The organism is Streptomyces sp. AC550_RSS872, assembly GCF_019049285.1.
In the GTDB taxonomy this organism is placed as follows: Bacteria; Actinomycetota; Actinomycetes; order Streptomycetales; family Streptomycetaceae; genus Streptomyces.
In genome coordinates this window covers 1-57671 of sequence record NZ_JAGMUL010000057.1, presented here as the reverse complement: position 1 = coordinate 57671, position 57671 = coordinate 1, and the positions used below count along the sequence as shown (strand labels likewise).

General features: G+C 71.3%; 47 protein-coding genes and 2 pseudogenes (1 of these 49 running past the window's edge). 19 read left to right on the top strand and 30 right to left on the bottom strand.

Annotation, left to right across the window (positions count from 1 at the left end):
- Both KUM44_RS23015 and KUM44_RS23010 read right to left on the bottom strand, forming a co-directional pair.
- Positions 1-1599 carry the 5' portion of a TerD family protein gene (locus KUM44_RS23015; RefSeq protein WP_217210521.1) on the bottom strand. The gene continues 156 nt to the left of window position 1, outside the view, so 1599 of the gene's 1755 nt are visible here — the first part of the coding sequence; the start codon lies at positions 1597-1599; its stop codon lies off the left edge, out of view.
- 176 nt (positions 1600-1775) lie between these two features.
- Complete coding sequence (locus tag KUM44_RS23010; RefSeq protein WP_217210520.1) at positions 1776-2372, bottom strand: M48 family metallopeptidase; 597 nt, start codon at positions 2370-2372, stop codon at positions 1776-1778.
- Between the two features lie 275 nt (positions 2373-2647).
- Here KUM44_RS23010 and KUM44_RS23005 point away from each other — a divergent pair, with 275 nt between their 5' ends.
- Together KUM44_RS23005 and KUM44_RS23000 are read left to right on the top strand one after the other, a co-directional pair.
- Positions 2648-3868 carry a TOMM precursor leader peptide-binding protein gene (locus tag KUM44_RS23005; protein WP_217210519.1) on the top strand — a complete coding sequence of 407 codons (1221 nt, stop codon included), beginning with the start codon at positions 2648-2650 and terminating at the stop codon, positions 3866-3868.
- A complete protein-coding gene (locus tag KUM44_RS23000; RefSeq protein WP_217210513.1) occupies positions 3861-5231 on the top strand; it encodes an AarF/ABC1/UbiB kinase family protein in 1371 nt (456 codons plus the stop codon). The genes KUM44_RS23005 and KUM44_RS23000 overlap by 8 nt, the downstream gene beginning before the upstream one ends.
- A 6-nt stretch (positions 5232-5237) precedes the next feature.
- Here the strand turns inward: KUM44_RS23000 and KUM44_RS22995 are convergent, their stop codons facing one another.
- The 5 genes from KUM44_RS22995 to KUM44_RS22975 all read right to left on the bottom strand — a co-directional run bounded on the left by KUM44_RS22995 (position 5238) and on the right by KUM44_RS22975 (position 9134).
- Positions 5238-5447: a hypothetical protein gene (locus KUM44_RS22995; protein WP_217210512.1), complete on the bottom strand. Its 210-nt coding sequence runs from the start codon at positions 5445-5447 to the stop codon at positions 5238-5240.
- A gap of 136 nt (positions 5448-5583) precedes the next feature.
- Positions 5584-5907, bottom strand: a complete 324-nt coding sequence (locus KUM44_RS22990) for a hypothetical protein (RefSeq protein ID WP_217210507.1) — start codon at positions 5905-5907, stop codon at positions 5584-5586.
- A complete protein-coding gene (locus KUM44_RS22985; RefSeq protein ID WP_031479359.1) occupies positions 5904-6272 on the bottom strand; it encodes a WhiB family transcriptional regulator in 369 nt (122 codons plus the stop codon). The genes KUM44_RS22990 and KUM44_RS22985 overlap by 4 nt, the downstream gene beginning before the upstream one ends.
- Positions 6273-6446: 174 nt before the next feature.
- A complete protein-coding gene (locus KUM44_RS22980; RefSeq protein ID WP_217210505.1) occupies positions 6447-6773 on the bottom strand; it encodes a hypothetical protein in 327 nt (108 codons plus the stop codon).
- A 165-nt stretch (positions 6774-6938) separates the two neighbouring features.
- On the bottom strand, positions 6939-9134 hold the full coding sequence (locus KUM44_RS22975; RefSeq protein WP_374202066.1) for an ATP-dependent DNA helicase UvrD2: 2196 nt from the start codon (positions 9132-9134) through the stop codon (positions 6939-6941).
- A 183-nt stretch (positions 9135-9317) separates the two neighbouring features.
- Here KUM44_RS22975 and KUM44_RS22970 point away from each other — a divergent pair, with 183 nt between their 5' ends.
- The gene (locus KUM44_RS22970) at positions 9318-9560 is read left to right on the top strand and encodes a mycoredoxin (protein ID WP_128434519.1); all 243 of its coding nucleotides are present in this window, start codon (positions 9318-9320) and stop codon (positions 9558-9560) included.
- 97 nt (positions 9561-9657) lie between these two features.
- On the opposite strand, the gene nudC is transcribed toward KUM44_RS22970, so the two are convergent.
- From nudC to KUM44_RS22945, 5 genes are all read right to left on the bottom strand, one after another.
- Entirely contained in the window at positions 9658-10599 is a 942-nt protein-coding gene (gene nudC, locus KUM44_RS22965; protein WP_217210503.1) for an NAD(+) diphosphatase, read from the bottom strand.
- A 156-nt stretch (positions 10600-10755) separates the two neighbouring features.
- Positions 10756-12159, bottom strand: a complete 1404-nt coding sequence (locus KUM44_RS22960; protein WP_217210501.1) for a dipeptidase — start codon at positions 12157-12159, stop codon at positions 10756-10758.
- 10 nt (positions 12160-12169) lie between these two features.
- A complete protein-coding gene (locus KUM44_RS22955; RefSeq protein ID WP_217210500.1) occupies positions 12170-15724 on the bottom strand; it encodes an ATP-dependent DNA helicase in 3555 nt (1184 codons plus the stop codon).
- A gap of 115 nt (positions 15725-15839) precedes the next feature.
- Positions 15840-19316 (bottom strand): ATP-dependent DNA helicase, encoded by a 3477-nt coding sequence (locus KUM44_RS22950; protein ID WP_217210499.1) that lies wholly within the window; start codon positions 19314-19316, stop codon positions 15840-15842.
- 257 nt (positions 19317-19573) lie between these two features.
- Positions 19574-19981, bottom strand: a complete 408-nt coding sequence (locus KUM44_RS22945; protein ID WP_217210498.1) for an MGMT family protein — start codon at positions 19979-19981, stop codon at positions 19574-19576.
- Positions 19982-20167: 186 nt separating this feature from the next.
- Here KUM44_RS22945 and KUM44_RS22940 point away from each other — a divergent pair, with 186 nt between their 5' ends.
- The 3 genes from KUM44_RS22940 (at position 20168) to KUM44_RS22930 (ending at position 26323) form a co-directional block, all read left to right on the top strand.
- On the top strand, positions 20168-22930 hold the full coding sequence (locus KUM44_RS22940) for a lysylphosphatidylglycerol synthase transmembrane domain-containing protein (protein WP_217210497.1): 2763 nt from the start codon (positions 20168-20170) through the stop codon (positions 22928-22930).
- A gap of 163 nt (positions 22931-23093) precedes the next feature.
- Positions 23094-24641 (top strand): alpha/beta hydrolase, encoded by a 1548-nt coding sequence (locus tag KUM44_RS22935; RefSeq protein WP_217210495.1) that lies wholly within the window; start codon positions 23094-23096, stop codon positions 24639-24641.
- Between the two features lie 134 nt (positions 24642-24775).
- Positions 24776-26323 (top strand): alpha/beta hydrolase, encoded by a 1548-nt coding sequence (locus KUM44_RS22930; RefSeq protein WP_217210492.1) that lies wholly within the window; start codon positions 24776-24778, stop codon positions 26321-26323.
- A gap of 119 nt (positions 26324-26442) precedes the next feature.
- Here KUM44_RS22930 and moeZ read toward each other — a convergent pair whose 3' ends face one another.
- The 8 genes and pseudogenes from moeZ to KUM44_RS22890 all read right to left on the bottom strand — a co-directional run bounded on the left by moeZ (position 26443) and on the right by KUM44_RS22890 (position 35782).
- A complete protein-coding gene (gene moeZ / locus KUM44_RS22925; protein WP_217210491.1) occupies positions 26443-27621 on the bottom strand; it encodes an adenylyltransferase/sulfurtransferase MoeZ in 1179 nt (392 codons plus the stop codon).
- Between the two features lie 63 nt (positions 27622-27684).
- The gene (locus KUM44_RS22920) at positions 27685-28464 is read right to left on the bottom strand and encodes a spherulation-specific family 4 protein (protein ID WP_217210490.1); all 780 of its coding nucleotides are present in this window, start codon (positions 28462-28464) and stop codon (positions 27685-27687) included.
- Complete coding sequence (locus KUM44_RS22915) at positions 28452-29456, bottom strand: NAD(P)-dependent oxidoreductase (RefSeq protein ID WP_217210489.1); 1005 nt, start codon at positions 29454-29456, stop codon at positions 28452-28454. The genes KUM44_RS22920 and KUM44_RS22915 overlap by 13 nt, the downstream gene beginning before the upstream one ends.
- Positions 29457-29618: 162 nt before the next feature.
- A complete protein-coding gene (locus KUM44_RS22910) occupies positions 29619-30932 on the bottom strand; it encodes a hypothetical protein (RefSeq protein ID WP_217210488.1) in 1314 nt (437 codons plus the stop codon).
- The gene (locus KUM44_RS22905) at positions 30929-32602 is read right to left on the bottom strand and encodes a DUF3492 domain-containing protein (protein WP_217210555.1); all 1674 of its coding nucleotides are present in this window, start codon (positions 32600-32602) and stop codon (positions 30929-30931) included. Before KUM44_RS22905 ends, KUM44_RS22910 begins: the two co-directional genes overlap by 4 nt.
- 212 nt (positions 32603-32814) lie before the next feature.
- Positions 32815-33051 (bottom strand): annotated as a pseudogene (locus KUM44_RS22900) (ABC transporter ATP-binding protein); the annotation flags it as partial.
- 5 nt (positions 33052-33056) lie between these two features.
- Entirely contained in the window at positions 33057-34715 is a 1659-nt protein-coding gene (locus KUM44_RS22895; RefSeq protein ID WP_217210487.1) for a DUF3152 domain-containing protein, read from the bottom strand.
- An 8-nt stretch (positions 34716-34723) separates the two neighbouring features.
- A complete protein-coding gene (locus KUM44_RS22890) occupies positions 34724-35782 on the bottom strand; it encodes an alpha/beta fold hydrolase (protein WP_217210486.1) in 1059 nt (352 codons plus the stop codon).
- A 275-nt stretch (positions 35783-36057) separates the two neighbouring features.
- Between KUM44_RS22890 and KUM44_RS22885 the strand changes: the two genes are divergently transcribed.
- The 4 genes from KUM44_RS22885 (at position 36058) to KUM44_RS22870 (ending at position 37999) form a co-directional block, all read left to right on the top strand.
- Positions 36058-36282: a hypothetical protein gene (locus KUM44_RS22885; protein WP_217210484.1), complete on the top strand. Its 225-nt coding sequence runs from the start codon at positions 36058-36060 to the stop codon at positions 36280-36282.
- A gap of 241 nt (positions 36283-36523) precedes the next feature.
- Positions 36524-37165 carry a TetR/AcrR family transcriptional regulator gene (locus KUM44_RS22880; RefSeq protein ID WP_217210483.1) on the top strand — a complete coding sequence of 214 codons (642 nt, stop codon included), beginning with the start codon at positions 36524-36526 and terminating at the stop codon, positions 37163-37165.
- Between the two features lie 155 nt (positions 37166-37320).
- Positions 37321-37548, top strand: a complete 228-nt coding sequence (locus KUM44_RS22875; protein WP_062668721.1) for a DUF3107 domain-containing protein — start codon at positions 37321-37323, stop codon at positions 37546-37548.
- Positions 37549-37729: 181 nt separating this feature from the next.
- The gene (locus KUM44_RS22870; protein ID WP_217210481.1) at positions 37730-37999 is read left to right on the top strand and encodes a hypothetical protein; all 270 of its coding nucleotides are present in this window, start codon (positions 37730-37732) and stop codon (positions 37997-37999) included.
- A 174-nt stretch (positions 38000-38173) separates the two neighbouring features.
- Here KUM44_RS22870 and KUM44_RS22865 read toward each other — a convergent pair whose 3' ends face one another.
- A complete protein-coding gene (locus tag KUM44_RS22865; protein ID WP_254389940.1) occupies positions 38174-38929 on the bottom strand; it encodes a ferritin-like fold-containing protein in 756 nt (251 codons plus the stop codon).
- Positions 38930-39412: 483 nt separating this feature from the next.
- Between KUM44_RS22865 and KUM44_RS22860 the strand changes: the two genes are divergently transcribed.
- Complete coding sequence (locus KUM44_RS22860; RefSeq protein ID WP_217210554.1) at positions 39413-41980, top strand: DEAD/DEAH box helicase; 2568 nt, start codon at positions 39413-39415, stop codon at positions 41978-41980.
- A gap of 172 nt (positions 41981-42152) precedes the next feature.
- Complete coding sequence (locus KUM44_RS22855) at positions 42153-43064, top strand: alpha/beta fold hydrolase (RefSeq protein WP_217210477.1); 912 nt, start codon at positions 42153-42155, stop codon at positions 43062-43064.
- Here KUM44_RS22855 and KUM44_RS22850 read toward each other — a convergent pair.
- Positions 43061-43954 carry an NYN domain-containing protein gene (locus KUM44_RS22850; RefSeq protein ID WP_217210475.1) on the bottom strand — a complete coding sequence of 298 codons (894 nt, stop codon included), beginning with the start codon at positions 43952-43954 and terminating at the stop codon, positions 43061-43063. The genes KUM44_RS22855 and KUM44_RS22850 overlap by 4 nt on opposite strands.
- Positions 43955-44161: 207 nt before the next feature.
- Between KUM44_RS22850 and KUM44_RS22845 the strand changes: the two genes are divergently transcribed.
- Entirely contained in the window at positions 44162-44314 is a 153-nt protein-coding gene (locus KUM44_RS22845) for a hypothetical protein (RefSeq protein WP_217210473.1), read from the top strand.
- 115 nt (positions 44315-44429) lie between these two features.
- Here the strand turns inward: KUM44_RS22845 and KUM44_RS22840 are convergent, their stop codons facing one another.
- The 3 genes from KUM44_RS22840 to KUM44_RS22830 form a co-directional block, all read right to left on the bottom strand.
- Positions 44430-45035 (bottom strand): MarC family protein, encoded by a 606-nt coding sequence (locus KUM44_RS22840; protein WP_217210472.1) that lies wholly within the window; start codon positions 45033-45035, stop codon positions 44430-44432.
- 116 nt (positions 45036-45151) lie between these two features.
- The gene (locus KUM44_RS22835) at positions 45152-46009 is read right to left on the bottom strand and encodes a PHP domain-containing protein (protein ID WP_217210470.1); all 858 of its coding nucleotides are present in this window, start codon (positions 46007-46009) and stop codon (positions 45152-45154) included.
- A 208-nt stretch (positions 46010-46217) separates the two neighbouring features.
- Positions 46218-46859 carry a DUF6758 family protein gene (locus KUM44_RS22830; RefSeq protein WP_217210468.1) on the bottom strand — a complete coding sequence of 214 codons (642 nt, stop codon included), beginning with the start codon at positions 46857-46859 and terminating at the stop codon, positions 46218-46220.
- Between the two features lie 161 nt (positions 46860-47020).
- Here KUM44_RS22830 and KUM44_RS22825 point away from each other — a divergent pair.
- Positions 47021-47895, top strand: a pseudogene (locus KUM44_RS22825) (MFS transporter).
- Positions 47896-47936: 41 nt separating this feature from the next.
- On the opposite strand, the gene KUM44_RS22820 reads toward KUM44_RS22825, so the two are convergent.
- The gene (locus tag KUM44_RS22820) at positions 47937-48521 is read right to left on the bottom strand and encodes a suppressor of fused domain protein (protein ID WP_217210466.1); all 585 of its coding nucleotides are present in this window, start codon (positions 48519-48521) and stop codon (positions 47937-47939) included.
- Positions 48522-49028: 507 nt separating this feature from the next.
- Between KUM44_RS22820 and KUM44_RS22815 the strand changes: the two genes are divergently transcribed.
- Both KUM44_RS22815 and KUM44_RS22810 read left to right on the top strand, forming a co-directional pair.
- The gene (locus KUM44_RS22815) at positions 49029-50144 is read left to right on the top strand and encodes a magnesium and cobalt transport protein CorA (RefSeq protein WP_217210464.1); all 1116 of its coding nucleotides are present in this window, start codon (positions 49029-49031) and stop codon (positions 50142-50144) included.
- A 34-nt stretch (positions 50145-50178) separates the two neighbouring features.
- Positions 50179-50688: a hypothetical protein gene (locus KUM44_RS22810; RefSeq protein WP_217210463.1), complete on the top strand. Its 510-nt coding sequence runs from the start codon at positions 50179-50181 to the stop codon at positions 50686-50688.
- A gap of 105 nt (positions 50689-50793) precedes the next feature.
- On the opposite strand, the gene KUM44_RS22805 is transcribed toward KUM44_RS22810, so the two are convergent.
- Entirely contained in the window at positions 50794-51540 is a 747-nt protein-coding gene (locus tag KUM44_RS22805; protein ID WP_217210462.1) for a hypothetical protein, read from the bottom strand.
- 197 nt (positions 51541-51737) lie between these two features.
- Here KUM44_RS22805 and KUM44_RS22800 point away from each other — a divergent pair, with 197 nt between their 5' ends.
- Genes KUM44_RS22800 through KUM44_RS22790 form a run of 3 tightly spaced genes read left to right on the top strand, consistent with a single transcriptional unit; the run spans position 51738 to position 54796 of the window.
- A complete protein-coding gene (locus KUM44_RS22800; RefSeq protein WP_217210456.1) occupies positions 51738-53033 on the top strand; it encodes a magnesium transporter MgtE N-terminal domain-containing protein in 1296 nt (431 codons plus the stop codon).
- Complete coding sequence (locus KUM44_RS22795; protein ID WP_217210453.1) at positions 53023-53619, top strand: DUF1003 domain-containing protein; 597 nt, start codon at positions 53023-53025, stop codon at positions 53617-53619. Before KUM44_RS22800 ends, KUM44_RS22795 begins: the two co-directional genes overlap by 11 nt.
- 43 nt (positions 53620-53662) lie before the next feature.
- Positions 53663-54796 carry an Mrp/NBP35 family ATP-binding protein gene (locus KUM44_RS22790; RefSeq protein ID WP_217210450.1) on the top strand — a complete coding sequence of 378 codons (1134 nt, stop codon included), beginning with the start codon at positions 53663-53665 and terminating at the stop codon, positions 54794-54796.
- Positions 54797-54875: 79 nt separating this feature from the next.
- On the opposite strand, the gene KUM44_RS22785 is transcribed toward KUM44_RS22790, so the two are convergent.
- The 3 genes from KUM44_RS22785 to KUM44_RS22775 form a co-directional block, all read right to left on the bottom strand.
- Complete coding sequence (locus tag KUM44_RS22785) at positions 54876-55544, bottom strand: hypothetical protein (RefSeq protein WP_254389938.1); 669 nt, start codon at positions 55542-55544, stop codon at positions 54876-54878.
- 228 nt (positions 55545-55772) lie between these two features.
- Positions 55773-56222 carry a sec-independent translocase gene (locus KUM44_RS22780; protein ID WP_217210446.1) on the bottom strand — a complete coding sequence of 150 codons (450 nt, stop codon included), beginning with the start codon at positions 56220-56222 and terminating at the stop codon, positions 55773-55775.
- Positions 56223-56441: 219 nt separating this feature from the next.
- Positions 56442-57671, bottom strand: a 1230-nt coding sequence (locus KUM44_RS22775) for a S1C family serine protease (RefSeq protein ID WP_217210444.1), incomplete at its 5' end; no start/stop codon positions are given.

The following is a 57671-nucleotide window of genomic DNA, read 5'->3' as shown; positions in this document are numbered from 1 at the left end:
GTTGGCATCGGCGAACGTCGTGGGTGTGACCGGGAGGACCACGGGCGTGCCGTGCGTCTTCACCACGATCGTGCCGGTGCCGGTGAACTGCATCGTGAACAGCGCGCCGCCGGGGATGCCGTGCCCCTCGATGCGACGGACCTCGTACTGGAGGCTCTCGTCGAAGGCGAGGACGTTCTCGGCGGAGACGCAGATGCCGTCGCCCTGGAGCTCGATCGGGTGCAGCATCGTGGAGTTCTCAGCGAGGAACACCTGCCCCTGGCCGGTACAGCGCATCAGCTGCATCTCCTGGCCGGTCGCGTTGCCCACGATCCGGCCGGAGAAGCCGGCGCCCTTGTAGCTGAAGTCGACCTTGCCCTGGTAGAGCACCATGCTGCCCTGCCGGGCGAGCACGGGCTGGCCACCGACGCCGAGGTCGACGCGGACCAGCTTCTTGTTCTGCTGCGTCCAGCGCTGGCCGGTGGGCGTCTCCTTGAACTGCTGGAGAGCCGCGGCCACGCCGGGACCCTGGGGGGCGGCGCCTTGAGGAGCGCCCTGAGGCGCACCCTGCGAGGCTCCGTACGGCGCCTGCTGGCCCGGGACCTGCCCGTAGGGGGGCTGCTGGCCGTAGCCCGGAGGCGGGGTCGGCTGGCCGTAACCGGGCGGCGGTGCGGGAGCCTGCGGCGCCTGCGGTGCTTGGGGCGCCTGGGGGTAACCGTAGCCCGGAGGCGGCGGCGCGGTGGGCTGGCCGTACGGCTGCTGGTTCGGCTGGCCGTAGGGCGCGGGCGCCGGGGCGGGTGGCGGCGGGGAGCCGCCGGGGGGCGTCATGGGCGCGACGATGGTCGGCTGCGCGTGTACCGAGGGCGCCGGGGCGGGTGGCGGCGGTGTGGCCCCCGGCGGGGGTGCGAATCCCTGCGCGGCCGGGGCGGGCGCGGGCGCCGGGGCGGCGGGCTGCGGGGCGGGAGCAGGGGCAGGCGCCCCGGCCGGGGCGCCGAACGCGGGCGGAGCGGCGGCCTGGGCGGGCGGTGCGAAGCCAGGGGCCGCACCTGCCTGAGCCTGCTGCGGCTGCGGCGCGGCGGCAGGCGTCTCCTCTTCGGCGACCTCGCCGCCGAAGTTCCTCAGCAGGGCCTCCAGACCGCCGTCGAAGCCCTGGCCGACCGCGGCGAACCGCCAGACGTCCTTGAGGTAGAAGTCGCCCAGCATCACGGCGCGTTCGGTGGAGAACTCCGAGCCACTGAAGGCGTACCGGGCCACCTCCTCGCCGCCCGCGACGATGCGAATGTATCCGGGGTTGACCTGCGACATCTGTCCGGCGCCGTCGATCGTCGCCGTGAAGGACAGCTTCTGGATCTGCGGAGGGATCTTGTCGAGCGTGATCCGGAAGGACTCCGTGTCGCCGGCCTGAGCGCCGAGGAGCTGGATGGACTCCTCAGGAGACTTCGGCTGGTTGAAGAAGACGAAGTAGCGGTCGTCCGAAAGCCGTTCGTCGGCGTCGAGACCGAAGCAGCTGATGTCGAAGGTCAGCCCTGGAGCGGTGATCTGTACACCTACGTACAGATCTGTGCCCGTGGTGAGGTCACTGATCCTGGCCTTGTGGCCGCGTTGGAATTCCCTGGCCATGCGTAACGACCGTCCCCCATCCCGAATGCGAGTGCGTCGCGCCAGGCTAACTGCAAACTCGGACATCGAGCGAAGCCGGTACAGACCCGGTACACAACCCTGGCCCGACCGAAGCGGAAGGACCACTTCCAGGAGATTCAGAGCGCCGTCGGGGAGCGGTCAGAGTGCGAGGCGAGTCATTCGTCGCGCGCGCCGGGCAGATGGGGAAGCCGCTCGGCGGCGACGACGCCTTCGAGGTAGCCCTTCGCCCGCTCGGTGCGCGGATACGCCTCCAGCAGCCGCCAGAAGCGGGGCCCGTGACCGGGCACCAGGAGATGCGCCAGCTCGTGCAGGAGGACGTAGTCGAGGACGTACTCGGGCATGCCCTGCAACCGGTGCGAAAGACGGATGCTGCCCTCGGTCGGGGTGCACGAGCCCCAGCGTGTGTTCTGGTTGGTGACCCAGCGGACCGAGCTGGGCCTGGCACGGCCGCCGAAGTACTGTTCCGACAGCCGCTCGGCACGCTCGGCCAGTTCGGCGTCACCGAGGACCCGCTTGCTCTCCTGGGCGGCCAGCTTGTCGAGCATCACGTTCACCCAGCGCTGCTCCTCGGCCTCGGACATCCGGGCGGGGATGAGCACGACGGTGCGGTCGCCCTCGCGGTAAGCCGAGACCGTCCGGCGGCGGCGGGCGCTCCTGCGGACCTCGATCGCGCTCGCTCCCGAGCCGCTCGACGGCGGGCTCGTCGTACGGCGCTGCGGCGTTCCGGCGCGGTTCAGTGGGTCGGCGGACACGCCCCGACGTTACCCGCTGCACATGGGGGAAGTCCCGACTCCGGGACGGTTCGATGCCGATCCCCCACCATGCGTTTGATTTGTACGACGAATATCCACCGCCTGTGGACAACTTTCGGCGCCAGGCGCCGCGTCGGGGCATGCTGGCAGTCACCGGCGAAGCTGCGACCGAGCTCCACCGGCACACGGGGATGTTCCACGAGGGCTACGGGGGCCTGTTCATGCAAGCGACGGTTTCGACGGTTTCAGAGGCTTCGGAAGACGCGGCGGTACCGGTGGCTCCGCTGCTGAAGCCCGCGCTCCGGCGAGGTTGGCGGGATCTCAACACCGTGCAGTTCGGGATGACTCCGGCACACGCACTGACGCTGGGTCCGATGGACACGGCGACGGGCAGCTTCCTCGATCTGCTCAACGGCACCCGCGGGCTGGAGTTGCTGCGTGAAGAGGCTCGCCGGATGGATCTGCCGGACGGTCATGTCGAGGGGCTGGTGCGGCGACTGGCAGGGGCGGGACTCCTCGACGACACGAAGGGCGGCGGCCCGGCCGCCGACGCACTGCGACGCAAGGAGGATGTCCTGGACCGGCTGCGCCCCGATCTGGCCTCCCTGTCGCTGACCACGTCCGAGCCGGGCGAGGCGATGAGCCGACTGGCCGCCCGCCGCTCACTGCGCGTGCAGGTGAGGGGGGCCGGCCGGGTGGGTTCGATGGTGGCCTCGCTGCTGTCGGGCGCCGGGGTCGGCGAGGTCGACGTACGGGACGTCGGCCGTGTCGAGCCGGGGGACGTGGCGCCGGGCGGACTGCCTGCGGAGGCGGTCGGCGAGCGCAGGGACGAGGCGGCGCGGCGGGCCGCTCGCCGCTGCGCACCGGACCGCCCGCCACGCCGTAGCTCCCAGTCACCGCGCGACCCGGACGACACAGGCCACTCGCTGGTGATCATCGCGCCGAGGGACGACGTCGCGGTGCACGCCCCCGCCCCGTCCGCCGCCGAGCCCCTCATCTCTTCCGGTACGCCCCATCTGTACGCCGGCGTCGTGGAGGGAACCGGCGTGGTCGGCCCCTTCGTCCTGCCCGGCGAGACCGGCTGCGCCGGCTGTCTCCAAGAGGGGCGCACCGACCGGGACCCGGTCTGGCCTCGCCTGGCCGCGCAGTGGCGCTCGGGCTTGGGCAGGGCCCGCCAGGTGCGGCCCTGCGATCTCACCCTGGCCACCACGGTGGCCGGGCTGGCCGCCGCGCACGCCCTCGTGTTCCTGGACGGCCGGGTTCCGTCGAGCGCGGGTGCACGCTGGGAGGTGTCACTGCCCGGTCTCAGCTGGCACGCCCGACCCGTGTGGGCACATCCCGCATGTCCCTGCGGCGCCACGGAGAAAGGTGAGGGAGAACACCCCTCCGAGGACGAGGGGTCACACGAGACAATGGCGGAGCAAGGGCCGTCGAAGGAGTTGCGCCGTAAGGCAGACGCGGAGCGGCTGGCTGGGACCTGGAGGGCGCATGTCTGATCTTCCCCGCAAGGCGGTCACCCGTACCGCCAAGCTCGCCGCGCTTCCGCTCGGCTTCGCCGGGCGAGCGACCTGGGGCCTCGGCAAGCGGATCGTCGGCGAGTCCGCGGAGATCGTCGGCCGCGAGCTGCAGCAACGCACCGCAGAGCAGCTGTTCAAGGTGCTCGGCGAGCTCAAGGGCGGCGCGATGAAGTTCGGCCAGGCCCTGTCCGTCTTCGAGTCGGCTCTGCCCGAGGAGGTCGCCGGCCCTTACCGGGCAGCGCTCACCAAGTTGCAGGAGGCGGCGCCCCCGATGCCGACGCGCACTGTGCACGCGGTGCTGGCGGAGCGGCTCGGCGAGGACTGGCACGACCTGTTCCTGGAATTCGAGGACAAGCCCGCCGCGGCGGCGTCGATCGGCCAGGTGCATCGGGGCGTGTGGCACGACGGCCGTGAGGTGGCGGTCAAGGTCCAGTACCCGGGAGCCGGCGAGGCCCTGCTGTCCGACCTGAACCAATTGAGCCGCTTCGCCCGACTGCTGGGCCCGCTGATTCCCGGCATGGACGTCAAGCCGCTGATCGCGGAGCTCAAGGACCGGGTCTCCGAGGAACTGGACTACGCCCTGGAGGCGCAGGCTCAGCAGGCGCACGCGGAGGAGTTCGCCGACGATCCGGACGTCGTCGTACCGGCCGTGGTCCAGCAGTGCGATCAGGTCCTGGTCACGGAGTGGATCGACGGCATCCCGCTCTCGGAGGTGATCTCGGACGGTACCGAGGAGCAGCGCAACCGCGCCGGTCAGCTCCTGGCCCGCTTCCTCTTCTCCGGCCCGGCCCGCACCGGCCTCCTGCACGCCGACCCGCACCCGGGCAACTTCCGCCTTCTGCCGGGCGGCCCCGAAGGTCCGGACGACTGGCGGCTGGGCGTCCTGGACTTCGGCACGGTCGACCGACTTCCGGGCGGCCTGCCGACCCCCATCGGTGAGTCGCTGCGCATGACCCTGGACGGCGAAGCGGACGCCGTCTACCACCTTCTCTGCACCGAGGGCTTCGTCAAGGAGTCCATCGACCTGGAGCCCGACGCCGTCCTCGACTACCTCCTGCCGATCATCGAACCGGCCCAGGTCGACGAGTTCACCTTCACCCGCGGCTGGATGCGCAGCCAGGCCGCCCGCGTGGCCGACCCCCGCTCCCCCGCCTACCAACTGGGCAAACAGCTCAACCTGCCCCCGGCGTACCTCCTGATCCATCGGGTGACGTTGAGCACGATCGGCGTGCTGTGCCAGCTGGGCGCGACCGTGCGGCTGCGCGAGGAACTGGAGGAGTGGCTTCCGGGGTTCGTTCCGGAGGAGATGACGGACGAGGAGGAGTCGGCGGCCGAGGCCTGAGCCGGACTACCACCAGGCCGAGTCGAGCCGCCCCTCGATCGCTCTGAGGTTCTTCCGGGAGCAGGTGTCGCAGATGTAGTGGCGGGTGCCGTTCTCCACGGAGCAGGTCCAGGTGGGCTGTGGGGCGTTGGCCCGGGTGCCGCAGCGGGCGCACACAAGGGACTGGGGCTCCGAAGCGGAGCCGCGGTTGTCACTGCCTCCGGAAGGACTCGTCACTCGGCGACGATACCCCCGTCGCTCGCTGATCAGCGGGCACAACGCACCGCGGGGGCCGGTCCGTTCGCACGGACCGGCCCCCGCGGGGAGCTACCGCCTCCCGGGTCGGGAGGCCGCCACCTGGTGGTGTGGCCGGTTACTGCATGACCGCCATGGCGAGCGCACGGCGGGCGCGCAGCGAGGCACGCTCGGCCCTGCGCTGCATGCGGCGAGCGGTCGCCAGGCGCATGGCCCGGCGTTCCTGCTCGGCCTCGTGCTGTCGCTCGTGCATATGCGCACGTGCCAGGGCTTCTTGGATGAGTTGCATCTCTCGGTTCCTGTTCTGACGCGAGTCGTTCGCGCCACTGGTGGTGAAGTCTTCAGGCGCGGAGCCTGCGAGTTCGTAGGTGGACGGCTTCATCGGGGCCTGCTTCTGGGGGTCGTGCGTGAGGGGGCGGTCGATCGTTCCTGCGGTGTTCATGCCGTGACCGGGTTCTTGCGCGGGCGGCCACGCGGCCGCTTCCGGGCGACGACGACACCCTGGACGAACAGCTCGCCACCCCAGACGCCCCAGGGCTCACGCCGCTCCTTGGCGCCGGCGAGGCAGGCCTCCATCAGCGGGCAGGTGCGGCAGAGGGACTTGGCGTACTCGACGTCCGCCGGCGACTCGGCGAAGAAGACCTCCGGGTCGTAGGAACGGCAGGGGACGGGCACGCCGAGGTTCTCGATGGCGTCGTCGAGCGCGGTGAGCGCAGTGAGCGGGGTCAAGGTGGAGTCCTCCGTGAGGCCGGGCTTGGGGATCACGTCTGAAGGCGGTACGGACGGGGCGTGCGCTTCGAGTTGCACGGTTCGTCTTCCTCGTCTGGTCGTTCCGGCCCTGTTGGGCCGGGTGGCGGCTGGTACCGGGGCTTTCTCGGCCCGAGGCCCCTTCGCTCCGTCATCCCCGTTGGGGGACAAACAGAAGGGCCGCGGATCCCGGATGGGGTTCCGCGGCCCTGAAGGCGCCGGCCTGATCGGCGATCAGGCTGGATCACTCCAGGGTTCTGGCCCACGGAAGGCCCACATCTGGTGGTGCTGCGTCGTCTGCTTCCGGAATCCGGCACCGGTCGCCGTAAAGGCATAGGCCTGCGCCTTTGCCTCTACTGCCGCTTCCAGTGCCTTGGTCGGTCGCTCATTGCCCTCGCGGACAGGGAGACCCGCGAGAGACAGGGCGGACGCCGGACGAGCGGCACGAATGCCGGACAGACCGGTGCCCTGGTTGGAGGCGCCGAGCATGCACAGGGAAGCGACGACCGAGCGATCGGTCATTTTCACGATGCTGATGGAGCTGGTGTTGATGCTGATCACTGGACTCGCCTCCTCTCGGCGTCTAAGGGGACTGGGGTGAACCAGTCCGACGGGTATGCAAGTAGAACACGGAATTGGGGCCTCCGAGAAGGCCTCCGTCCCCGTGGCTAAGAACCTATGGGGATTGCTGGGGCATGCGCAAACTATTTTTTCGACGAGTTCGTGTCATTCCCCGTCGGCGCTCTCCCCAACCTCCTGGCCTGCACAGATGGCCAGCACATCGGCTCCGTAGCGGTCGAGCTTGCGCTTGATGACGCCGGGGATGCGGGACAACTCAACCGGACTGACCGGCTCCGCCTCGGCGATTGCCATCAGCGTTCTGTCGGTGAAGACGCAGAAGTCCGGCTGTCCGCTGAGGCGGGCCTGGACCCCGCGCCACTCGCGGAGTCGTTCGTAGAGACCCTCGTCCATGTCGGAGGGGCAGGTCTCGCAGCGCATCAGCTTCATCTCACCGGCGTCGGTGAGGGTGCGCCCGCACACGCGGCAGCGCGCCGGGGTGCGCTGGGTGCGTCTCGGGGCGGCGTCCGGTCTGCTCGTGAAGCCGCGCACGACACCCCCGGAGCCGCCTGCCGCGGAGCGTCCGGCCGTGGCGGTCGAGCCGGGGCGCAGTCCGTCGAGGAAGCGGCTGGGGCGGCGGTTCGGACGGCCGCCGGGCGCGCGGGTGAGCGCCCAGGAGACATGGAGGTGCCGCCTGGCACGCGTGACGCCGACATAGAGGAGGCGGCGTTCCTCCTCGATCTGCTCGTCGGTCTTTGCGTAGGTGATCGGCATCATGCCCTCGGCGACCCCGACCAGGAAGACGACGTCCCACTCCAGGCCCTTGGCCGAGTGCAAGGAGGCGAGCGTGACACCCTGGACGGTCGGGGCGTGCTGGGCGTTCGCCCGCTCGTCGAGCTCCGCCACGAGGTCGGCGAGGGTGGCGCCGGGGCTGGCGGCGGCGAAGTCCTGGGCGAGATTCACCAGGGCGGCCAGTGACTCCCAGCGCTCTCTGACGGCGCCGGAGCCGGCCGGCGGCTGGGTGGTCCAGCCTTCCCCCGACAGCACCGCCCGCACCTGCGAGGGAAGGTCGGGGGCGTCGTCGAGGAGTGCGTCGTTGCCGCCGAAGCGGGCCGCGCCGCGCAGGGCGATACCGGCCTTGCGCACCTCGGGACGGTCGAAGAACCGCTCGGCACCGCGCAGCTGGTAGGGCACACCCGCATCGGCGAGGGCCTGCTCGTAGGTCTCGGACTGGGCGTTCGTGCGGAACAGGATCGCGATCTCGGCGGCCGGGACGCCGGAGTCCATGAGTTCGCGGATACGGCGGGCGGCGCCTTCCGCCTCGGCGGGTTCGTCGGTGTACTCGGTGTAGACGGGTTCGGGGCCCGCCTCGCGCTGGGAGACCAGTTCCAGGCGGTGGTCGGCGGCGCGGCCCCGGGCCTGGGCGAGCAGGCCGTTGGCGAGGTGGACGACCTGGGGGGTGGAGCGGTAGTCGCGGACCAGCTTGACGACGGTGGCACCGGGGTGGCGGGTGCGGAAGTCGAGCAGATGGTCGGGGGTTGCTCCTGTGAACGAGTAGATCGTCTGGCTGGCGTCGCCGACCACGCACAGGTTGTCCCGGCCGCCGAGCCAGAGCTCCAGCAGGCGCTGCTGGAGCGGGCTGACGTCCTGGTACTCGTCGACCACGAAGTGCTGGTACTGGGAGCGGACCTGATCGGCGATGTCGTGCCGGTCCTGGAGGATGGCGACCGTGAGCAGCAGGACGTCCTCGAAGTCGATGACGGAGCGGTCCCGCTTGAGGTCCTCGTAGACGTTGTAGATCTGGGCGATCTCGGCCGGGTCGCGGGGTGCGTCGCGGCCCGCCTTGGCGATGGCGGGTGGATAGTCGGCGGGGACGGTCTGGGTGACCTTGGACCACTCGATCTCGGCGGTGACGTCGCGCAGCTCGTTCCGGTCGAGGCGGATGCGGCAGGCGGCGGCCGCGTCCGCGACGAGCTGGATCTTGCGGTCGACCAGCCGGGGCAGGGAGCCACCGACCGCTTTCGGCCAGAAGTACTGGAGCTGGCGCAGGGCTGCCGAGTGGAAGGTGCGGGCCTGGACCCCGGCGGCGCCGAGCTGGCGCAGCCGGCCGCGCATCTCTCCGGCGGCGCGGTTGGTGAAGGTGACGGCGAGCACGCTGGAGGGCTGGAGGATGCCGGCGCGCACCCCGTAGGCGATGCGATGGGTGATCGCCCGGGTCTTGCCCGTGCCGGCGCCCGCGAGCACGCACACCGGACCCTGCAGGGCGGTGGCCACCTCGCGCTGCTCGGGGTCGAGCCCTTCGAGCACCGCGTCGGCAGAGTCCGGCACCTGCGGGAAGAGGGTGGAGTGCGTTGCTGCTGTCACACCGCCATGCTGCCAGGTCGCCGGAGACGGCTGTGCCGGTTGTCCACAGGCAGGCATCGATAGTCGTACTAATGCGGCAGGCATCACGTGCCGGGCATACCCGGGTGGGAATGGCGCCCTGGTCGCGTACGTTCCCCCTCTGAACGACCTGTTTCCCCGAGCCAACAGAGGAGCGCGCGAGACATGCAGGGCACTGTGACGATGTACAGCACCACGTGGTGCGGCTACTGCCAGCGGCTGAAGAAGCAGCTGGAGCGTGAGGGCATCGCGTACACCGAGATCAACATCGAGCAGGACCCCGAGTCCGCGGCGTTCGTCGAGAAGGCGAATGGCGGAAACCAGACGGTCCCGACCGTACTCTTCGCGGACGGTTCCACGCTGACGAACCCGTCGCTGGCTCAGGTGAAGCAGAAGATCGGCGTGTGAGCGACACGCAAAGAGGAAGGGTGGCCGTCCCGGCTCGGGACGGCCACCCTTCCTCTTTACCCTCTTTACCCTCTTTACCCACTTTGCCCTCTGCCGCCTAGACGCTGCGCGTCGGCAGTGGCTTGCCGTACCAGAGCTCGATCAGACGGGCCGCGATCGAGATGCCGTAGGGCGGCATGACCTCGCCGGAGTCGAAGGCGGCACGCAGCTCCTCGCGGGAGAACCAGCGGGCCTCGTGGATCTCGTCGCCGTCGACCTGGACCTCGGTGGAGGTGGCGCGGGCCATGAAGCCCAGCATGAGGCTGGACGGGAAGGGCCACGGCTGGCTGGCGACGTACTCGACCTGCCCGACGGTGACACCGGCCTCCTCGAAGACCTCGCGGCGCACCGCCTGCTCGATGGACTCGCCGGGCTCGACGAAACCGGCGAGCGTCGAGAAGCGGCCCTCGGGCCAGTGGACCTGGCGGCCGAGGAGGATGCGGTCCTCCTCGTCGGTGACGGCCATGATCACGGCGGGGTCGGTGCGCGGGTAGTGCTCGGCGCCGCAGGCGGGGCAGCGGCGGATGTGGCCGGCCGCGGCGATCACGGTGCGCTCGCCGCAGCGGGAGCAGAAGCGGTGAGTGCGCTGCCAGTTCTCCAGGCCGACGGCGTGCACCATCAGCCCGGCGTCACGCGGCGACAGCAGCAGGCCCGCCTCGCGCAGCCCGGCCGCGCGCGCGGACTGGTCGATGCGGCCGGGCAACGCGTCCTTCTGAAGGGCGAAGTAGCTGACGCCCTCCTCGTCGATGCCGAGGAAGTAGCGGTGTGCCTCGGTGAGGGGGGCCTCGAACGAGGGGGTCATGACGAGCTCGGTGCGCCCGTCCGCCGTCTCGTCGATGAGGACCTGGCCGCCGGAAACCACGAAGCAGCGGGTCGTGGGGTGGCTCCATGCCGCCGCGAGCCAGGCCTCGTCGAGCCGGTGGTGAGCTGCGCGGTCGATGCCGCTCGGGGCGGTGAGCGAGATGGGTCGATCGGCGGTGTGGTCGGTCGAGGTGGTCACAGGTGCTTCCAACTCCCCCAGTGGAACGGTGTGCTTCGGCGGGCGTATCGGCGGGACGTGGGACGGGAGGCGACCGGGTGCGGCAGGGCCCGGTGGTGCGGGGCGGCCTTCTCAGTGTGCCCCGCGCGCGATGGCCCTTCGGACGGCCCGGACGGATCAGGGCTCATGGCGCCAGTTCGCGGCCAGGTCGCCCCAGAGGTAGGCGGTGGTCTCGACGCCTTTGAGGAGCAGGGCGAGCTCGACCTTCTCGTTCGGGGCGTGCCAGCCGTCGGAGGGGACCGAGATGCCGAGGAAGAGCACAGGTGCGCCGAGGACGTCCTGAAGGTCGGCCGCGGGTCCGGAGCCGCCCTCACGCGTGAAGCGGACGGGCCCTTCGAAGGCGCGGCCCATGGCCCGTACGACGGACTGGAGAGCCGGGTGGTCCAGCGGCGTCAGGCACGGGCGCGTGGCCCCGCCGAACGCGATCTCGCAGCGGATCCCGGCGGGCACCTGTGCGTCGGCCCAGGCGCGGACGGCCTTCTCGATGTGATCGGGGTCCTGTCCCGCGACCAGCCGGAAGGAGAGCTTCACCATGGCCGAGGACGGGATGATCGTCTTGCTGCCGGGGCCCTGGTAGCCGCCGCCGATGCCGTTGACCTCGGCGGTGGGGCGGGCCCAGACGCGCTCCAGGATGGTGTGACCGGCCTCGCCCTGGGTGGCGTACGACTTGGCGGTGCTCAGCCACTGCTGCTCGTCGAAGGGCAGCTCGGCGAAGAGCTCGCGCTCGCGGTCGGTCAGCTCGACGATGCCGTCGTAGAAGCCCGGGATCGCCACGCGCGCGTGCTCGTCGTGCAGGGCGGCGACCAGGCAGGCGGCTGCGGTCGCGGGGTTGGGCACCGCGCCGCCGAAGGAACCGGAGTGGATGTCCTGGTCGGGGCCGTACAGCTGAATCTCGCACTCGGCGAGGCCGCGCATGCCCGTGCACACCGTCGGGGTGTCCTCGGACCACATGCCGGTGTCGGACACGATCACGGCGTCGGCCGCGAGCCGCTCGGCGTGCTCCTCGACGAGGGTGCGGAAGTGCGGGGAGCCGGACTCCTCCTCGCCCTCGATCAGCAGCTTCAGATGGACGGCCGGTGTCGTCCGGCCGGTGGTGGCGAGGTGGGCGCGGACGCCGAGTGTGTGGAAGAACACCTGGCCCTTGTCGTCGGCCGCCCCGCGTGCGTAGAGGCGTCCATCCCGGACGACGGGCTCGAAGGGCTCACTGTCCCAGCCGTCCTCACGGGCGGCCGGCTGCACGTCATGGTGGCCGTAGACGAGGACCGTGGGCGCCTGGGGGTCGTCGCAGGGCCACTCGGCGAAGACGGCGGGCGCACCCGGCGTCGGCCAGACCTCGGTGGTCGGGAAGCCGGTCTCCTTGAGCTTGGCGGCGAGCCAGTCGGCGCTGCGGCGTACATCGGGGGCGTGGTCGGGCTGGGCCGACACGGAGGGGATGCGCAGCCACTCGGCGAGGTCGTCGAGGAAGGCGGCGCGGTGCTGCTCGATGTACGTGCGGACGGCGCTGTCCGGGGTCTGGCTCATGGTCACGAGCCTATCGGCCCGCACCGACATCCTCTGTGGGCGGTTCCTCACATCCGGCCTCCGCGACCGCCTCCTCGGTCAGCAGCCGCTCCAGCGCGGCTCGGCCCGGCAGGTCGTCCGGGCGTACGACCTCGCCGCTGCGGACGTACAGGAACACGGCGTCGACCGACCCCAGGGGCACCCCCTGCTGCTCGGCCCAGGCGAGCCGGTACAGGGCAAGCTGGAGCGGATCGGCTGTGCGGCTCCGGCTGGTCTTCCAGTCGACGATCTCGTACGTCGTCGCCCCCTTGGCGTCGACGTCCTTGTACACGGCGTCGATACGGCCCCGTACGACGCGGCCGGCGATCACGAGCTGGAACGGGGCCTCGACCCGGTACGGCGTGCGGTGCGCGTACTCCGTGCGCTCGAAGGCGTCCTTGAGGGCTTCCAGGTCGCGCTCGTCGGCGATCTCGGCCTCGCTGCCGGGCAGGTCCTCCGGCTCCAGCATGGGCAGCGTCAGCTCTTCGAAGCGGGCCTCGACCCAGGCGTGGAATCGGGTGCCTCGACGTGCGGCGGGTTGCGGGGGGCGCGGCATGGGGCGCGCGAGTTCCTGCGCGAACCCGTCGGGGTCGGCGGCCAGCCGCAGCAGCTGGGAGGCGGTCAGCGACACGGGCAGGGGCACGTCCGTGACGCTGGCGCGGGCGCGCAGGAGCTCCCCGGTGAGTGCGTCGAGGTCGCGGTCCCAGGAGGCCATGGTGCGGGCTTCCTCCGGGGTGAGGGGCGCCGGTTCGGTGGGGTGGGGGCGAGCGGCGGGCTCCGGGGACTTCGCCTGGTGCGGGACGGTCGGGAGGCCTGTCGGCCGGTCCGTGGTCCAGGTGTCCCAGTCGCCGGGGCCCTCTTCGTGCGGGCGGTCCGCCTCGAAGGGATCGTCCGCCTCGAAGGGATCCTCCTCCTCGAAGAGCTCGTCGGGAAACTCGTCAGCGAACTCGTCGTCGAACGCTTCGTCGTCCGGAGGCGCAGGCCAGTCCGGATCCTCGTAGGTGTCCGGGTCGTGCGTCGCGGCGAGGTGGCCGTCCTCGTGGGAGCTGAGGTTCTCCAGGTGGGCCAGGACCGTCTCGGCGGCCGCGCGACGTCTGGCGAGGGCGGCGTCGTCGAGGGGCAGGGGCCACACCTGGTCCGCGGTCTCCCGGTGCAGGGCCGGGTTCTCCTCGCCCTCGGCCGGCTCGTCGGCCCACGCCTCGATCTCGCCGTGCCCGGCAGCGCAGTGCTCGTACAGGGCTTGGAGAAAGTCGGAGGGGCCGCGGGGCTTCTTCTGGCTGGGGCCCCACCAGTGGCCGGAGCCGAGGAGCAGGGAGCGGGGGCGGGTGAAGGTGACGTAGCCGAGGCGGAGTTCCTCGGTGTGCTGGTGTTCCTTCATGGCTTCGTGGAAGGCCTTCAGGCCGCGGGAGTCCCAGGAGGCGACGTCGGGGAGCGTGTCGGTGTCGCCGCGCAGTTCGTGCGGCAGCACCTTGCCCTGCGCGGTCCACTTCTCGCGGCCCTGGGTGCTGGGGAAGGTGCCGGTGACCAGGCCGGGGACGGCGACGACGTCCCACTCCAGGCCCTTGGACTTGTGCGCGGTGAGCACCTTGACGGTGTTCTCGCCGCCGGGCAGGGCGTTGTCCAGTCCCTTCTCGTACTGGGCGGCGGTGCGCAGGAAGCCGAGGAAGGCGAGCAGGGTCGCCTCGTGGTCGCCGGCCGCGAACGAGGCGGCGATGTCGAGGAAGTTGGACAGGGTCTCGCGGCGGCGGGCGGCCAGCGCGTGCGGGGAGGCCGACAGCTCCACTTCCAGGCCGGTGACGGCGAGGACGCGGTGCAGGACGTCCATCAGCGGGTCGGAGAGGGAGCGGCGCAGGTCGCGCAGTTCGGTTGCCAGGCGCGCGAACCGCACGCGCGCGTCCGGCGAGAACGGCAGCCTGTCGTCGTCACCGTCGCCGTCGAGCGGCGTCTCCAGGAATGTGTCGAGGGCGTCCGCGAGGGAGATCACCTCGGCGGGGTCGACCCCCTCGACCGCCTCGGCGAGCCGACGGTCCGGATCGTCGTCGCCGTCCACGCGCGCGTGGGACACCAGCATCCGGGCGCGGCGCCCCAGGAGGGCGAGGTCGCGCGGGCCGATCCGCCAGCGCGGGCCGGTGAGCAGGCGGACCAGGGAGGCGTTGGCGCCGGGGTCCTGGAGGACCTCGCAGACGGCGACCAGGTCGGCGACCTCGGGCAGGTGGAGCAGCCCGGACAGCCCGACCACCTCGACGGGGACGTCCCGGGCGACGAGTGCGCCCTGGATCTCGGCGAAGTCCGTCGCCGTACGGCACAGGACGGCGATCTCGCCGGGTTCCTTGCCGGTGCGGACGAGATGCGCGACGGAGTCGGCGATCCAGTCGATCTCCTCGGCGTGGGTGGGCAGCAGCGCGCAGCGGACCGTGCCGTCGCGCTCGGCTCCTGGGGCCGGGCGTAGCGCCTCCACGCCCGCGTGCAGGGCGCGCAGAGGCTCCGCGAGACCGTTGGCCAGGTCGAGGAGGCGGCCGCCGCTGCGGCGGTTCTCGCTGAGTGCCTGGCGGGTGGCGGGGCGGCCGTCGGCGTGGGGGAAGTGCTCGGGGAAGTCGTCCAGGTTGGCGACGGAGGCGCCGCGCCAGCCGTAGATCGCCTGGCAGGGGTCGCCGACGGCGGTCACGGGATGGCCGGTGCCGTCGCCGAACAGGCCCGCCAGGAGGACGCGTTGGGCGACGGACGTGTCCTGGTACTCGTCCAGGAGGACGACGCGGAACTCGTCGCGCAGGACGCGGCCCACTTCGGGGATGCCGGCGAGCTGTGCCGACAGGGCGATCTGGTCGCCGAAGTCGAGCAGGTCGCGCTCCCTCTTGGCGGCGCGGTAGCGGACCACGAGGTCGGCGAGTTCCCGGCGTGCGGCGGCCGCCTCGGGGACCTTGCGCAGATCGGCGTTGGTGAGCTTGGCGCCCTGGAGGCCGAGCAGCAGCTCGGCGTCGTACGCGCGCAGGTCCTCGGGCCTGACGAGGTGCTCGGCGAGTTCGGAGTCGAGGGCGAGGAGGTCGCTGACCAGGTCGGCGAAGGATCTGGTGAGGGCCGGGTACGGGCCCGGGGCCTCGCGCAGCACGCGCGCGGCGAGCTGGTAGCGGGTGGCGTCGGCGAGCAGGCGCGAGGTCGGTTCGAGGCCGATGCGCAGACCGTGGTCGGTCAGCAGACGGCCGGCGAAGGCGTGGTAGGTCGAGATCACCGGCTCGCCCGGCGGGTTGTCGGGGTCGATGACGTCGGGGTCGGTGACGCCGGCCTTGATGAGCGCCTTGCGGACGCGCTCGGCGAGTTCACCGGCGGCCTTGTTGGTGAAGGTCAGGCCGAGGACCTGTTCGGGGGCGACCTGGCCGGTGCCGACCAGCCACACCACGCGCGCCGCCATCACCGTCGTCTTGCCCGATCCGGCTCCGGCCACGATCACCTGCGGGGCGGGCGGCGCGGTGATGCAGTCCGTCTGCTCCGGAGTGAACGGGATACCGAGGAGCTCCTTGAGCTGATCGGGATCGGTGATACGGGCGGGCACATCGCAGAGGCTAGCCGCGGGCACTGACAGTGGGTGCCGGATCGGCCCTCGGGGCTGGGAGAAGCGCAGGTCAGCACGGGAGGTGCGATCGGTCACTCCGGTCGCTGACGATGCGTCACTCGACCACGTGCCGCCCCTCCGGCCGCGCGCTGCACGACGCCCGGAACGCGCAGTGGGTGCAGTGCTGGCCCGCGGTGGGTGTGAACCGTTCGTCGAGGACCTTGCCCGCGGCCGTGGCGAGCAGGTCGCCGACCCACTCCCCCTCGCCGCCGTCCAGGGGCTCCTGCCCCTGCACCTTGGGCAGTGTCTCCCCGCCGTCCCGCTTGGCGGCGCCCTGGCGCAGCTGGACGAGTTCCGCACCGCCCGGCTGGGGGCGTACACCGTCGAAGGCCTCGTCGACAGCGCCCTCGTGGACGGCGAGCTGATAGACGGCGAGCTGCGGGTGGCGGGCCACTTCGGCAGCGCTGGGTGCCTGCTTGCCGGTCTTGAAGTCGACGACGTAGGCACGTCCTTCGCCGTCGGCCTCGACGCGGTCCATCTGGCCGCGGATGCGCACCTCGAAGTCGCCCGCTTCGAGGGTGACGTCGAAGTCGTGTTCGCTGGCCACCGGCGTGCGCCCAGCACGGTCTGTCACGTGCCACTTCAGGAAGCGTTCGAGCGCCACGCGCGCGTTGTCCTTCTCCTGCGCCGACTTCCATGGCGCGTCGAAGGCCAGCGCGTTCCACACGGAGTCGAGGCGCTCCATGAGGACGGCGAGGTCGGCCGGGGTGTGCCCGGAGGCGACCTCGTCGGCGAGGACGTGCACCACGTTGCCGAAGCCCTGGGCGACGGTCGCGGGCGCGTCGGCCTTCACCTCGCGGCCCAGGAACCACTGCAGGGAGCAGGTGTTGGCGAGCTGGTCGAGGGCGCTTCCGGAGAGCACCACGGGCTGGTCGCGGTCGCGCAGCGGCACCTTGGACTCGGTGGGCTCGAACATGCCCCACCAGCGGTAGGGGTGCGCGGAGGGGACCAGCGGGCGGCCGTCCTCGTCGGCGAGCGCGGCGAGCCTGGCCAGCCGGCGGGCGGCGGCCTCCCTGAGGGTGTCCGACGCGCGCGGGTCGACCGTCGTCGCCCGGAGCTCGGCGACGAGCGCGGCGACAGCCAGGGGGCGGCGCGGGCGGCCCGTGACGTCCCTCGGTTCGACGCCGAGCTCGGTCAGGAAACGGGAGGGCTGGTCGCCGTCGTCGGCCGGGGCCTTCACCGCCGTGACGACGAGGCGTTCACGCGCGCGCGTGGCGGCGACGTAGAACAGGCGGCGCTCCTCCGCCAGCAGGGCTCCTGGGCTGAGCGGTTCGGCGAGTCCGTCGCGGCCGATGCGGTCGGCCTCCAGCAGGGACCCGCGACGGCGCAGGTCCGGCCACAGGCCCTCCTGGACGCCCGCGACGACGACCAGGCGCCATTCCAGCCCTTTGGAGCGGTGCGCGGTCATCAGGCGCACGGCGTCGGGGCGTACGGCACGCCGCGTGAGGGTGTCGGCGGCGATGTCCTCGGCCTCGATCTCCGCCAGGAAGTTCAGGGTGCCCCGGCCGCCGGTGCGCTCCTCCGCGCGGGTCGCCGTCGCGAACAGGGCGCATACGGCGTCGAGGTCACGGTCGGCGTTGCGGCCGGCGGCGCCGCCGCGGCGGGCGGCCCGCTCCAGGCGGGTGGGCCAGGGTGTGCCCTCCCACAGGTCCCACAGCGCCTCCTCGGCCGTACCGCCTCCCGCGAGACGCTCACGGGCCTTGCGGAGCAGCGCGCCGAGGCGCTGGGCGCCACGCGCGTACGTGGGATCGTGCACCGCCAGCCGCTCCGGCTCGGCCAGCGCCCGCGCCAGCAGCTCGTCCGAGGGCGGCGGCAAGGGGTTGCCCGCGGCCCGCTCCTCGTCGCGCAGAGCCCGCCCGAGACGGCGCAGATCGGCGGCGTCCATGCCGGCGAGGGGGGAGGCGAGCAAGGTGAGGGCGGTCTCGGTGTCGAGCCAGCAGGAATCGGGGGCGGGCTGGTCGGCGGAGGCACGGCCCTCGGTTTGGCCCTCGGTTTGGCCCTCGGTTTGTCCCTCGGATTCGGTCTGGGTTTCGGTCGCTTCCTCGGTGCGGACGTCACCATCACCGATGCGTACGTCGTCGCCAGTACGGGCGTCACCGCCGCCGGCAGGCACGTCACCGTCGCCCCGCGCGGGCCGCGCCTCCGCCGTGGCCACCGCACGCAACGCCGTCAGCAGCGGCGCCACCGCCGGCTCGTGCCGCAGCGGCAGGTCGTCGCCGTCGATGTCCAGGGGCACCCCCGCCGCGGTGAGCGCCCTGCGCACCGTCGGGATCGTGCGCGACCCGGCGCGCACCAGGACGGCCATCTCGCCCCAGGGCACGCCGTCCTCCAGGTGTGCCCTGCGCAGAATGTCGGCGATGTTGTCCAGTTCGGTCCCGGCTGTCGGGTATGTGAAGACCTCGACACGGCCGCCTTCACGGATCGGGGCGAGCTCCCGGTGGGCTCGCGCCTTCTCCGCCGGGAGCCGGGTGAGCGGCATGCGCTGGGTCAGCAGCCGGGTCGCGGCCAGCAGGGCGCCTCCGGAGCGGCGGGAGGTGCGCAGGACCTCGACGGGTGCGGGGCGGCCGTCCGCGCGCGGGAAGGCATGCGGGAACTCCAGGATGCCGTTCACGTCGGCGCCCCGGAACGCGTAGATCGACTGGTCGGGGTCGCCGAAGGCGACGAGGGCCCGCCCGCCCGCGGCGAGGGCGTGCAGCAGCCGTACCTGGGCCGGATCGGTGTCCTGGTACTCGTCGACGTACACGGCGTCGTACTGCGCGGCGAGCCACTGGGCGGCATCGGGGCGGCGGGCGAGGAGCACCGCGCGGTGGACGAGCTCGGCGTAGTCGAGGACGCCCTGCATGTCGAGCACGTCGAGGTACTCGGCGAGGAAGGAGGCCGCGGCGCGCCAGTCGGGGCGCCCGATGCGGCGGGCGAAGGCGTCGAGCGCGTCGGGGCCGAGGCCGAGTTCGCGGCTGCGGGCCAGGACCGCGCGGACCTCGTCGGCGAAGCCTCGCGTGGTCAGGCAGGCGCGCAGTTCGTCCGGCCAGCGCACATGGGCGAGTCCGAGCCGCTCCAGGTCCGGCTGGCCCGCGAGCAGCTCCCGTACGGTCACGTCCTGCTCGGGGCCGGACAGCAGCCGCATCGGCTCCACGAACAGGTCGCTGTCCTGGTGGGCGCGGACCAGGGCGTAGCAGTACGAGTGGAACGTGGTCGCCCGGGGCGCGCGGGCCGCTCCCATGCGCAGCGCCATACGGTCGCGCAGCTCGACGGCGGCCTTGCGGCTGAACGTCAGCACCAGGATGCGCTCCGGGTCACCGCCACGGGCGATGCGGGCCGCGACCGACTCGACGAGCGTGGTGGTCTTGCCGGTGCCCGGGCCTGCGAGAACGAGCAGCGGGCCGGTCTTGTGGTCAACCACGGCGCGCTGTGCCGCGTCCAGACGAGGGGGAGCCGTTCGTACGACGGGAGTCCGCACCAGCCGGTAAGCGCCACGGGTCCCCTGTCGCACCTGAGGGTGCGACAGGCGCCTGGTGGAGGAAGAGGAGCTCACGTGGTTCGCCGGTCCTGGTGGGTGTGCTGGTGGGACGCCCCTCGCGCGTGGAGGGCGGTGGCCGCGGGGTGAGGGCGACACGCGCAGCCGACGCTACGCCGACGGATGGTGCGGAAGCAGAGCTTCCGATTCATCCCTCGGTTCACTTGGGACACGTACGTCCCTCACCCCACGAACGTACGTCATGCCACGGACGTGCCCTCTTTCCCTCATACGGATCACGGGTCACACAGCGGGTCCTCCGATGGCGGAAGCTGTCAGGTGTGACCCTGTGCGCGTTCGCCGCCGTCCCAGCGCGCCCGCCTCATGTCGAGGCGCGGCAGGTGGCCCTCGGCGGCCCTGCTCGCCTCCTTCAGCGGCGTGCCCTCCGCGCGGTAGCACTCCAGCGCCCTCAGCTCGTGCCCGGGCAGCAGGACCCCGTCCGCGCGGACCACCCGCCACCATGGAACGGCGCCCCCGTAGAGGGCCATCACACGGCCGACCTGGCGGGGCCCGCCCTCCTCCAGCCACTCCGCGACGTCCCCGTACGTCATGACGCGGCCCGGCGGAACCAGCTCGGCGACCTCGAGGACCCGCTCGGCGTACTCCGGCAGCGCGTCCGCGTGCTCCGGGCGGACGTCGTCGCGGTCCGGGCGATCAACGTCCGGGAGACTCTCCTCACTCATCCGGCCCATCCTGCCCCACCCCACCGACAATGTGACGCGCTCGCCACTGTGCGTGTGCCTCGCCCTGCGGCGGCGCTTCGGGCAGACTGTGCGCCCCCGCATTTGCACCCTGATGCCCCCGTGTGTCGGTGGAGCATGCCACCATCGTGCGGGCGGTGACTGGTGATACGAGATCAAGAAGAGACGATGAAGCAGCAGGGTGCGCACCCGGAGGACGCGGAAAGCACCTCTGACGCTTCGTCGCGCCCGGGCACCGCGAACGCCGGCAAGAAGGACACCGGCGACGGCGGCGACAGGGGCAGCGACAGCGACACCGGCAAGAAGGACGAGGCCGCGTACGACCTGGACGAGGCGCACGTCGACGAGGTCGAGGGCGACGAACCTCTGCTCCCCGCGCGCGTGCACCGTCCCTCCGACCTGATGCGGCTCCTCGTGGGCGTGCTCGGCATCGTGCTGCTGCTCGCGATCGCCGCGTTCGCGCACGGCACCACCTCGGGCCTCGAACAGGACATCAACAAGGGCACCGGGCAGGCGCCCGACGTGTTCAGCAAGATGGCCGGGCTCGTCTCCAGCATCGCCATCCTCCTGGTGCCCGTCGCCTTCGCGATCGAGCGGCTCATCAAGCGGGACGGGCTGCGGATCGCCGACGGTGTCCTCGCGGCCGTCCTCGCGCACGGGGTGACGCTCGCGACGGACCTGTGGGTCGCGCGGGCCGCCCCGGAGTCGATCCGGGACGCCCTCACCCAGCCCTCGCCCGGTGACATCGGCTCTCTCACCGACCCGGTGCACGGGTATCTCGCGCCGGTCATCGCGTACATGACAGCCGTGGGCATGTCCCGCAGACCCCGCTGGCGTGCGGTCCTCTGGGCGGTCCTGGTCCTCTACGCCTTCTCCATGCTGGTCACCGGCTACACCACGCCGTTCTCGATCCTCCTGACGCTGCTGATCGGCTGGACCGTCGCCTACGGCACGCTGTACGCGGTCGGCTCGCCCAATGTCCGTCCCACCGGACGGACCCTCATGGCGGGCCTCAGGCACGTCGGCTTCCGCCCGGTGAGCGCGGCCCGCGAGGAGATCTCCGACACGCAGGAGACCGGCGACCGCGGCCGGCGCTACTTCGTCACCCTGGAGGACGGTCCGCCACTGGACGTGACAGTGGTCGACCGGGAGCAGCAGGCGCAGGGCTTCTTCTACCGCGCGTGGCGCAATCTGACGTTGCGCGGATTCGCCACCCGAAGCAGCCTCCAGTCGCTGCGCCAGGCCCTGGAGCAGGAGGCGCTGCTCGCCTACGCGGCCATCGCGGCCGGTGCCAACGCGCCCAAGCTGATCGCCACCTCCGAACTCGGCCCGGACGCCGTGATGCTGGTCTACGAGCACACCGGCGGGCACACCCTGGACTCGCTGTCGGACGAGGAGATCACCGACGATCTGCTGCGCGACACCTGGCTCCAGGTCAAGGCGTTGCAGTCCCGGCGTATCGCGCACCGCAGGCTGGTGGGTGACGCGATTCTGGTGGATCGTTCCGGCAAGGTGATTATCACCGACCTGCGCATCGGCGAGATCGCGGCGAACAGCCTTCTGCTGCGCATGGACATCTCCCAGCTGCTGGTGACACTCGGCCTGCGCGTGGGAGCCGAGCGCGCGGCGGCCTCCGCGGTGAGCGTGCTCGGCCCCGACGCGGTGGCCGACTGTCTGCCGATGCTCCAGCCCATCGCCCTGAGCCGCTCCACGCGCGCGACGCTGCGCAGACTGGCCCGGGAGAGGGCCCAGCGCGAGCGCGACGCCGTACTGGAGGCGTCCAAGCACGCGAAGCATGCCCGCAGCGAGGAAGCCCCGAGCGAGGCCGGGCCGGCCCTCGACAAGCCGGACAAGAAGACCGTACGGGCGCAGGCGCGGGCCGAGAAGCGGGCCATCGACGAGGCCCTGGACGAGGCGCGCGAGGAGGATCTGCTCACCCAGATCCGCCACGAGGTGCTGCGGATCAGGCCGCAGGCGCCGGTCGAACCGGCCCGCCTGGAGCGGGTGCGGCCGCGCACGCTGATCAGCTTCATCGCCGGTGCCATCGGCGCGTACTTCCTGCTGACGCAGCTCACGCACATCGAGTTCGGCCCGCTCATCTCCAACGCGCAGTGGGGCTGGGTGGCCGCGGCCGTGCTGTTCTCGGCGGCCAGCTACTTCGCGGCGGCGATGGCGCTGCTGGGCTTCGTGCCCGAGCGGGTGCCGTTCCGGCGGACGGTGGCGGCTCAGGTCGCCGGGTCGTTCGTGAAGATCGTCGCGCCGGCCGCGGTCGGCGGTGTCGCCCTGAACACCCGTTTCCTCCAGCGCGCGGGAGTGCGGCCGGGGCTCGCGGTGGCAAGCGTCGGCGCGTCGCAGCTGTTCGGGCTCGGCTGCCACATCCTGATGCTGCTGTCCTTCGGCTATCTGACCGGCACCGAGAAGACGCCGTCGCTGTCGCCGTCCCGGACGGTCATCGCGGGTCTGCTGACGGTGGCGGTGCTGGTGCTCGTGGTGACCTCGGTGCCGTTCCTGCGGAAATTCGTCGTCACGCGCGTGAGGTCGCTGTTCGCGGGTGTCGTCCCGCGCATGCTCGACGTGCTGCAGCGGCCGCAGAAGCTGGTCACCGGCATCGGCGGCATGCTGCTGCTGACCGCCTGCTTCGTAATGTGCCTGGACGCCTCGATCCGCGCGTTCGGCAGCGAGGGCACCTCGCTCAGCATCGCCAGCGTGGCCGTCGTCTTCCTGGCGGGCAACGCCCTCGGCTCGGCGGCGCCGACCCCGGGCGGCGTGGGCGCCGTGGAGGCGACCCTGACCGTCGGTCTGATCGCCGTGGGCCTGCCCAGCGAGGTCGCCGCGCCCGCGGTGCTGCTGTTCCGCCTCCTGACGCTGTGGCTGCCCGTGCTGCCGGGCTGGCTGGCCTTCAACCATCTGACCCGCAAGGGCGCCCTGTAGCGCGAGGCGGCGTACCGGGGCAGCGGGACTTGTCGTACGTACGACCCAGCCGGACGACCGCGGCGTCGTACGTTGTAAGGGCACGGAACAGGTCAAGGCACCGCCGTACCTCGTACGGCTCGCGCCCCGAGCGCCCCACCCCGTACGACCCCAGGATGGGACCATGCCGAACCCGCCCCGGACGCGTGCCGCTGCCCTGACCGCCGCAGCCCTGCTGCTCTCCTCCTTGCTGGCGGGATGCGGCGACGACGACCCCGGGGACGAGGATCTGACGGCCCAGGGACTGAGTTGGAAGGACTGTCCGGCACCCTCCCAGGCTCAGGGCGGCGCGGGCAGCCCGTCGCCTCTGCCGGACGGCGGATCGTGGCAGTGCGCCACGATGAAGGCGCCCCGCGACTGGGACGAACCCAAGGGCGACACGATCGGCATCGAGCTCATCCGAGTGCGGACCAACGGCGAGGCGAACCGGCGGATCGGCTCGCTGATCTTCAACTTCGGCGGGCCGGGCGTCTCGGGCGTCACCACACTGCCCTCCTTCGGCGAGGCCTACGAGAAGCTGCGCACCCGCTACGACCTGGTGAGCTTCGACCCACGCGGGGTCGGCCGCAGCACTCCCGTGCTGTGCGAGAACGACCAGCAGCTCGACGCCTTCTTCCAGCAGGACACGACACCGGACGACGCCACCGAGCGGACCGAACTGCTGGACAACACCAAGGAGTTCAACGAGGCGTGCGAGGACAACTCCGAAGGGATGCTGCCGCATGTGCGCACCACCGACGCCGCCCGCGACATGGACCTGATGCGGCAGGTCCTCGGCGACGACAAGCTGCACTACTTCGGCATCTCCTACGGCACCGAACTCGGCGGCGTCTACGCCCACCTGTTCCCGGAGAACGTGGGCCGCGCGGTGTTCGACGCGGTGGTCGACCCGACGCAGAACTCCGAGCAGGGAACCTTCGGGCAGGTAAGGGGCTTTCAGCTCGCGCTCGACAACTTCGCCGAGGACTGCACCTCCAAGCCCGAGGACTGCCCGATCGGCGACACCGCCCAGGACGTCAAGGACCGCATCGCGAAGCTGCTGAAGGACCTCGACAGCAAACCGATCCAGGGCGTCTTCCCGCGCGATCTGACGCAGAGCGCGGCGACCAACGGCATCGCGCAGGCGCTGTACTCGAAGGATCTCTGGCAGTACCTCACCGAGGGTCTGGAGCAGGCGTACGACGGTGACGGCAGGATCCTGATGCTGCTGTCCGATTCACTGAACGGGCGGAGGGAGAACGGCGAGTACAGCAACATCACCGCCGCCAACATCTCGATCAACTGCTCCGACGACAAGCCGCGGTACACCCCGGAATACGTCGAGCGCAAGCTTCCCGAGTTCCGGGCCGCCTCACCCCTGTTCGGCGAGGCCTTCGCCTGGTCCCTGCTCAGCTGCACCGACTGGCCCGTGCCGGGCGCCGCCGACCATCCCGACGTCAGCGCGCCCGGCTCGGCGCCGATCCTCGTGGTGGGGAACACAGGTGACCCGGCCACGCCGTACGAGGGCGCTCGGCGGATGGTGGAGGCGCTGGGCGCGGGGGTGGGTGTGGAGCTGACGTACAAGGGTCAGGGGCACGGGGCCTACAACAGCAAGAACAAGTGCGTGCAGGATGCGGTGAACGGATACCTGCTGGACGGGAAGGTGCCGGCGACTGGCGCGGTCTGCTCCTGAGACCGGCACAGCACCAACAAAAGTGCAGGTCAGAGAGTTATCCACAGGCCCCGACGGCCTGATGGTGATCCGCCTACTATGGCCTGACCGCCATCCGCGGCACGGTGCGGACGGCCTGCGAGGGGGGAAGTGAGATGGCGCGTTTCGTACTGTGGACGGCCCTGACGGCGGCCGCTGCCCTGTTGGCGACGGGTTGCAGCGGCGGCTCGTCGGACGGTGCGGATGCCGAGGGGAAGACGAGCGGCACGGGATCGCCGGCCTCCTCCGCCGGCTCGGGGGCCCCGCTGCCGTCGTCACTGACCTCGCAGAAACTCGACTGGGGGCGCTGCAAGGCCACCGGTGGCTCCCCCGCACCGGGCGACGAGTGGCAGTGCGCGACGCTCAAGGCGCCGCTGGACTGGGCCGAACCGGCGGGCAGGACGATCGACCTCGCGTTGATCCGCGCCAAGGCCACCGGAGACGACCGCATCGGCTCGCTGCTGTTCAACTTCGGCGGCCCCGGCAGCTCAGGGGTGTCCACACTGCCGTGGTACGCCTCCACCGCATCCGAGCTGGGCAAGCAGTACGACCTGGTGAGCTGGGACCCGCGCGGGGTGGGCGCCAGTGACGGCGTGCGCTGCCGCGGCGACAAGGAGATCCAGGCATCCGAGTCCGTGGACATCACACCGGACTCACCGGCCGAGGAGACGGCGTACTTCCGGGACGCCGCCGCCTTCGGGAAGGGCTGCGAGAAGTCCGAGGGGCCGCTGATGGCCCATGTGTCGACCACCGACACCGCCCGCGACATGGATCTGATGCGCCAGGTTCTCGGCGACAGGAAGACGCACTACTTCGGCATCTCCTACGGCACCGAACTCGGCGGTGTCTATGCCCACTTGTTCCCGAAGAACGTCGGACGGCTGATCCTGGACGCGGTCGCCGACCCGAGCGCCGACTCCGCGGGGCATGCCGAGAACCAGGCCAGGGGGTTCCAGCGCGCGCTGAACAACTATCTCCGGTCCACCGGCCAAGGCGCCGAGGAGGGTACGCGGAAGATCGTGACCCTGCTGAAGCGGATCGACGCGAGCCCGCTGCCCACGTCGTCCGAGCGAAAGCTCACGGAGACGCTCGCGCTCACCGGCCTCGTCCAGCCGCTGTACAGCGAGTCGCGGTGGCCGACCCTGACCAGCGCCCTGGAGGCGGCCGAGCAGGGCGACGGCTCGGAACTCCTGGCGCTCGCCGACAGCTACAACGACCGCGACCCGTCGGGTCGCTACGGCACGGGGTCCCACTCACAACGGGTCATATCGTGCCTGGACGACAAGCAGCGGCCGACGGTCGAGGAGACGAAGAAGCTGCTGCCGAGGTTCGAGAAGGTCTCACCCGTCTTCGGTCCCATGCTGGGCTGGGACACGGCAGGCTGGTGTCACGACTGGCCGGTGGCCGGGCAGTACGACACCCCGCAGGTGAGCGCGCCGGGTGCGGCACCGATCCTGCTGGTCGGCAACACCGGCGACCCGGCGACGCCCTACGAGGGCACCCGGAGGATGGCGGACGAACTGGGCAAGGGCGTCGGTGTGGTGCTCACCTGGAAGGGCGAGGGTCACAGCGCGTACGGGAAGGGGAGCGACTGCGTCGACTCCACGGTGAACGCGTATCTGCTGGATGGGACGGTGCCCGAGGACGGCAAGGTCTGCTCATGACGACGGCGGGGGCTTCGAGCACCCGTGGTGCTCGAAGCCCCCGCCGTGGGAGCCATGTGCGCCTTACCGGCGAGACAGTCCGGTCAGCAGACCGGCTCGGGTCAGCAGACCGGCTCGGGTCAGTAGACCGGCTTGTCCGGCTCGATCTGGTTGACCCAGCCGATCACGCCGCCACCGACGTGCACGGCGTCGGCGAAGCCCGCGGACTTCAGGACCGCGAGGACTTCCGCACTGCGGACACCCGTCTTGCAGTGCAGGACGATCTTCTTGTCCTGCGGAAGGCCCTCAAGAGCGGAACCCATGAGAAACTCGTTCTTCGGGATCAGCCGGGCGCCGGGGATCGAGACGATCTCGTACTCGTTGATCTCGCGGACGTCGATGATCTCGATGTTCTCGCCGTCGTCGATCCACTCCTTGAGCTGCTTGGGAGTGATCGTCGAGCCGGCGGCCGCCTCCTGGGCCTCCTCGGAGACGACGCCGCAGAAGGCCTCGTAGTCGATGAGCTCGGTGACGGTCGGGTTCTCGCCGCAGACCGCGCAGTTCGGGTCCTTGCGGACCTTGACCTGGCGGTACTGCATCTCCAGGGCGTCGTAGATCATCAGACGGCCGACCAGCGGCTCACCGGTGCCGGTGAGGACCTTGATGGCCTCGGTGACCTGGATGGAGCCGATGGACGCACACAGCACGCCCAGCACGCCGCCCTCGGCGCAAGAGGGGACCATGCCGGGCGGCGGGGGCTCCGGGTAGAGGCAGCGGTAGCAGGGGCCGTGCTCGGACCAGAAGACGGAGGCCTGACCGTCGAAGCGGTAGATCGAGCCCCACACGTACGGCTTGTTCAGCAGCACACAGGCGTCGTTGACCAGGTAGCGGGTCGCGAAGTTGTCCGTGCCGTCGACGATCAGGTCGTACTGGCTGAAGATGTCCATCACGTTGTCGGCCTCGAGCCGCTCCTCGTGAAGGATCACGTTCACGTACGGGTTGATGCCGAGGACGGAGTCGCGCGCGGACTCGGCCTTGGAGCGGCCGATGTCGGCCTGGCTGTGGATGATCTGACGCTGGAGGTTCGACTCGTCGACCTCGTCGAACTCCACGATGCCGAGCGTCCCGACGCCCGCCGCGGCCAGGTACATCAGTGCCGGCGAGCCCAGGCCGCCGGCGCCCACACACAGCACCTTGGCGTTCTTCAGCCGCTTCTGCCCGTCCATCCCCACATCGGGGATGATCAGGTGGCGGGAGTACCTGCGAACCTCGTCTACGGTGAGCTCGGGGGCCGGCTCGACCAGGGGTGGCAGCGACACGGGGACTCCGTTGGTCGGTCGATCACTACGGTTGTTCTCTCCGTAACAGTGCCATGGCCTTTTTCATTCCGAGACACCTGTTCCGATCTGCGAGACGATTTCGTCCCAGTAGCCGGGCATGGCCTCCCAGGGGTCGGTGCGACCGCCGCGGTCCGTGCGGTCGGTGAACCAGACGGTCGCGGCGCCCTGCCAGCGGGCGATGCGCAGCGCCTCGTCGAGGTGGCCGAGGGGCACTCCGTGGACGAAGTGGCAGAAGCGGTCGGGCGGGTAGTCGGCCGTCCACTCGGCCACCTGCGACCAGCGGTAGTCGCTCCACGAGCCACGGAAGGTGACCAGTTGGTCGGCGCACTCCGCGTAGCCCGGGTGAGGATGGGTGCCATGGCCGAGGACGATGTGGGCCTCGTCACGCAGCGCGCGGAGCGTGGTGGCCGTGCGGCGGACCTCGGGCAGAGCGGCGCGCTCGGTGGGGCAGCGGTCCAGGAAGAAGCCGTCGACCCGGTACCAGTCCAGATAGCGCTGGGCCTCGGAGATCACCTCGCCGAAGGCGCGGGCGCCGCGTGCCGTGTCGAGTCGGGCTGCGTCCAGGTGGGCCGTGTCCAGGTGGCCGAGGACGCGGACGCCCGCGTTGTGGAGCATGCCGGCGGCTTGCAGGCAGTGCGGGTCGGGGCGGGCTCCGGGGCCCTCGGCGACGTTGAGGACGACCCAGTGCACGGGGGTGCCGGGCCGGGTGAGTTCGCCCCACTCGGCCGGGGCGAGCAGGGGGTGCGCATAGCCGGGGACGCCGAGGCCGGTGCGGAGGCCCGTGCTCGCCGTGATCGGCGTGGTACCGGTCAGATACGGCATGCCGCCTCCATCCAGATGTCACCCAGAGACTCCTCCAGGTTGATCCGGGGGCGCCAGCCGAGCCGGTCTCGTGCCGTGCGCACGTCGGCCTGCTGCCAGCTGCCGCAACCGTCCGGGTACGGGTACACCACCGGGGCGGACTGGCCCGCGTGCGCGGCGTGGACCGCGTGGGTCACGTGCATCGCGTGGTCCGAGTCGGCACGGGGGTGCCCGATGGACGGGCGCAACGGGCTTGGCGGACCGTCGAGTTCGTGGAGGGCGCCGCCGTAGCCGGCCACGCGAGCGAGGACGGCGGCGGCGTCGCGAAGACGGACGGCGCGGCCCGAGCCGATGTTGATGACGCCCTGCGCGGCGGACAGTGAGGCGGCGTGGACGGCGCGGGCGACGTCGCGGACGTCGACGAAGTCGCGTTGGGCGCCGAGGCCGGTGAGTTTGAGCTCGCCGTCGCCCGACTGCATGGCGCGACGCATGGCCTCGGCGAGTCGGCCGAGAGGGGAGCCGGCGGGGGTGCCGGGGCCCGCGGGTGAGAAGACCCGGAGGACCACGGCGTCCAGGCCGGAGCCCAGGACCAGTTCGGTGGCGGCGAGTTTGCTGACGCCGTACGGGCCGCCGGGGCGGGGGACGGCGTCCTCGGCCGTGGAGGAACCGGGCTGGCTCGGGCCGTACTCGGCGCCGCAGCCGATCTGCACGAGGCGGGCGCCGCAGCCGCTGCGGCGCAGCGCCTCGCAGACGGTGGCGACGGCGACCGTGTTGTGGCGGGTGAGTTCGCGGGCGCCGCCCCTGGTGGCACCGGCGCAGTTGATGACGACGCCGGGGTGGACCGCGTCGAGGAAGCGGGTGAGGGCACCGGGGCTGCCGGACGCGAGGTCGAAGCGGACGTCGGCGTCGTCACCGCGGCCGAGGGCGGTGAGCTGGACGGCGGGGTCGGCGAGGAGACGGTCGGCCACGAAGCGCCCGAGGTAGCCGTTGGCTCCGATCAGCAGGACTCTCATCGGGCGGCTCCCGGGGCCGAGGTGTGGTCGGGTCGGGAGGTGATCATTTGGGGTTCTCCTTCAAGGGGTCTCAGACGGAGGAGGTCGGGGGTGGTGATGCCTCCGGTTGTGGGGCGGTGGGTGCTGTGGTGCGCGCGGCGGTCGGTGCCGCTCGGCGGGGGTTCACGGCTGGTCCCGCGTCGCGTGTGCCGAGGCCCTCGTGAGGGTGCGGGTCGCGTGCAGCAGCAGGACGAGGGCGGCCGTGCCGCAGGCGGCGGTGGGGATGGCGGCCGGGCCACAGGTGTCGATGAGGGTCTCGACGGGGGTGGCCAGCCAGGCGCAGTCGGGGAGGCGGGCCGCGAAGAGCGCGGTCAGGGCGGTCGCCTCGGCCGAGGCCGCGGCGGTGAGGACGAGCGCGGGGGCGTGGGTGAAGCCGTGGGCGGTGAGGAGGCGGGCGAGGAACAGGAGGCCGCCCAGGGTGAGCGTCTGCGGGTAGGCGGCGGGCTCGTCCAGGGCGGCGGTGGTCAGGGTCAGCAGGGCCGTCAGCGCGCAGAGGTAGAGGGCGAAGGTGCCCAGGAGCAGGGGCTTCGCGGAGGTGGCGAACTCCTCCAGGGCCCTGCTGGACGAGAGTTTGCGACGGGCCCGCACCGCGAGGAGGTGGGCGCACCACGCCGCGGGGGCGCAGGAGAGGACGAGGGCCAGGACCGGGGCGGTGGTGAAAGGCCAGGGGCCGTCGGCGGCCCCGTCGGGGAGGGCGTCGGGCCCTCCGGTGGCCGCTGCCTGGAGGAGTCCGTCGCCGAGGAGGGCGTAGGCGACGAGCCAGGTGATCCGGGTGGCGCAGGGGTGTCTGCGGTCCGTGCCGGCGAGGGGGCCTCGGGCCAGGGCCGCGCGCAGGGCGAGGGCCACGGCGAGTGCTCCTGCGGCGGCCGCGATCAGGCGGGACTGGCCGTGGGTGAGATGCAGGGCGGTCACGGCCGCTGTGCAGAGGGCTCCGGGGAGGAGGCTGAGGAGGATCCAGTCGGCCCGTGCGCGGGGAGTGTCGGGGCGCGGAGGGCTGTGGGGTGCGTCGGCGTCGCGGGGCGCTCGGGCGTACATCTCCTCGGCGAGGGAGAAGACGTCCCGGTGCAGGAAGCGTGACGCGGTGCGGTCGGTGATGCCGTGGGCCTCCAGGCCGGCAGCGATCTCCAACGGGTCCACCGCGCGTTCGCACAGAGCACGGTGACGGTGCATCAGCGCCTTCACGGGGTCGGCGCCGGTACGGCGGGAGGGGGCGGGGCGAGGGCCGGTGGTGCGGGTGGAGGTTGGTGCGTCGACGGGGGCGGGCCACGAGTCGGCGACATCCTCATGAACGTCCCCCTCCGCCGTTTCCTGGCGGTCCCCCTCCGCCCTGCCCGGGGCGTCTCCCTCAGCCGAGAGCCACTCCTCCGATCGCTCGTCCCAGGCCCCTGGGCTGATAGGAGCCCCGGGGCGGTCCAGTCCGCCAAGGCCGCTGCTCATCGCGCTGCCTCCGTCGCCACCAGGCGGGCGGTGCGCTCGGTCCAGCGGCCGGGGACATGGGCTTCGGCGGGGACGGCGAAGGGCAGCGGGTCTCCGGCCTCGTCCAGAACGAGGCGGCGCACCGGCGTGCGCGAGACGATCTCGAGGTAAATGCCGTGAAATGCTGCGATGTTCTGCTCGACGGTGAACAGTTCGAGCGCACGCGCGCGTGCGGCTGCGCCCAGCCGTTCACGGCGCTCGGGGTCGCGCAACAGCGCCACACAGGCCTCGGCGAGCGCCCGCGGATTGCGCGGCGGTACGACCAGACCGGTGCCGCCGATGACCTCCACCACCGCGCCGACGTCGGTGGACACCGTCGCGCGCCCGCTGAACATGGCCTCGACCAGGCCAATCGGAAAGCCCTCGACGACGCTGGACAGGACGGCCACCGCGCCCGAGGCGTACGCGTCGGCGAGGGTCGGGATCTCCGGGGCGCCGACCTCCTCGAAGGTGACGGGATTGTCGCCGACGGTGTGCGGGCCCTCGGCCTCGTCGGGGAAGAGTTGCGCGGCCAGCGCCCTGCAATGGCCGAGATAGGCGGCGCCCTCCGCACCTGACGGGGTGCCGACGATCCGCAGGCGGGTCTTCGGCTCCTTCTTGCGCACCTCGGCGAAGGCGTGCAGCAACGACACGATGTCCTTGGCCGGTTCGATACGGCCGACCCAGATCAGCGAGTCCGGGTCCGCACACTCCGGGGCCTCGCCGACCTCCGCGAAGCGGGAGGCGTCCATGCCGGGGTAGACCGTGCGGAGCTTCGCGCGGTCGGCGCCGCAGCGCTCCTGCCAGCGACGGGCGTGGCCGTTGCCGGGCGTGATGAGAGCGGCCCGGGCGTAGGCCTCGGCGGCGAGCCTGCCGTGCAGGGCGGCGAGCAGGGAGCGTACGGCGGGCGAGGCCTCAGGGGCGGCCAGGTAGTGCGTGCGCAGGCGGACGCCGTACTCGGTCAGCAGCAGTGGTACGCCGCTGAAGTGGTGGGCGAGCAGGCCCGGCAGGGCGGCGGCGCCACCGGACGTGGCGTGACAGAGGTCGACCGAGCCCAGGCCGTCGTCCTCGTACCAGTCGAGCGAGAGGGGGCGCAGGGCGTGTTCCAGATGCGCGGCGAAGGCCAGCAGATCGGGTACGCGCGCCTCGCGCGCCGTGCGCAGGGCGCCCCGCGCTCGGCAGGCGCGCTCAAGGGTGCGTACGGCGGCCTCGGAGCGGAGCGCTCCCACCAGCCCGCCCTCGTCGCGGGCGAGTTCGGCGAGCCCGTACAGCGCGTTGGCGAAACGGTCCGCCTCAGTGGCCGACATGTGCTCGGAAGCTCCGGATGCGTCTGCGGCGGCCCCAGGCCCCTCTGCGACGCCGCCCGCGCAGAGCGCGGCCACCAGCTCGCCGTAGCACTCGGCGAACCTGCGGCGCGCACGGCGCCCGTACACCACCCCGTCATCCTCGGCCGTCCACAGCGGCGCCGTGCGCACGCGGCTGACCTGCGGTGGCAGCGGGACCCAGCCCTCGTCCTCCTGGCGCTCGCTGCGGCTGAGCGCGTAGATGTCGAACTCGTGCTGCCCGAGCCCGCGCACGAGCCGGTCGCACCAGAGCCTGGCGTCACCGCTCACATACGGATAGCCACCCTCCGCAATCAGTCCGATGCGCACGAGCACACCCCCGATCTCCCTAAGGGGAGCCGCCGTTCCCCCGGCGGCTCACAGCGGGACGAACGTATGCGGACAAGGCGGTGGCGCGACGGACGGTTGTCCATCGCGCCACCAAAAGGGGTGAACGGTCGTAACTTTCCCGTGCAGGTCGCGTTCCGTCGCGCTAGGAGACCAAACGCGCACGCATCGTCACTCCTGATCGGCTCGGAGGGTCACAGGGTGACCAACTCCCGCCGCGCGGACCGCCGCCGGGCCGCGATCCGCGGGTCGAATGCCGGTACGGCTGCCAGCAGCTGCTTGGCGCACGGGTCCCGCGGGTTGTCGTACACGTCGTCGGCCGGCCCCTCCTCGACGATCCGCCCGCGCCGCATCACCGCGACCCGGTCGCTGACCTGGCGTACGACGGCGAGGTCGTGCGCGACGAAGACGAGCGCGAGCCCCAGTTCGCGTCCCGTCAACTCCCGGGGTAGGCCCAGGGGTTGGGTCGACAGTGGATCCCGTCGTGGTCGAGGAACTTGGTCTGCTGTTGCATGACCGGGGCGAGCTCGCCGTCCTTGTCGCAGGTCACATGGGGGTTTCCGAGCCGGTGGCCGACCTCGTGGTTGATCAGCATCTGCCGGTACTCATGGATCCGATCACCGTACGTCTCGGAACCCTGCGCCCATCTGTACGCGTTGATCATGACGCGCTCGGTGGCGGCGGAGTCGCACGACACGTTGTCGACGGTGGTGTCCAGACCGGACTTGGCGCACCAGTCGGCCGTCGTACCGGGGCTGGCCAGCGTGATCACGAAGTCGGGCTTGCCGGAGTAGATGCGCTCGAAGGTGTAGGCGCCGTTGTGGGCCCAGCTCCGGTCGTCGTTGAGCGTCTTCTGCACGGCCTCGGCGAAGAGCTCGCCATCGAGCCCGAGCCCCTTCTCCACATCCACGCGATAGCTGAACTTCTGCCCCCTGCCGGGCGCCTTGTCGACCCCCGGGATCGCCTCGAACTCCCCCGAGCCCTTGAGCGTGGCGCTCAGCGCGTACGTCCTGCCCATCTGCTGCTCGTACGTCGGCGGGGCCACGCTCGGCGAGCCGGACGGCGTCGGCCGCCCGTCCCCGCGCGAGGCCGCGTCACGGTCGCCCCGCGCCTGATCCGCGGCGGACTGCGCCTGTACGTCGCCGTCGTCCCGTCCCATGGCGACCTGACCGGCGACCACGACGGCCAGCACGGTGACGACTGCGGCAGCCGCGATGCCGGAGAAGGTCCGCCCCCTGCCGCCCTTGGCCGCCACGGGCTCGCCGGTCGGCGGAGCGTCGTCGTCCACGCCCGTCCCGGCATCGTCCACGACGCCGTTGCCGGCACCGGACCGGGTGTCCCAGTCAGTGACGGAGGCGTACGGATCGGCCGCGTGCGCGGTCCCGGAGGTACGGGGCGCGAAGACGTCGACGTCCGCGTCGAAGGCCTCCAGATACTCCTGCCGGGGCCCTTCGGACGGCGAAGCGCGTCGGGGTCGCGGCACCGGAACGCCGGTCGCGGGCGGGGCGCCGGCTCCCCCGGGAGCGCCGTACGCGACCCCGGCACGCCCCCTCAACTCGCCCCAGCCACCCCCGGGTTCCCGCTGCTCGGGATGGCCGCCACGGGCCCGGGGAGTGCCGCGCGCGGGAGTGCCGTCGGGCAGCCGCGGAACCCCCTGCACGGGAGTGCCGTCAGGGAACCTCGGAAATCCATGCGCGGGAGTGCCGTCGGGCAACCGCGGAACCCCCTGCACAGGAGGGCCGTCAGGAAACCTCGGAAATCCATGCGCGGGCGTGCCGTCGGGAAAGCCCCGCCCGCCGTACGTCGGCGCCCCACCGCCCGGCATCCCCTGCCGAGGAGGCGGTGGACCCGGCACCCGGCGACCACCGGCCCCGCCCGACTGCGGCCAACCGCTCTGCCCCGCGCCCGTGCCCGCGCCCGCGCCCGCGCCCGGACCGGCACTCGGACCCGCGCCCGGCGCGGCCGGCCGCCGCCGACCCGCACCCGTCTCCGGCGGTACCCCCCGTGAGTCCCCCCGGGCGTCCTGTCGTGCCGTCGTGTCCGCGTCGTCGCGCTTGGGCTTGGCGGCAGGCCCGCGGCGGCTGTGGCGTCCCACGTCGCGCCTCAGCTCCCCGCGTTCTCGGTCACGGCCTCGTCCTGGCCCGCGGCGGCCTCCTTGCCCCGGGCCCCGCCCCGAGCACGCCCCGCGGCCGTAGGCTCTCCCGCCGCCTCCCCCGACTCCGCAAGGAGTTCACGGAACGCCCGGGCGACCACCTCGGGGTACTCCATCATCGCGACGTGCCCGGCCTCGGGCAGGCTCAACAGTCGGGAGTCGCGGAAGCTGCGGGCGGCCTTGCGGCACATGCGGTGGCCCACGAGTTGGTCACGGCCGCCGTAGATGAGGAGCGTCGGCGCCAGCACGCGCTCGGCCTGGCGCCACAGCGCGTGCTGGCCGCCCAGGGTGTAGGCGTTGACCAGACCACGCGCGGAGCGCGTCATCGCGTCCCAGAAGTACGGCAGTCGCAGCCGCCGTTCCATCTCCTCGACGGCGTTGGTGAATCCTTCCGGCGACACGCGCGTGGGGTCGCCGTAGCAGAGGTGCATCACGCCACGGACCCGCTGCTCCGCCGTCCACTGCCGGGTGAGCCGGGTGAAGAGCGCCGTCACTCCAGGCACCGCGAGCAGGGCCGTGGGCACGGCGCTGCGCTGGACGCGGATCTCGGGCAGGGCGGGCGACACGAGCGTGAGCGTACGGACCAGGTCGGGACGTACGGCGGCGACGCGCGTGGCGACGGCACCGCCGAGCGAGTTGCCGAAGAGGTGTACGGGGCCTCGGTCGGAGGCGTCGAGATAGCGGATCACCGCGCGTGCGTGCGCGGTGATCGAGTAGTCGCCGTCGTCCGGTGGCGGCGAGTCGCCGAAGCCCGGCAGGTCGACCGCCTCGCAGTCGACGTCGCCGTCGAGCAACTCCATCAGCGCCGACCAGTTCTGCGAGGAGCCACCGAGTCCATGGACGTACAGCGCGGGCGGCAGCCCCTCGCGCGCGGGCGGTCTCGACCGCACCGTCAGCGTGATCCCCGGCAGCCCGACCGAGCACAGCCGCTCCCCCTCGGCGACCCTGACGGTCGCCACCTTGGGGAGCACGTTGGCGGCCGGCGCTGACGGGAGCTCGGTCGAAGACATGCGCCAATGTTACGAGACGATCACGCAGTGGTTCATGTGTTCGCCGTCACAAGTCGACCCGTACATGGCAGCTTCCCGGCCGGGAAACCGGGCACACGCACCACGACCACAGAAGCCGCCCCGAGCACGCCCGAATCGCCCACAGATCCCCCGCGGATCGCATAGCGTCCGGATCCGGTGTCTCCTAGGCTCGTACGCAGGGCACCCGGATACGGACCCCTGCTTCACCCAGGGACGTCGTGCCCCACGGGGACGTTCTAGGAAGGGAGCCCGCCATGGCCGTCGACCCCACCGACCCCGAGACCTTCGCGGACGAGGACACCGAGCAGGACGAGGAGTTCGACGTCGAGGCCCCTGCGGCCGACGCCGCCGAGCAGCAGGCCGACGTCAGGCCCGACCGCGACGACCGGCCGTCCGGCGCCAACCAGGACCGGGCCAACGAGGCCGATCTGATCGAGCAGGCGCGCGTGGTCTCCATCGACGAGGACGACTACCGGTGACACGGCGCGGCACAGGGGGCCGCTGAGTACGAACGCAGGTACAGCCGGGCACGGAAGACAGTGCCGTTGAGCAGGAGAGAGGCCACTTCTTGCCCGTTCCGACCTGGTTTCAAACCTTCTGTGCGATATTCGCCACCGTCCGGTCCGTGAAATTCTGCGCTCGCACCGCGCACACCAGGGTTACCGAAAAGTACGATGGCGACGCGGCGCACACCGCATGTGGACGACATTGGGAGGCGGCGTGACAGCCATCGAGCAGACAGAGGCGGCACGCCCGCGGGGCACTCGCCTGCCGCGCCGTGCCCGACGGAACCAGCTTCTGGGCGCTGCCCAGGAGGTTTTCGTCGCACAGGGATACCACGCGGCCGCGATGGACGACATCGCCGAGCGCGCCGGCGTCAGCAAGCCGGTGCTCTACCAGCACTTCCCGGGCAAGCTCGACCTCTATCTCGCCCTGCTGGACCAGCACTGCGAGTCACTCATCCAGGCGGTACGCAACGCGCTCGCGTCGACGACCGACAACAAGCAGCGCGTCCGGGCGACGATGGACGCGTACTTCGCGTACGTCGAGGACGACGGCGGCGCCTTCCGGCTGGTCTTCGAGTCCGACCTGACCAACGAGCCGGCAGTGCGCGAGCGCGTCGACAAGGTCACGATCGAGTGCGCCGAGGCGATCCGCGACGTCATCGCCGAGGACACCGGCCTCTCGCGCGCGGAGTCGATGCTGCTCGCCTCCGGTCTCGGCGGCCTCGCCCAGGTCGTGGCCCGCTCCTGGCTGCACAGCGACCGCAGCGTGCCGCGCGACGAGGCGGTGCAGCTGCTGACGTCCCTGGCCTGGCGCGGCATCGCGGGCTTCCCGCTGCACGGCACCGAGCACCACTGAGACGACGGCACGCACGCGTACCGGGCGTTTGTTCCCGTCCGCTGTTCGCTCCTGGCGTTCTTGGGCGGAGCGTGAACGTCCCCTCACCGGGCTAATGTGTGCTGGGTACGGCGCGGAAGGTCGCGCACTTCACTGACCGTCGGAGGGACATAGCCGTGGAGGTCAAGATCGGCGTGCAGCACGCGCCCCGCGAGATCGTTCTGGAGAGCGGTCAGAGTGCCGAGGACGTGGAGCGGGCGGTGTCCGAGGCGCTCGCCGGCAAGTCGCAGCTGCTCAGCCTCGTGGACGAGCACGGCCGCAAGGTCCTGGTCCCGGCCGACCGCCTCGCGTACGTGGAGCTCGGTGAGCCGGCTCCGCGCAAGGTGGGCTTCGGCGCGCTGTAACAGGGCGTCGGCGGACAAGCAGGACGGGAGGGGCCCGGCGATCACGGTCGCCGGGCCCCTCCCGCGTTCCTCCACGGACGGAGCACAGGCCTCTCACAGAGGAGGATTGCATTCCGCAGGTCAGGGGTATGACGGGTTACGACCGTTTCGAGCAGGTCGGCCATGTGGGAGGGACCCCAGCATGCTCTTGGAAGCGCTCAGCTCCGCGATCCTCGGCCTGGCCCTGGCATGGGCTGCCGCCCACCGCCTGCCGCACCGCCTGCCCGCGCGCTCCCTGGTCCTGCCGACCGGTGTCGCCGGCGCCCTCTTCGGCGCCTTCATCACCCACACCGCGCTGGACTTCGGCAACCTCTTCGTGATCCTCATCGGCTCGGCGGTCGTCTCCGCCGCCTCGCTCTCCCTGCTGGTACGCCCGGCGGGAAGACTGAGCGGCCACTCCGCGACCGCGTAGCCCCCGAGAGCGACCGGCCGCGGAACCACGACGATCACGACCGGCCGCCGGAACCATGACGGTCACTCTTCAACGCCGGCCGGGATCTTCCAGCCCGTACGGCGTTTGAGGACGAGGCCCGAAGGGCCGAAAGCGGGGGCCTGGGGGCGGCAGCCCCCAGAGCGGGGCCGCGCCCTAGGCAGCGAGCCCCAGCGCAGCCATCCGCTTCGTGTGCGCCTCAGTGATCCGCGAGAACATCTTCCCGACCTCCGCGAGATCGAACCCGTCCGCGACCCCACCCACCAGCATCGTGGACAGCGCGTCCCGGTCGGCGACCACCCGCTGCGACTGCGACAACGCCTCCCCCATCAGGCGCCGGGCCCACAAGGCGAGCCGCCCACCCACACGAGGATCCGCGTCGATCGCCGCCCGCACCTTCTCCACCGCGAACGACGCATGCCCGGTGTCGTCCAGCACGGCCAGCACCAGCCCACGCGTGTCCGCATCGAGCCGAGCCGCGACCTCCCGGTAGAAGTCACTCGCGATCGAGTCACCGACGTACGCCTTGACCAGTCCCTCCAGCCAGTCCGAGGGCGCCGTCTGCCGATGGAACCCGTCGAGCGCCGCGACGAACGGCTCCATGGCCTGCGTAGGCTCCGCCCCGATCTCGGTGAGCCGGTCCCGCAGCTTCTCGTAGTGGTGGAACTCGGCGGACGCCATCTTCGCCAGCTCCGCCTTGTCCGCCAGCGTCGGCGCCAGCTTGGCGTCCTCCGCCAGCCGCTCGAACGCCGCCAGCTCCCCGTAGGCCAGCGCGCCGAGCAGATCCACGACAGCGGCCCGGTACTGCGGGTCGGCGGAGGCCCGCGCCCAGTCCTGGGCGGCGACCCCGGTGTGTTCGGCGGGGGTGTCGGAGGGGTCAGGGACGTCGGAGGTGTTGTCAGGCGTCGTCATGAAGCGCACAATAGCTCGCTCACCGTGTCACGGAAGTCCCTGGTCAATCACTGTGACGCCGACTACGTGACCAATTCGGCCATCGCATGTGCGCGTTTCCGGGGTATGGTGGTAATGCGCCCGCTGAGTACTCAGACGTATCTCGACGGGCCGCACGTTATGAGGATGCCCGGTCGGTGGCCCGATCGGCTCCGACCCGACAGCCCTCCACGGCCGTACGGCATTCTGCGTACGAAGCCCGGAGGGGGACACCCTCAGCGGTACGAGCGCTAGAGCGTCGGCAGTGGTCCCGTGCCCTACGGCCAGCCCGTAAGGCAGCCGACGTCCCCGGCACGGTCCGTCAAGACCCCCGCGCTCGCCTCGCACCGCGCACACAGAAGAGGCAGCACCCTGACTACGACTTTCCGAGAGCTCGGAATCCTTCCCGAGACCGCCGAGGCCCTTGAGGCCGTCGGCATCGTCAACCCCTTCCCCATCCAGGAGATGACCCTCCCCGTCGCCCTCTCGGGCACGGATGTCATCGGCCAGGCCAAGACCGGCACCGGCAAGACGCTGGGCTTCGGCCTCCCGCTCCTCGAGCGCGTCACCGTCCCCGCCGACGTGGAGGCCGGGCGCGCCGAGCCCGAGGCGCTCACCGACGCCCCGCAGGCGCTCGTCGTCGTCCCCACGCGCGAGCTGTGCACCCAGGTGACGAACGACCTGCTGACCGCGGGCAAGGTCCGCAACGTCCGCGTCCTCGCCATCTACGGCGGCCGGGCCTACGAGCCCCAGGTCGAGGCCCTCAAGAAGGGCGTCGACGTCATCGTCGGCACCCCGGGCCGGCTGCTGGACCTCGCGGGCCAGAAGAAGCTCAACCTCAAGCACATCAAGGCGCTCGTCCTCGACGAGGCCGACGAGATGCTCGACCTGGGCTTCCTGCCCGACGTCGAGAAGATCATCAACATGCTGCCGGCCCGCCGCCAGACCATGCTGTTCTCGGCGACCATGCCGGGCGCGGTCATCGGCCTCGCGCGCCGCTACATGTCGCAGCCCACCCACATCCGCGCCACCGCGCCGGACGACGAGGGCGTGACCGTCGCGAACATCGCGCAGCACGTCTACCGCGCGCACAACATGGACAAGCCGGAGATGGTCGCGCGCATACTGCAGGCCGACGGCCGGGGACTGGCCATGGTCTTCTGCCGTACGAAGCGCACCGCGGCCGACCTCGCCGACCAGCTCCAGCAGCGTGGCTTCGCCTCCGGCGCGGTCCACGGCGACCTCGGCCAGGGCGCCCGTGAGCAGGCGCTGCGCGCCTTCCGCAACGGCAAGGTGGACGTCCTCGTCTGCACCGACGTCGCCGCACGCGGTATCGACGTCGAGGGCGTGACGCACGTCATCAACTACCAGTCGCCGGAAGAGGAGAAGACGTACCTGCACCGCATCGGCCGTACGGGCCGCGCGGGCAACACGGGTACGGCGATCACGCTGGTCGACTGGGACGACATCCCGCGCTGGCAGCTCATCAACAAGGCGCTGGAGCTCAACTTCAACGACCCGCCGGAGACGTACTCCACGTCGCCGCACCTCTTCGAGGAACTGAAGATCCCCGCGGGCACCAAGGGCGTTCTGCCCCGCTCGGAGCGCACGCGCGCCGGGCTGGCGGCGGAGCAGCTGGAGGACCTCGGCGAGACCGGCGGTCGTGGCGGTCGCGGTCGCGGAGGCCGGGGCGGCCGGGACGAGTCCCGCTCGTCCTCGTCGGACCGCGAGCGCCCGGCCCGCACGCCGCGTCGCCGCCGCCGTACGCGCGGTGGGGCATCGATGGACGAGACGTCGGCGCCGGCCGCCGGTCCCACGACGGCGGACGAGACCGTCGAGGCCACCACGGCGGAGGCCGTGACCGCGCCGCGCACCCCGCGCCGCCGTCGCCGCACCCGCGGCGGGGCTGCGGAGCCGACCACTGCCGTGACCGCCACGTCCTCGGCGCCCGAGCCGGCGGATGCCGCGGAGGCGGCCGTCGCCACGGCGGAGGGCCCGTCCCTGGACACCACCGAAGAGGCGCCGGCGAAGCCGCGCCGCCGCCGCACCCGCAAGTCGGCGGAGCCGAAGGCGACTTCGGCCGAAACGGCGACGGTGACGGCGACGGAGCCCGAGGCCGCCGAGCCTTCGGAAACCGCGAAGGTCTCGGAGGCCGTCCAGCCGTCCGAGACCGCTGAGGCCGCTACGGCCCCTCAGGTCGCGGAGTCCGACGAGGCTCCCGCCACCAAGCCGCGCCGCCGCACCCGCAAGGCGACGGCCCCGGCGGAGACCGCGGTCGACACGGCCGAGGCCGCCCCGGAGACCCCGGAGGCGACGGAGGAGGCCAAGCCGCGTCGCCGGACCCGTAAGGCGACGGCCCCGGCGGAGGACGCGGTCGACACGGCCGAGGCCACCGAGGCCAAGCCCAAGACGCGCCGCACCCGCAAGACCGCGGCGACCGCCGAAGCCGCCGCACCGGTTGCCGCCGACATCCCGGCCCAGACGGACCAGGAGCCGGAGGCCGCCGAGGCCAAGCCCAAGACGCGCCGCACCCGCAAGGCGACCGTCGCCGCCGAGACTGCCGTCGACACGGCCGAGGCCACCGAGGCCAAGCCCAAGACGCGCCGTACGCGCAAGGCAGCCGCTCCCGCCGAAGCCGCCGCCGACACGGCCGAGGGCACCGAGGCGAAGCCGCGCCGGACCCGCAAGGCCGCGGCGACCGTCGCCGAGCCGGAAGCCGTCGAGGCCAAGCCGCGCCGGACCCGTAAGGCGACGGCCACCGCGGAAGCCGCCGTGGACACGGCCGAGACCACCGAGGCCAAGCCCAAGGCTCGCCGCACCCGCAAGGCCACCGCCGCCGCGCCGGCCGCCGACATCCCGGCCCAGGCCACGCAGGAGCCGACGGCCGCCGAGGCGCCCGCGCCTCGCCGCCGGACCCGCAAGGCCGCGGCGACCGTGGAGGCCGTGGAGGCCGCCGACGGCACGGCCGAGGTGAAGCCCAAGGTGCGCCGTACCCGCAAGGCCACGGCAGCCACGGAGCCCGCGGAGAGCTGATCTCCTGTACGGGATGTCCTGCACGGGATGTCCTGTACGGGATGTCCTGTACAGGATCTTCCGTGGAGGATCTCCCGTACGACGGCCCGGTCCCGCCCAGCGCGGGGCCGGGCCGTCGGCGTTCCCGGGCCGGCGGGTGGGGGTCTGGGGGTGCACCGGCTACCCTCCCCCCGTGACCACCGAACCCGCCTTCACGCCGCCCCCGAACGCCCGCGCCTACCCCCTCCCCACCTCCCGCGGCACGTTCGCCGTCGTCGACTCCCCGGTCGCCCCGGGCGTCGAGCCCCGAGGTGTCGCCCTGCTGCTCCCCGGGTTCACCGGCAGCAAGGAGGACTTCACGCTGATGCACGAGCCGCTCGCGGCGCGCGGCTACCGTACGGTCGCCGTGGACGGGCGGGGACAGCACGAGTCGGACGGGCCGGAGCGCGACGAATCCGCTTACGCGCAGGGCGAGTTGGCCAGGGACGTACTCGCGCAGGCAGCGGCACTCGGCGACGGCCTCGGCGCCCCGCTCCACCTCTTCGGTCACTCCCTCGGCGGCCAGATCGCCCGTGCCGCCGTCCTCCTCGACCACGCGCCGTTCCGCTCGCTCACCCTGATGGCGTCGGGCCCCGCGCAGATCTCCGACTCCCAGCAGCAGCGCGTGAAGCTGCTGCGGGACGCGCTCGGGGTGATGAACATGGCCGAGACATGGGAGGCGATCCTCGCGATGGGGCCGCCCGAGGAGGTCGGCGGACCGGCGCGCGGCATCGGCGGACAGGAGCTGCTGCGGCGCCGCTGGCTCGGCACGAAACCCGCGCAGCTCCTCGCCACAGGGCGCCAGTTGTGCACGGAACCGGACCGTGTCGACGAACTCGCGGCCCTGCCGCTCCCGTTCCACGTCCTGTCCGGCGCCAGCGACGACACCTGGCCGGTCCCGGTCCTCGACGACATGGCCGCCCGCCTGAACGCCCGCCGCACCGTCATCCCCGGCGCCGAACACTCCCCCAACGCCGACCAGCCCCTGCGCACGGCCCGAGCGGTCGCCGACTTCTGGGACACCGTCGACGACACGGGCACCCGCCCGGCAGACGGCAGGGTCTAGTACTGCGCCTGAAGGTGCTCCCAGAACCCGTCCCGCAGCGCCCGCCGCAGATCCGACTGCCCGCGCAGCGAGTACTGGAGCAGCCCCTCCGCCTCCACCAGCAGGTCCTGGTCGACGGAGCCGGGCAGATACGGGTGTCCGGGCAGCAGTTCCGCGAGCGACTCGCGGCCCCGTGCCGCGAGCCACTTCGCCGCGATCTGCGCGCCGACGAAACGCACGTCCTCCCGCGTCGGCCGGGACCCGGCGGCCTCGTACGCGGCGGCCGTGCGCCGGGCGACGTAGGGCTTGAAGAAGTCGAGGTCGAGGGTGCGCTGGCTGTCGACCTCCCAGAGCAGCGGCTCCGCCTGGTTACGCCCTTCCGGTGCTTCGATGCCCCACAGGTGCACCCGCGCCCCGTACCCCTGCGCCGCCTCGACCGCCGACACCAGGTCCTCGTCCCCGCCGAGCAGGGCTGCGTCGCTGATGGCACGGTGTCTGGCCAGCGACTCCAGATCGGTCCTGATCAGTGAGTCGACGCCCTTCTGCTGGTTGTTGGCGTTGAGGTTGCCCAGGCGGACCTTCACGTCGGGGAGCTCGGCGATCGACTGCTGTTCCGCCGTGTGGATGCGGCGCCGCGCGCCGTCGTACCAGTAGACGCGCAGCAGCCTGCTGTCGGCGAAGATCGTGCGCGCCCGGTCGATGAGGGCCTCGATCAGCCCTTCGGCGTCCACGTCGAAGGCCCGGCGATCCTCCGTCCCGGCGATCAGCCGTCCCGCGGCCGCGTAGAGGTAGCCCGCGTCTACGAAGATCGCATGGGTCGAGGGCGTCTTCGCCACCTCGGCGAGCATGCGTTGCAGCAGCTCGTTGGTGTGGTCGATGCGGGCGGCGAGCGCCGCGAGGTCGTCGTTCATCGCTTCCATTGTCCCGGCGGTCACGCTGCGAACACAACCGGTCCCGGTCAGTCCGCCCTTGACCCCTCGACGACCGCTTACCGGTCAGTAGTTAGCCGTTCGAAAAATTTCTTTAGCGTAGGGAATGTTTGTAACACGCAGCCCGTTGCATACGTACGTAACCCCAGTAGTTCTCCTCAGGAGGATGACCAGACGAAGGGAGAAGCCATGCGCTTCGAAATCATGCGACTCGACGAGTTCGACGGGACCCCCGTGGACAGCACCGTCGTGGACGCCGCCTCCGTCAACCGGATCGTTCAGCAGGCCGCCGCGACAGGGCAGCGACTGTGGATCCGGCCGGCCGGGACCACGGCCTCATAACAGACGCGGATCACCGCAGAAGCTTCGAAGCCCCCGTACGGCACTCAGGCCGTACGGGGGCTTCGCGCACACCCCGGGCTGCGCGCACACCCCGGGCTGCGCGCACATGTCGGGCTCAGGCGCCCTTGATCACCTGGGTGACGCCGTTGATGATCTGCTGTACCGCGATGGCCGACAGCATCATGCCCGCGAGCCGCGTCACCAGGACCACGCCGCCGTCCTTGATGACGCGGATGATCAGCAGCGAGTACCGCATCACCAGCCACAGCACCACATGGATGGCGAGGATCGCCGTCCACACCGACACCTGCGTGGCGACACTGCCGGCCTTCTGCACGGCGAGGATCACCGACACGATCGCACCGGGCCCGGCCAGCAACGGCATGCCCAGCGGGACGAGGGCGACGTTGACGTCCTTGGTCTGCTTCGGCTCGTCCGTCTTGCCGGTGAGCAGGTCGAGCGCGATCAGCAGAAGCAGCAGCCCGCCCGCGATCATCAGCGCGGGCACGGAGACGTGCAGGTAGTTGAGGATCTGGTGGCCGAGGAGCCCGAAGACCGTGATCACACCGCCCGCCACACAGACGGCCTGGAAGGCCATCCGCTTCTGCACCTTGGCCGGGCGGCCGGCGGTGAGCGCGAGGAAGATCGGAGTGATCCCGGGGGGATCCATGATGACGAAGAGGGTCAGGAAGAGAGAGCCGAACACGGCGAGGTCGAACATGGGTGAGAGAGCCTTGTGCAGAGGGCTACCGCTGTGGGCAGTCGTTCCGCAGCGCGGAACGGGTGGGCACAGCGATAGCGCCGGGTGAGAAGAAACGGACCTGGGGGTGAGAGACCTCAGACCCCGCCGGCCCCCGGGACGGGAAACGCTCCGGTGGCCCGCCGCGTGATCTCGCCGTACACCTCGGGATCCGTCGTGTACTCGCCGAGCACGCATGTCTTGCGGCTGCCGTGGTAGTCGCTGGACCCGGTCGTCAGCAGCCCGAGCTCCTTCGCGAGCCCGCGCAGCCGCGCCCGCGTGTCGGGATCGTGGTCCATGTGGTCGACCTCGATGCCGTCGAGCCCGGCCGCGGCCATCTCGGCGATCGCGGACTCCGGCACCGTACGGCCGCGCTTGCTCGCGGCGGGATGCGCGAACACGGTCACCCCGCCCGCGGCCTTGACCAGCCGGATCGCCTCGAACGGGTCGGTCTCGTGCTTCTCCACGAAGGCCCGGCCACCGTCGGCCAGCCAGTCCTCGGTGAAGGCGTCGCCCACGGTGGGTACGACACCGATCTCGACCAGCGCGGAGGCGACATGGGGCCGACCGACGGAACCCTCGCCGGCGATCCGCAGCACCTGCTCCCAGGTGACGGGCACACCCAGCTCGTTCAGCTTGGCGACCATGCCCTGCGCCCGCGGCACCCGGTCGTCCCGCACCAGCTCCCGCTCGGCAAGCAGCGCGGGCTCCTCCGGGTCGAACAGGTAGGCCAGCATGTGCATGCCGATGCCGTCGATACGACAGGACAACTCGGCACCGGTGACGAGGGTGAGCCCCCGCGGCAGCGCGGCGATGGCCTCGGCGTGCCCCCGAGTCGTGTCGTGATCGGTGAGCGCCACGATGTCCAGCCCGGCCGCGGCGGCATTACGCACCAGCTCAGCCGGGGTGTCCGTACCGTCGGAAGCGGTGGAGTGGGTGTGCAGATCGATACGCACGCACGAACTCCAAACGCCAGGACAGACAGGGACGCTCAAGGATAACCAGCTTTTCAACCACCCCTGTCAACCCCCGCACAGCCATACGCCCCTTACACGGGCGCACATAGGGGCGCGGGGCTGTATCGATATGCGGCTCCGCCGCGTGGGCGCGAGCAACCCCCAGCCACCCGCACCGCCCCAAACCGACCCCCCACCCCCCTGGGCGCTACGGCCCAAGCAAGCGCGGCGACAACGCTCCGCAGGGCACCAACTCCACCTCGGCCCCCGCGTCCCGCAGATCCGTCAGCACCAGCTCGTCGTACATCAGCAGCCCCGACTGCTCGGGCCACACGACCGCCCACAGCCACATCCCGAGCGCCTCCCCCGCGAACACGGCACGGTCGTCGGGCGCACCCGAGACATGCCACAGCGGCGTAGGACGCCCGGCGGCGAGGACCTTGGCCTGGGGTGGCTTCTCGACGTTCATGTACGACCCCGGATCCGGGCCGTCGATACCGGCATAGCGCGCACCGAGCCCGACCCCGAGCTCCTCGGCGACCAGGATCATCTCGCCCATGCCGCCGAGCGGGCCGGGTCCGGAGCAGGCCACGGCCGTCGCACGACCTCCGGTGCGGTCGTCGCCCGCGCTGGCGACACCGGTGAACAGCCAGCCGATCGGCAGCGGCCACGGCATCCACACCGGCACCTGGGTGCGGTGCACGACCACACCGAGGGCCTCGACGCTGGGCGGGATCACGGGCTGCACCGGATGCACGGTGCCGTGCACGTCGCACTGCCAGGTGTCGGCGAAGAGTCCGGGAGCCCTGACCCGGCCACCACACTTCGGGCAACTGGGTTCGCCCCTCATAGGCCCCCACGGTCCTACCCCTTCCGCGTCACGTCAAGGACGATCACCCGTCCGGGCGGAACCGATTCACCGGCCGAATATAGATGTAGCTTGCATTAATTAGATTACCTAACATACTATGTGCAGCGGCCAGCTATCTCGGACCGGACGGGAGAAACGGTATGGACACCTTCGACGCGAGAGCGGGCAGCATCCTGCGGCAGCCGAAGGCCGTGTGGGCGGCGGCCGGCGCATCGGTCGTCGCCTTCATGGGCATCGGACTCGTCGACCCGATCCTGCCGTCCATCGCGAGCGGCCTGAACGCCACAGCCGGCCAGGTCTCCCTGCTCTTCACCTCGTTCTTCCTCATCACCGCCGTGGCGATGCTGGTCACCGGCTTCGTCTCCAGCCGGATCGGCGGCCGCAAGACCCTGCTGCTCGGCCTCGCGTTCGTGGTCGTCTTCGCCGGGCTGGCCGGCACCTCCGGATCGGTCGGCGAACTGGTCGGCTTCCGGGCGGGCTGGGGGCTCGGCAACGCGCTCTTCGTCTCCACCGCCCTCGCCGTCATCGTCGGCGCGGCGGCCGGCGGCAGCGCCGCGGCGATCCTGCTGTACGAGTCCGCCCTCGGCCTCGGCATGGCGTGCGGGCCGCTGCTGGGCGCGCTGCTCGGGGACGCCAGCTGGCGCTACCCGTTCTTCGGCACGGCCTTCCTGATGGCGGTCGGCTTCCTGTGCATCGCGGTGTTCCTGGCGCGTGCATCGGCGTGAACAACACCGTCTACACGGAGCTGGCGCTCGGCGTGTCGGACGCACCGCGCCCGGTGGCGAGCGCGGGCTACAACTTCGTGCGCTGGTTCGCGGCGGCGGCCGCGCCCTACTTCGCGCCGCGGATCGAGGAGTGGACCGGCAGCATGCGGGTCCCGTTCGTGGTGGCGGCCGTCACGGCCCTGGCGGGCGCGCTCGTGGTCGTCGTACGGCGCACGGCCCTGACGCACGAGGCCGAGGAACTCAAGACGCGGCACGCGACCGAGGACAGCGTCACCGTGTTCGCCAACTGACGCTTTTCGGCCACTGGTTGGTGAGGTTGCTCACCCGAGGGTCACTCCAGCGGGACGGACTTACGGGCGGGGTCCCGAAGGTCCGTCCCGTTCGTCAGCCAGCGCTCCTGGAGGGCCTGGGCACCGTGCACACGCTTCCAGGCGGCCTCGTTCGGGGTCATGGGCAGCAGCGGCAGGAAGTGCACGGGGTCGGCCGGCGCGTCGAGCTCCAGGTCCTCGACCAGGCCGCCCGGCTCGGCGACCAGGACGGAGGTGAACGGGGCGCCGGGCCACAGCGGTTCACCGACGTCCAGGGAGGCGCCGGGGGCGATGATCACGCCCTCCACCTGCGGGGACGCGGCGAGCACGGCGAGCGGGCGGAGCACCTTGTCGGTGTCGGCGATTCCGGCGCGGACCGAGAGGACCAGTTCGGCGCGGGGGCCCTTGACCGAATCGGCGATCATCGCGGTCGGGTCGCTCATGGGCTGCGCGGACATGCCGAGCGTGGCGTAGCGGACGAGGTCGTCCTGCTGGAAACGGAGCACCTCGATGCGGTCCGTACCGAGGAAGGTGACCGCCGCGCGCGCGTCCGGTTCGCCCAGCGCGGTGCGCAACCGGGCCTCGACCAGAGGAAGAACATCAGCCATGCGGCGAGCATAGAACTCGTCAGTACCCGGCAAAGCAGCACCTTGACACTTCAGTCGGCTGATACTCTTGCCCGGTGTTCGGGGCAGCACGCAGAAGCGTCGCGATCGAGTCCCGACGCTGATGGAGACTCCCCTACGGGGAACCCCTTACGGGGTATGGAACGTCCCTTACGAGGGACCGGCCGGAGGAGGTGGGGCTGTCATGGATCGAAGTCGACCGTGCAGTACCACTCGCTCTTCCCGCCGCTGATGTAGCTGATCCGGCTGTTCCGCTCCGGCTGACCGCCGTCCTTTCACGCTTGCGTCCTCACACGGAAGAGCACTTCGTTTCGCTTTGCCTGATCGGCCCGATCTGAATCAGCAACGAAGCCCATCACCGCAACGGTGCGGTGCTCCCCGCTTTGTGGACGTGCCAAACATCCTGAGGTCAGGACGTCCCCATTCCGGGCAGTTCCAACCGTGCTGCGGTTCTTCACGCTTCGTTGCCCGTTGCGAAGGAGCCTGCTCATGTCGATGATCCGCGACCTGCGTGCCGTGGTCCGCCCCTCCCGCGTCTCGCTGCGCAAGGACAGTGGTGCGTACGACACCACCCGCGACCCCGCGACCCCCTCCGCCGTCGTCGATTGCGCCGTCTACCGCGACGGCCGCCGGCTGGAGACCGACAAGCCGCTGACCCCGCACCAGGCGATGCGCCAGGTGCGCCGCGACGGGGGCTTCGTGTGGATCGGACTGCACGAGCCGACCGAGGCCGAATTCGCCGGTATCGCCAGCGAGTTCGGGCTGCACCCGCTCGCCGTCGAGGACGCGGTGCAGGCGCACCAGCGCCCGAAGCTGGAGCGCTACGACGACTCCCTGTTCACCGTCTTCAAGACCATCCACTACGTCGAGCACGACGAGCTCACCGCGAACAGCGAGGTCGTCGAGACCGGCGAGGTCATGTGCTTCACCGGCCGGGACTTCTTCATCACCGTCCGGCACGGCGGCCAGGGCTCGCTGCGGGCGCTCAGGCACCGCCTCCAGGACGACCCCGAGCTGCTCGCCAAGGGCCCGTCGGCCGTACTGCACGCCATCGCCGACCATGTCGTCGACGGGTACATCGCCGTCGCCGACGCGGTGCAGGACGACATCGACGAGGTGGAGACCGAGGTCTTCTCGCCGGGCCGCAAGGGCACGCCGCGCGGCACGGACGCGGGCCGGATCTACCAACTCAAGCGCGAGGTACTGGAGTTCAAGCGCGCCGTCTCGCCGCTGCTGCGCCCCATGCAGCTGCTGAGCGAGCGGCCGATGCGGCTGATCGACCCGGACATCCAGAAGTACTTCCGGGACGTCGCCGACCACGTCGCCCGCGTGCACGAGCAGGTCATCGGCTTCGACGAGCTCCTCAACTCGATCCTCCAGGCCAACCTCGCGCAGGCGTCCGTCGCGCAGAACGAGGACATGCGGAAGATCACCTCGTGGGCCGCGATCATCGCCGTACCGACGATGGTGTGCGGTGTGTACGGCATGAACTTCGACTACATGCCGGAGACGCACTGGAAGTACGGCTACCCGGTGATCATGAGCATCACGGTGGCCATCTGCCTCGGTATCCACCGCACGCTGAAGCGGAACGGCTGGCTCTGACCGGGCCCGATCCCCGCTGGATAGGCTGGGGGCCATGACAAGCGAGCTGCTCGACCAGGCCCTCGTCGAGGAGGCCACGAAGAAGTCCGGCCTCATCTGGGTCAAGGGCCCCGGCCTCCCGGCCCGGGCGCTGTGGCACGCGTGGCACGAGGGTGCGGCGTGTGTCGTCGGCGACGGTCCGGGCGAGCAGCCGCTGCCGGGGCTGACCGACGGCGGCTCCGCCGAGGTCACCGTACGCAGCAAGGACAAGGGGGGCCGGTTGGTCTCCTGGGGCGCGAAGGTCGTCGAGCTCGCGTCGGGCTCCGAGGAGTGGGAGGCGGCGGTCGCCGAGCTGAAGGGCAAGCGGCTGAACGCCCCCGACGGCGAGGCGATGCCCGAGCGCTGGGCCCGCGAGTGCCGGGTGCTGCGTCTGGAGCCGACCGGCGCCATGGGGGCGCTGCCGGACGGGTCGCTGGCCGAGGCGCCGGTGCCGTCGCCGGCGACGACGCGGCGGCCGATTCCGGCGGCGTTGCCGCGGCTGCTGCTGAAGCGCAAGCGGCGTTGAGGAGTCCGCGGTAGGCCGTCGTTCGGCTGCCGCGCCATCGTGGCTGGTCGCGCCCACGCGGCGAGCCGCACATCGAGACAGCCCCGCGCCCCTTGAGGGGCGCTGTCACGACGTCGGCAGTTGCTTGCCGTAGTCCACCGTGTCGTTCTTCTTCGGCTTCTCCAGGGTGAAGTCCTTGCCCCAGTCGGAGAAGGTCAGGGTTCCTCCGCCGCCTGCCCGGGTCAGCAGGAGTGGGTACGGGTCCCCCTCCAGGGAGACGTCCAGGGTGCCGCCGGAGCCCTTGTCGCCGGTGATGCGGATGGTGCGGGTGCCCGCCTGCTCGTGGTGGCCGTCCGTCGCCAGCGTGCCGTGCAGGGTCAGCAGGCCGTCCAGGAGCAGGTCCATGTCGGTGAAGCCGCTGAACTTCTTGTACGTCGGGTCGCCCTGCGGCACCTTCACGAACTTGCCGTTCAGCTTGTCCACGGCCCCGGCGTCCGCCTTGCCGTCACCGCCCGCATCGCTCCAGAAACCGGCGTCGGCCTTCAGGTACAGCTGCTCATCGATCCGCAGCAGCTGGAACGTCGCCCCCTGCGCGGTGACCGACCCGGTCCCGCCGTCGGACTTCAGCTGCATGTCGAGCTTGTAGGTACGCCCGCCGGCCACCACGTTCCCGGCGAGATGCACCGCGTCCGCGGAGTCGGCGGCCGTACGGGTCTTGCGCTGGATCTCGGCGGCCGGCAGCTTGCCGACCCCGTTGGTGCCCTCGTCCGGGTCCTCACTGCATCCCGTCAGTCCCGCGCCCGACACGACCAGCGCGCACACGGCGCTCGCCATCGCGGCCCGGCGAGTACGACCCTGAGGAATCGCAGTCACAGGTGGGGCTGCCTTTCTGTTGTGGGACCCGGTCGGCGTACCGCAGCGTACCGGGGAGTCGGGGCCGCGGCGGAGCCAGTCCGTCCGGACCGCTCACCAGGGCGTACCGGATCCGGACGGGCTAGCCTGAAGCCCACCCGAGCGGGCAATTCGGTTAAGCGACACAGCACACCCCCGCATGCAAAGGAGCCTCAGCCATGGCAGCCGGCGCTCCCCGGATCTTCGTCTCTCACCTCGCCGGTGTCGCCGCGTTCGACCCGAACGGCGACCAGGTGGGCCGGGTGCGCGATCTGGTCGTCATGCTGCGTGTCGGCCGGCGCCCGCCACGGCTGCTCGGCCTGGTCGTCGAACTGTCCACCCGGCGCCGCATCTTCTTCCCCATGACCCGCGTCACCAGCATCGAGTCCGGCCAGGTCATCACCACCGGTGTGCTCAACGTCCGCCGCTTCGAACAGCGCCCCACCGAGCGCCTCGTCTTCGGCGAGCTCCTCGACCGCCGCGTCACCCTCGTCGAGACCGGCGAGGAGGTCACGGTCCTCGATCTGTCGGTCGGGCAGCTGCCGGCGCGCCGGGACTGGGAGATCGACAAGGTGTTCGTACGCAAGGGCGGCCGGAGCGGTGCCTTCCGGCGGGCCAAGGGCGAGTCGCTGACCGTCGAGTGGTCGGCGGTCACCGGCTTCTCCCTGGAGGAGAAGGGACAGGGCGCCGAGAGCCTCCTCGCCACCTTCGAGCAGCTGCGGCCCGCCGACCTCGCCAACGTCCTGCACCACCTCTCCCCCAAGCGCCGCGCCGAGGTCGCCGCCGCCCTCGACGACGACCGCCTCGCCGACGTACTCGAAGAGCTCCCGGAGGACGACCAGATCGAGATCCTCGGCAAGCTGAAGGAGGAACGGGCGGCCGACGTCCTGGAGGCCATGGACCCGGACGACGCGGCCGACCTGCTCGGTGAGCTCCCGGAGGACGACAAGGAGCGGCTGCTGAGCCTGATGCAGCCCGCCGACGCGGCCGACATGCGCCGGCTGATGGCGTACGAGGAGCACACGGCCGGCGGTCTGATGACGACCGAGCCGATCATCCTGCGTCCCGACGCCACCGTCGCCGACGCCCTCGCCCGCGTCCGCAACCCCGACCTGTCCCCCGCCCTCGCCGCCCAGGTCTACGTCTGCCGCCCGCCCGACGAGACACCCACCGGCAAGTACCTCGGCACGGTCCACTTCCAGCGCCTGCTGCGCGACCCGCCGTACACCCTGGTCAGCTCGCTGGTCGACGAGGCGCTGGAGACCCTGGCGCCGGACGCCGCGCTGCCGGTCGTCGCCGGGTTCTTCGCGGCGTACGACATGGTCGCGGCGCCCGTCGTCGACGAGTCCGGGTCGTTGCTGGGCGTGGTGACCGTGGACGACGTACTGGACCACATGCTGCCCGAGGACTGGCGGGAGACGGAGTACCACCTGGACGAGGACACGGGCGAGGGGGTGGCGGCCCATGGCTCCTGAGCGGGAGGGCACGCGCGAGCGCGTGGCGTCGGGCGCCACCGCGGCCACCCGGGCGCCCCGCACGCGCCTCGACCAACCCCGGCCGCCGCGTCGCCGCATCCTGCCCGAGTGGGACCCGGAGGCCTTCGGGCGGCTGTCGGAGCGGATCGCCCGTTTCATCGGGACCGGGCGGTTCCTGGTCTGGATGACGGTCGTGATCATCGTGTGGGTGCTGTGGAACATCGCCGCTCCGAGCAGCCTGAAGTTCGACGAGTACCCGTTCATCTTCCTGACCCTGGCCCTGTCCCTTCAGGCCTCCTACGCCGCCCCGCTGATCCTGCTCGCGCAGAACCGGCAGGACGACCGCGACCGGGTCAACCTCGAACAGGACCGCAAGCAGAACGAGCGGTCCATCGCCGACACCGAGTACCTGACCAGGGAGATCGCCGCCCTGCGCATCGGCCTGGGCGAGGTGGCCACCCGCGACTGGATGCGCTCGGAGCTACAGGACCTGATGAAGGAGCTGGAGGAGCGGCCCAACGGTCACCGCGAGGCCGGGGTATTCCCGGCAGATCGGTCGCCGGGACGTGACGTAGACGACCGCTGACGGGCTTTCCGGGGCATGGCTACCGGGCCGTACCATCGTCCTTATGGCTACGGAAGACGCGGTGCGCGAAGCACTGGCGACGGTGAACGACCCCGAGATCAACCGCCCCATCACCGAACTGGGGATGGTCAAGTCGGTGGAGATCGGTGCGGACGGTGCGGTCGCGGTCACCGTGTACCTGACGGTCTCCGGCTGCCCGATGCGCGAGACGATCACGCAGCGCGTGACGGACGCCGTCTCCGCGGTCGAGGGCGTCACCCGGGTCGACGTCACGCTCGACGTGATGAGCGACGAGCAGCGCAAGGAGCTGGCGAACGCCCTGCGCGGCGGAGGCGCCGAGCGCGAGGTCCCCTTCGCCAAGCCCGGCTCGCTGACCCGTGTCTACGCGGTCGCGTCCGGCAAGGGCGGCGTCGGCAAGTCCTCCGTCACGGTCAACCTGGCCGCGGCGATGGCGGCCGACGGCCTCAAGGTGGGCGTGGTCGACGCCGACATCTACGGCCACAGCGTGCCGCGCATGCTGGGCGCCGACGGCCGTCCGACCCAGGTCGAGAACATGATCATGCCGCCGTCCGCGAACGGCGTGAAGGTCATCTCCATCGGCATGTTCACGCCGGGCAACGCCCCGGTCGTGTGGCGCGGCCCGATGCTCCACCGCGCGCTCCAGCAGTTCCTGGCGGATGTCTACTGGGGCGACCTCGACGTCCTGCTGCTCGACCTCCCGCCCGGCACCGGTGACATCGCGATCTCCGTCGCCCAGCTGGTCCCGAACGCCGAGATCCTGGTCGTGACGACCCCGCAGCAGGCGGCGGCCGAGGTGGCCGAGCGGGCGGGCTCCATCGCGGTGCAGACCCACCAGAAGATCGTCGGTGTGGTCGAGAACATGTCCGGCCTGCCCTGCCCGCACTGCGACGAGATGGTCGACGTCTTCGGCACCGGCGGCGGCCAGGTCGTCGCCGAGGGCCTGACCCGCACCACCGGCACGAACGTCCCGGTTCTCGGCAGCATCCCGATCGACGTCCGCCTCCGCGAGGGCGGCGACGAGGGCAAGCCGGTCGTCCTCACGGACCCGGACTCCCCGGCGGGCTCGGCCCTGCGCGCCATCGCGGGCAAGCTGGGCGGACGACAGCGGGGCCTGTCGGGCCTGTCGCTGGGCATCACGCCGCGCAACAAGTTCTGATCTCTGTACGACGATGGGGGCGCCGTCTCACCGGACGGCGCCCCCATCGTCATGACTCTGTCCTGGTGCAGGGCGAAACCTAGGCGTACGCCGAGATGTCCTTGATCATGGCGAACCCGAGCCCATACGCGCTCATACCTCTGCCGTACGCCCCCACATGCACCCCCTCCTGAGTCGAGCCGGCCAGCACCCACCCGAACTCGGACTCCCGGTAATGGAACGGCGTCGGCACCCCGTCCACCGGCAGGGACAGTGTCGACCAGTCAGGCCCGTCCAGATCGTCGGCCAGCGCCCACGCCGTCTCCGTCTGCTGCTCCAGCCAGTCGTCGCGCAGCGAGTGGTCCATCTGCCCCGGCCAGGTGAAGGACAGCAGCCCCACCCCCGCGAGCCATGCCGCCGAGGACACCGACGTGGCCTCCAGCAGCCCCGTACCGTCGGCGCTCCTGCGGTCCGGATTCGCCGCGACGGTCACGACCACCGCGAACTTCTCCCGGTCCTCCGTCGCCTCGTTGCGTACGGAGGGCTCGTCACCGTGCCCGGTCGATCCGTGTTCCACGGTCCCGTCGGCCGCCGTGCCGACCTGCATCAGCCAGCGCGGCCCCGTGAATGCCTCGTCGAGGCCGTACCACGGGAAGGGCGCCAGCAGGTAGCCGTCGACCGTGCGCCGGGCGGAGGCGAGCTGCTGTCCGCTCTCCACGGCCGGTCCCTGCGCGGCTGCCCGACTCGTCGTCTGACTCGTCGTCTCCATGTGCCCGGACGCCTCCTCGTTCTCGCCGGACCAGCCCGGCCCGCCCCCCTTCGGGCGTACTCGTCCGGTCCGCACAACAACTCGGCAGCATAGCCACCCCGCTCCGAGCAGTATGGAAAGCGCCCGGCGCGCGAGGCGCGCAGGGAGCGTGTTCAGGCCGTGCGCGACCCGGGCGGGGTATGAGAAGCATCACGTACGGGCGGTGTCCCGCCCGCGTGTTCGTACGGCTCAGGTGGCGTCCGCGTCGTAGGGCGGGCGCTCGTCGCGGGGCTTCTCGGGCTTCTTCGTCATGTCGACGCTGCCACCGGAGGACCCCGAGGAGGACGACGAAGAGGACGAGGACGAGGATTCCGACTCGCGGCCGTGGACGGCGTCGGCGACCTCGGCCATCTCCTTCTTCAGGTCGAAGCCGTTGCGGATCTCCTTGATGCCCAGGTCGTCGTTGTCCAGCTGCTTGCGGATGAACGCCTTGGGGTTGAGGTCCTCGAACTCGAAGTCCTTGAACTCCGGTCCGAGCTCCGACCGGATGTCCTGCTTGGCGCTCTCCGAGAACTCGCGGATCTTGCGAATCGTCCGCGTGACGTCCTGAATCATCTTCGGGAGCTTGTCCGGACCGAAGACGAGCACGGCGAGGACGACGAGCGTCACCAGCTCGAGAGGTCCTATGTCATTGAACACCTGAAGCTCCTTGCGATGTCCTCGGTCCTCGGCCCTCAGTGGTCACTTGCGGGTCTTCCGTGGTCCGGGCCGGCTCCACGGTACCCGGCGATCCGCTACGACCGGTACTGTCCCGAGGCCTCCGAATGCGGGTATGCGTACGGTTTTCCGGGTTGTTTGCCCTGTCAGGGCGTGAGCGGGGCCGGTCGGGCGACGTTCGGTGTGACGTTTCCGTGAGTCTCAGTCCCTGCTCGACGAGCCCAGCGTCAGCGAGATCCGGATCTCCTTGCCGCCGCGTTCCAAGGTCAGTTCCAGCCGGTCGCCGGGGCGGTGGGCACGGATCTTGACGATGAGTTCGTCGCCGGAGTGGACGCGCTGGCCGTCGACCTCGGTGATGACGTCGCCCGGCTTTATGCCGGCCTTGTCGCCGGGGCCGCCGTCGGTGACCGCGGAGCCGCCGTCGCTGCCCTTGGTGCCGACACGGGCTCCGTCGCCGGTGTAGTCCATGTCGAGGGTGACGCCGATGACCGGGTGGGTCGCCCCGCCGGTGTTGATCAGCTCCTCGGCGACACGCTTGGCCTGGTTGACCGGGATGGCGAAGCCGAGGCCGATGGAGCCGGCCTGCCCGCCGTCGAGGTCGGAACCGCTGTCGGCGGAACGGATCGCGGAGTTGATGCCGACGACCCGGGCCCGGGCGTCGAGGAGAGGGCCACCGGAGTTGCCGGGGTTGATGGGCGCGTCCGTCTGCAACGCGTCCACGTACGACACATCGCTCGCGTCGCCGCTCTCGCCGCCGGCCGTGATGGGCCGATCCTTGGCGCTGATGATGCCGGAGGTGACGGTGCCCGCCAGGTCGAACGGGGCGCCGATGGCGACGACCGGGTCGCCGACCTGGACGTTGTCGGAGTTGCCGAGCGGCAGGGGCTTCAGGCCGCTGACGCCGGTGACCTTGACGACGGCGAGGTCGTAGCCGCCGTCACGGCCGACGACGGTGGCCTTGGCGGTGTCCCCGCTGTGGAAGGTCACGGATATCTCGCCGTCGTCGCCCGCCGGTTCGACGACGTGGTTGTTGGTGAGGATGTGACCGCGGTCGTCGAGCACGAACCCGGTCCCGGTGCCCTGCTCGTCGCTCCCGCTGACGTGCAGGGTCACGACGCTGGGCAGCGCCCGAGCGGCGATCCCGGCGACACTGTCCGGCGCCCGCCCGGGGGGCTCGGCTCCGGCCTGGGGCAGCTCGACGTCCCCCACCCCGCCGTTGCGCTCCAGATACGCCCCCACGACCCCGCCGACGCCTCCGGAGACGAGCGCGAGCAACAGGGCGCCGACGAGGAGCACCTTCTTCCCCCGCTTGCGCCGCTGCTCCTCGGTGGTGACCGCGGCGCCGTTCTGCTGGAGGGGAGTGCCGGGGCGGACCTCGCGCGACCAGGGGTCGTAGTTCTGCCAAGGGTTGGCGGGGGGTGGGGGTGGGGC

Coding starts and splice junctions, on each gene's coding strand:
- KUM44_RS22935 (WP_217210495.1), top strand. CDS start 23,094: ATGCCGAACCCGCCCCGGACGCGTGCCGCTGCCCTGACCGCCGCAGCC.
- KUM44_RS22850 (WP_217210475.1), bottom strand. CDS start 43,954: ATGAACGACGACCTCGCGGCGCTCGCCGCCCGCATCGACCACACCAAC.
- KUM44_RS22840 (WP_217210472.1), bottom strand. CDS start 45,035: ATGTTCGACCTCGCCGTGTTCGGCTCTCTCTTCCTGACCCTCTTCGTC.
- KUM44_RS22930 (WP_217210492.1), top strand. CDS start 24,776: ATGGCGCGTTTCGTACTGTGGACGGCCCTGACGGCGGCCGCTGCCCTG.
- KUM44_RS22870 (WP_217210481.1), top strand. CDS start 37,730: ATGCTCTTGGAAGCGCTCAGCTCCGCGATCCTCGGCCTGGCCCTGGCA.
- KUM44_RS23000 (WP_217210513.1), top strand. CDS start 3,861: ATGTCTGATCTTCCCCGCAAGGCGGTCACCCGTACCGCCAAGCTCGCC.
- KUM44_RS22885 (WP_217210484.1), top strand. CDS start 36,058: ATGGCCGTCGACCCCACCGACCCCGAGACCTTCGCGGACGAGGACACC.
- KUM44_RS22970 (WP_128434519.1), top strand. CDS start 9,318: ATGCAGGGCACTGTGACGATGTACAGCACCACGTGGTGCGGCTACTGC.
- KUM44_RS22785 (WP_254389938.1), bottom strand. CDS start 55,544: ATGGAGACGACGAGTCAGACGACGAGTCGGGCAGCCGCGCAGGGACCG.
- KUM44_RS22910 (WP_217210488.1), bottom strand. CDS start 30,932: ATGAGCAGCGGCCTTGGCGGACTGGACCGCCCCGGGGCTCCTATCAGC.
- KUM44_RS22820 (WP_217210466.1), bottom strand. CDS start 48,521: ATGGCTGATGTTCTTCCTCTGGTCGAGGCCCGGTTGCGCACCGCGCTG.
- KUM44_RS22800 (WP_217210456.1), top strand. CDS start 51,738: ATGGCAGCCGGCGCTCCCCGGATCTTCGTCTCTCACCTCGCCGGTGTC.
- KUM44_RS22790 (WP_217210450.1), top strand. CDS start 53,663: ATGGCTACGGAAGACGCGGTGCGCGAAGCACTGGCGACGGTGAACGAC.
- KUM44_RS22890 (WP_217210486.1), bottom strand. CDS start 35,782: ATGTCTTCGACCGAGCTCCCGTCAGCGCCGGCCGCCAACGTGCTCCCC.
- KUM44_RS22920 (WP_217210490.1), bottom strand. CDS start 28,464: ATGCCGTATCTGACCGGTACCACGCCGATCACGGCGAGCACGGGCCTC.
- KUM44_RS22860 (WP_217210554.1), top strand. CDS start 39,413: ATGACCCTCCCCGTCGCCCTCTCGGGCACGGATGTCATCGGCCAGGCC.
- KUM44_RS22810 (WP_217210463.1), top strand. CDS start 50,179: ATGACAAGCGAGCTGCTCGACCAGGCCCTCGTCGAGGAGGCCACGAAG.
- KUM44_RS22865 (WP_254389940.1), bottom strand. CDS start 38,929: ATGACGACGCCTGACAACACCTCCGACGTCCCTGACCCCTCCGACACC.
- KUM44_RS22940 (WP_217210497.1), top strand. CDS start 20,168: ATGAAGCAGCAGGGTGCGCACCCGGAGGACGCGGAAAGCACCTCTGAC.
- KUM44_RS22960 (WP_217210501.1), bottom strand. CDS start 12,159: ATGAGCCAGACCCCGGACAGCGCCGTCCGCACGTACATCGAGCAGCAC.
- KUM44_RS22990 (WP_217210507.1), bottom strand. CDS start 5,907: ATGAACACCGCAGGAACGATCGACCGCCCCCTCACGCACGACCCCCAG.
- KUM44_RS22795 (WP_217210453.1), top strand. CDS start 53,023: ATGGCTCCTGAGCGGGAGGGCACGCGCGAGCGCGTGGCGTCGGGCGCC.
- KUM44_RS22830 (WP_217210468.1), bottom strand. CDS start 46,859: ATGAGGGGCGAACCCAGTTGCCCGAAGTGTGGTGGCCGGGTCAGGGCT.
- KUM44_RS22915 (WP_217210489.1), bottom strand. CDS start 29,456: ATGAGAGTCCTGCTGATCGGAGCCAACGGCTACCTCGGGCGCTTCGTG.
- KUM44_RS22945 (WP_217210498.1), bottom strand. CDS start 19,981: ATGAGTGAGGAGAGTCTCCCGGACGTTGATCGCCCGGACCGCGACGAC.
- KUM44_RS22815 (WP_217210464.1), top strand. CDS start 49,029: ATGTCGATGATCCGCGACCTGCGTGCCGTGGTCCGCCCCTCCCGCGTC.
- KUM44_RS22845 (WP_217210473.1), top strand. CDS start 44,162: ATGCGCTTCGAAATCATGCGACTCGACGAGTTCGACGGGACCCCCGTG.